Source organism: Tistrella sp., assembly GCF_002684955.1.
Taxonomy (GTDB): Bacteria; Pseudomonadota; Alphaproteobacteria; order Tistrellales; family Tistrellaceae; genus Tistrella; species Tistrella mobilis.
Map to the genome: position 1 here is coordinate 56,299 of NZ_NYWI01000014.1, position 56,136 is coordinate 112,434.

Here is a 56,136-nt window from a genome sequence, read left to right on the forward strand (position 1 = left end):
CCGGGCCGGGACGGCCGGCATGTCGACCTCAACCAGCGCAATGGCGCCACGGGCTCTGGCGAGGTCCCGCCGGCTGCGGCAACGGACCAGGCGTGCCGTCACTCCGCCATCGGGCGTTTCCCCCGAATAGGGGAAGACGCTGCAGGGAATAGTGCCGCCATCCGGCAGATCGAGGCGCCAGTTCTCGGGCTGCCAGAGATCGAAGACATGGACATCGCTTTCGACAATGAAACCAAAGCCTTGCAACCGATCTGCGATCTGGTCGCTGAAGGCTTCATGCGCGGTACTTCCCGGCAGGCGGGGGCCAAGCGCATCCAGTTCCGTCTGCCAGCGCCAGAGTTCCTCCGCACTGGTCCAGATGGCATCCGCAGCCTGCATCTTCGTCGCATCCTTCTCGTGCCGCCTGGATATGTCGAACCTGTCACGGACCTGGCCCCAGGGCAAGCCGCGGCATCGGATGGTCATGCCGACAAAAAAACCGGCCATCCCGAGGGGATGGCCGGTCCGCATTGACCGCTGATATGCGATCAGAGCGCGGCGTCGATCCGCTTCATGGCGTCCTCGCGGCCAAGCACGCGCAGTACCTCGAAGATCGGGGGCGAGACGGTGGTGCCGGTCAGGGCCGCCCGGAGCGGCTGGGCGACCGCTCCCAGCTTCAGGCCGGTCTCTTCGGCATGGGCGCGGGCGATGTCCTCGAGAACCGCATCTTCCCAGGCGGTGGCTGCTTCGAGCTTGGGCTTCAGCGCCGTCAGCAGGTCGCGACCGCCGCTATCGAGGATCTTGGCGGCCTTGTCCGTGAAGCTGAACGGCGGCTCCACCGTGTAAAAGGCTGCAGACTCAGCCAGTTCAATCAAGGTCTTCGCGCGCTCTTTCAGCCCTGCCATACCGGCAAGCAGGCGGGCGCGACCGGTTCCGTCCACGGTTTTGCCCGTGCTCGCTTCGATGAACGGCACGACCAGGTCGACGAGGCGGGCATCCTCGGCAGTGCGCAGGTAGTGGTAGTTCAGGTTGGTCAGCCGGGCCATGTCGAAACGCGCGGCACTCCGGCCGATCGCCGGCAGGTCGAACCATTCGATTGCCTGAGCGTCGGAGATGATCTCGTCATCGCCATGCGACCAGCCCAGACGCAGCAGGTAGTTCCGGACCGCCTCGGGCAGCAGGCCCATGTCGCGATAGGCATCGACCCCCAGCGCGCCGTGGCGCTTGGACAGTTTGGCGCCGTCCGGGCCGTGGATCAGCGGGATATGGGCGAAGGTCGGCGTCGGCCAGTCATTCGCCTGATAGATCAGGCTCTGGCGTGCGGTATTGGTCAGGTGGTCGTCGCCGCGGATCACATGGGTGATGCCCATGTCGTGATCGTCGACCACCACCGCCAGCATGTAGGTGGGGGTACCGTCGCCGCGCAGCAGTACCAGATCGTCGAGCTGATCGTTCGAGAACCGGACCGTGCCCTGCACCTGATCGTCGACCACGGTCTCGCCTTCCGACGGCGCAAGCAGGCGCACCACCGGCTTCACGCCGGCCGGAACGGTCGCCGGGTCGCGGTGGCGGCAGCGGCCGTCATAGCGCACCGGCTTGCCGGCCGCACGCTGTTCGGCGCGCTGGGCTTCCAGTTCTTCGGGCATGCACCAGCAGTGATAGGCACGGCCGCGCGTCAGCATGTCGCGGGCAACCTCGGCGTGACGCTCGGCGCGCGCGAACTGATAGGTCTCCGGGGCATCCCAATCGAGGCCCAGCCACTTCAGACCATCAAGGATCGCGTCGATCGCCTCTTTGGTCGAACGCTGTCGATCGGTATCCTCGATCCGGAGTAGAAATTGTCCGCCGGTATGACGCGCATACAGCCAATTGAACAGCGCGGTGCGTGCGCCGCCGATATGGAGGAAGCCGGTGGGCGAGGGGGCGAATCGGGTGACGACGGTCATGGAACACGGCTTTCGAATGGGCGCCGCGGCGGGCACGGCGAGTGGCCCTCTGATTAGCACGAAAAATCCGCGGGTGCAGCCCCGGGCTTGGCGTCTTCGGCAGCAGATAGCGGGGATGGCATGAGCCTGGTGGACGAGATCGGGGAGGAGCCGGTTGCAGACCGCCGCCGTCGCAGCCTCGGTGGGCCGATCCTTCGTGCCTTCATCGCCGAGCAGGATCGATGGCGGCTGTGGAGTGCGGTCTTCTTCGCAATCGGCTGCGGAGGCTATTTCGGCCTCGCGACGGAACCGCCCGTCTGGCTGGGGGCGGTGCTCACGCTCGGCGCGCTCGGCCTCGGCATCGCGCTCCGGTCACGACTGCCCTGGGTCGCTCTGGCGCTCTTTGCCTGTGCCTGGACGGCGGCGGGGTTCTGGTCGGCGGTCACGGGAACGCGACTGGTCGATGCCCCGATGCTGATGCGCCCGGTTCAGGGGGAGGTGACCGGCCGTGTGCTGGCGGTGGAGCCCGATGGTCGCGGTGGCGGGCGGCTTCTGATCGTTCCGACGGCGATCGACCGCGTTGCGGCAGAAGATCTGCCGGCACGGGTCCGGATCACCGTCCGGCAGGGACCCGTGCCCCGTCCGGGGGATGGGGTCCGGCTGCGCGCCAGCCTGTCACCCCCCTCGCTGCCCGTGGTGCCCGGCGGTCATGACTTTGCCCGAAGCGCTTTTTTTCAGCGGCTTGGCGGCATTGGTTTTGCCTATGCGCAACCTGATATCGTGCCGGCCCCGGAGCCGTCGGAAATCCTGCAGACGGCGCGCGAAGCCGTGGAGCGGCTGCGCCTCGATCTGGATGCCGTCATACGTGGGGCGGCACCTGGCGAGGGCGGTGCAGTGCTCTCGGCCATGGTGACGGGGCTGAGAGGGGCGATCGGCGATGAGGCGGAAGCAGCGATGCGCGACAGCGGCCTCGCCCATCTGATCTCGATTTCCGGCCTGCATATGACGATGGTCGCGGGGCTGATCTTCGGCGCCGTCCGGCTGGTCATGGCCTTCCTGCCCCGCATTTCGGATCGCTGGCCGGGACGGAAGATTGCCGCCGTGGCGGCCCTGCTTGGGGCGGCCGCCTATCTCGCCGTCGGCGGCTTTGCGGTGCCCACGCAACGCGCCTTCGTGATGACCGCGCTGGGCCTGCTCGCCATCCTGACCGACCGGCCGGTGCTGTCGCTGCCGCTGGTGGCGAGTTCGGCGATCGTCGTGCTGGTGCTGCAGCCGGCGGCCCTGACCGGTCCCAGCTTCCAGATGAGTTTTGCGGCGGTCATTGCTCTGATCGCACTCTATGAAAGCCCGACCATCCGGCGCCTTGCCGGTCTCGACGCCGGCACGAGGCGCGGTCTGCCCATGCGGGCGGCAACATGGATCTTCGGCCTGCTCGCGACATCGATGATCGCCGGCGCTGCGACAGCGCCTTACGCCGCCTATGCCTTCGGGCGGGCGAGCGGCTATGGGTTGGTTTCGAACCTGGTTGCCGTGCCCGTCACCGGCTTCTGGATCATGCCTGTCGCATTGACCGGAAGCCTGCTCAGTCTCGTTTCGGAAAGCGCGGCCGGCATCTGCTTTGCGCTCGCAGCACGGGGCATGGAGCTGGTGATCGCAACCGCGACCACCGTTGCCGGCTGGCCGGGGGCGGTGGTGCCGGTCGCAGGGTTCGGCGTGACGGCCCTGTTGTTGATGACCTTCGGCGGGCTGTGGCTGGTGATCTGGCGACGGGCCTGGCGCTGGGCGGGGTTGGTGGCCATTGCGCTCGGAATGCTGCTGGCGGCCCGGCCGGTGCTGCCGGACCTGTTCCTGTCCGGGGATGGGCGGAGCATGGCGCTGCGCGGGCCGGACGGTGCTCTTTACGCGATGACACCGGAACGCGACCGCTTCGTGCTGGATCAGTGGGCGGAAAAGCTGGGGACGCTCACAATCCGCGACATGACCGAAGCCGTTGCATGTGACGGTGGGGATCTGTGCCGGCTTGAACGCGCGGGGCTTCGTATCGTCCTGGTCCGTGGACGCGAACGTCTGGCAGAAGCCTGCGCCCATGCCGACCTCGTGCTCGCCGGGGCCGATCCCCGTCGCGATGCCCCCTATATCAGGCGACCGGATGGTTGCGCTGCGACCACGCTGATTGAACGTACGGGCCGCAACTTCGGTGGTGCCGCCGTGACGGTCCGTCTCGACGAGGCAGGACCGGTGATCGAGGGGGTTGTGGGGCCGCGCGGAGACCGGCCCTGGACACGGTGAGCATCTGCTCCCGGATGCTTCTTCCGACAGGAAACCGCCGCCCGCAGAGGTGCGGGCGGCGGTTTTCCCAGGTTCGGAACGCGATCAGGCGTAGCGGCGGAAGAGGGCGATCAGTTGCCCCTGCACTTTCACCTGGTCCGGTCGGTAGATTCGGGTTTCGTAGTGCTGGTTCGCGGGCTCCAGCGCCACCGACTGACCCCGTCGGCGCAGACGCTTCAGCGTTGCCTCGCCGCCATCGATCAGCGCGACGACGATGGTACCGTTGTCGGCGGTATCGGTGCGGCGGATGATGACGGTGTCGCCGTTCATAATACCGGCTTCGATCATCGAATCGCCTTCGACCTCGAGCGCAAAATACTCAGATCCGGCCGGAATCATGGTCGCCGGCACCTCGACGGTCCGGTCCCCGTCGGACAGCGCCTCAATGGGGGTACCGGCGGCGATCTTGCCGTAAAGCGGCAGCACCACATTGCCGTTGTCGTCCGAACGACCGGTGCGCGGCGGCGCATTCAACGGCGGTCGGGTCAGGCTGCGAAAGCGCTGGGGCTGAAGCTGAGGGTCCTGCGCGGCGACGGGCGCCCGCCCGGTGCCGATTTCAACCAGACGCGGCCCGCGCGGCGCCACGGGTGGGGGGACGAAGGGATTGGCCGAGGCCAGACTGGCCGGTGCCGTAGAGGGGCTGTCGCCCTGGCTCTGCCCCGGCATCTGGAACGCCCCGCCATCCGGCAGGCGGATGACTTCGATCGCCCGGGCACGATGGGCCAGCCTGCGGATGAACCCGCGCTCTTCAAGCCCAAGGATAAGGCGATGGATGCCTGACTTGGACTTAAGGTCGAGCGCGTCCTTCATCTCTTCGAAAGACGGCGCCACCCCCGTGGCCCGCACCCGGTCCAGGATGAACCGCAGCAATTCGTGCTGCTTGCGTGTGAGCACCCGCGCCTCCCGGTTATCGCGCAGCAAAAACCGGCCCCGACCGGTCTTTGAACCGCAGACTGCTTGAACGAGACTGTTGTCGCACAGAACAAAGGCGCAACATCAATTTCAGGCTACGCCTGTCATCGCCACGCGTCAAGACGCTTGTCGTCTGTTCGTTTCAGTCTTGTTCGCACCTGTTCGCGAAAATGCAACATATGAGAGTTTGTAAATGAAGGCTATTCCAGCAGGAGGTGTGAATCCTCAGATCAGTCGAGCCGGTCGAGACGGAGAATGTCGACGAGCTCTCCGGGTTCGGCCGCGGGGGCATGGGGGCGGCGGAGAATCAGGGCATCTGCATCGGCCAGTGCCGACAGAAGCGAGCTGTCCTGATCACGAACCGGCAGCACCGTTTCAGCGCCATCGCCATCACGCAGAAGCCGTGCCCGCATATAGTGTTGACGCATGGCATTGGCTGCAACCGGCGCCGCCAGGGGCAGCCGTTCCGAGGCGGCATCGCGTGGCTGGCGCCCCGACAGCCGGTCGATGAGCGGCAGGGCGAAGAGCAGGCTGCAGACATAGGCCGAAACGGGATTGCCCGGCAGGCCCAGCACCGGCATGCCGCCCAGTCGTCCGTACATCAACGGCTTGCCCGGACGCATGGCGATCTTCCAGAAGTCGATCTCTGCCCCCGCAGCCAGCAGCGCAGCCTGAACGAGGTCGTGATCACCCACCGACGCGCCGCCGATGGTGACCAGAAGATCGGCGCCCCGCGCGGTGGCGATCTGGGCATCGATCCGGTCGCGCGCGTCAGGGGCGATGCCCAGATCGACGACATCGGCGCCGGCATCGGCAAAAAGTGCGGTGAGGCAGGGGCTGACGGCGTCGACGATCGCATCGGGCCCGAGCGGCTCCCCCGGCCGGGCCAGTTCGTCGCCGGTGGCAAGGATCGCCACGCGCGGACGCCTGTGCACAGGCAGCCAGGGATGCCCCATGGCGGCGGCAAGGGCGATCGCCCGTGCTTCCAGTCCTCTGCCGGCCTGAAGACCCACGGCACCGGTCTGGAAGTCGATGCCGGCCGGCCGGATATTGTCCCCGGCCTCCGCGTCCGCACGCTCCCCGGTTATCTCGACGGCAGCAGGGGCGCCGCTGTCGTGATGGCCGGTCACCCTGGTATCCTCCTGGATCACCACCAGATCGGCCCCCGGAGGAACCGGTGCGCCGGTGAAGATCCGGACCGCCTCGCCGGGTCCGACATCGCCGCCGAAGCCCTCGCCCGCGCGGGCTTCGCCGATGACCCGGAAGGTTCGGTGCCCATGGCCAAGATCAGCACTGCGCAGCGCCCACCCATCCATCGCCGACATGGCCTGCGGCGGCTGGGTACGACGGGCGGTGACATCGCGTGCGAGCACCCGGCCACGGGCGAGCCCCAGCGGCACCGTTTCGGCGCCGAGCGGCGTTGCGTCTGCAAGGATGCGGGCGCGGGCGTCGTCGACGGTGAGCATGATGTCGGGCTCCCGGTGCGTGAAGAGGGGCGTGTCGATCAGCCGGCGTCGTCCGAAGTGGCCGCCTGCCAGTGCCCCGACCGGCCGCCACGCTTTTCGATCAGGCGGACGGCTTCGATGGTCATGCCGCGATCGATCGCCTTCAGCATATCGTAGACCGTGAGGCTTGCGACACTTGCGGCGGTCAGGGCTTCCATCTCGACGCCGGTGCGCGCCGTGACCTTGGCGGTGGCACGGATGACCAGACCGGGCAGGGCGTCATCCGCCTCCAGGTCGAGCGTCACCGACTGCAGCGGCAGCGGATGGCAAAGAGGGATCAGGTCGGCGGTGCGCTTGGCACCCATGATGCCCGCAAGGCGGGCGATGGCGATGACGTCGCCCTTCTTCGCATCCCCCCGCTTCACCACGGCCAGCGTCTCCGGTGCCATGCGCACCCGCGCTTCGGCCACGGCCACGCGCTCGGTCACATCCTTGGCCGATACGTCGACCATGACCGCGGCACCGCTCTCGTCGAAATGGGTGAGGCCGGATGTCATCGCCGTCACTCCGCAGCAGCCGGCGCCCGCGCCGACAGCAGATGGCGGGTCGCCACCTCGACGTCGTTCTGTCGCATCAGGCTTTCGCCGACCAGGAAGCGGAACATGCCATGCCCCATCATCCGCGTGAGCGCCTCGGGGCCGTCGAGCCCGCTTTCGCAGACCAGTTCCCGATCGGCGGGCACCGCGGCCGCAAGCTCGATCGATGTCTGAAGATCGACCACCAGGGTCTTGAGATTACGGTTATTGATGCCGAGAAGCGGGCTCTTCAGTCGAAGGGCACGATCGAGTTCCGGGCGATCGTGAACCTCGATCAGCACATCCATGCCAAGCTCGAACGCCGCTGCTTCAAGCTCTGCCGCCTGACCATCGTCAAGTGCCGCCATGATCAGCAGGATGCAGTCGGCACCGAGCGCCCGCGCCTCCACCACCTGATAGGGGTCGAGCATGAAATCCTTGCGCAGCACCGGCAGATCGACCGCGCCACGCGCCGCGACCAGATAGGCATCCTCACCCTGGAAATAGGGCGTGTCGGTCAGCACCGACAGGCAGGCCGCCCCCGCCGCGGCATAGGCGCGGGCAAGCGACGCGGGGTCGAAATCGGCGCGGATCAGCCCCTTGGAGGGCGAGGCCTTCTTGACCTCGGCGATCAGGGCCGGAAGGCCCTGCACCGTTCTGGTGGCCAGAGCCTTGCGAAAGCCGCGCGGCGCCGAGGCTTCGCCGAGCCGGGCCTCAAGTGCCGCAAGCGGCGTCCCGGCCTTCTTGCGGGCGATGTGGTCGCGCTTGTCGGCGCAGATCCGGGTGAGGGTATCGCCGGCCATGTCTTCAGCCCTCCCGGCCGTTGGTGATCGCGATGACCCGGTCCAGAACCGCCTTGGCGCGGCCCTGATCCAGGGCGTCGCGGGCCATGGCGATGCCCTGGCCGACATCGCCGGCAACGCCGGCCACCAGCAGGGCGGCCCCGGCATTCAGCAGGGCGATGTCGCGGAGCGCGCCGGGCGTGCCGTCCAGCATCGCCAGGATCGCCGCGGCATTGGTCTGGGCGTCACCGCCCTTCAGCGCCTCTGCCGGATGCCGGGTGAGACCGAACATCTCGGGCGAGACCGTGAAACTGGTGACCTTGCCGTCCTTCAGCTCCGACACAGCGGTCTCGTCGGTGACCGTGATCTCGTCGAGCCCGTCGCGACCATGGACCACCCAGGCGCGTTCCGAGCCCAGATTGCGCAGCACCTGAGCGACCGGCTCCACCCAGCGCTCGGCGAAGACGCCGATCAACTGGCGTGTGGCGCCCGCCGGATTGGCGAGGGGGCCCAGCAGATTAAAGATGGTGCGCGTGCCCAGCTCCACCCGGGGGCCGGCGACGTTCAACATGGCGGCGTGGTGGCGCGGCGCCATCAGGAAGCAGAAACCGGCATCGCGTCCCGCGCGTTCCACCCGCTCCAGATCGGCCTCGATATTGAGCCCCAGCGCCTTGAGCACGTCGGCAGAGCCGGATTTGGAGGAGAGCGCACGGTTGCCATGCTTGGCCACCGGCACGCCGCAGGCCGCCACGATCAGTGCGGCGGCGGTCGAGATGTTGTAGGTGCCGCGCGCATCGCCGCCGGTACCGCAGGTGTCGATCGCGCCGGCCGGCACCCGGACGGTGGTGGCCTTGGCCCGCATCCCCTCGGCGCCCGCGGTGATTTCCTCGACCGTCTCGCCGCGCACGCGGAGTGCCATCAGGAAACCGCCGATCTGCGCCGGCGTCGCCTCGCCGCCCATCATCAGCCGGAAAGCCTGGCGGGCTTCCTCGCGGGTCAGGGCATGGCCGTCGGCGGCACGGGCAATCAGCGCCCGGAAATCCGGGCTGGTGGTGTCGGAAGTCATGCGGTCTCCGTCGCGCGTGCGGTCCCGGAGGTGCGGACCGTCTTCAGGAAATTGCCGATCAGCTCGTGACCGTGGGCGGATGCGATGCTTTCGGGATGGAACTGCACGCCGTGGATCGGCAGTTCACGATGCGACAGCCCCATGATGATGCCGTCGTCATCCTCGGCGGTCACCACCAGCGCGGCCGGCAGGCTTGCGCGCTCTACGACCAGCGAGTGGTAACGGGTCACGGGGAAGGTCTCGGGCAGGCCGTCGAACAGCGGACCGCCATGATGGTGGATGGCGGTCACCTTGCCATGCATCGGCTTCGGCCCGCGCACCACATGACCGCCGAAGGCCTGGCCGATGGTCTGGTGACCCAGGCAGACGCCGAGCAGCGGCGTGCCGGTTCGGGCGGCTGCCGCGACCATGTCGAGACAGATACCGGCGCGATCGGGATCGCAGGGGCCGGGCGAGAGCAGAATGCCGTCGGGCCGACGCGCCATGGCCTCGTCTGCGGTCATCTGGTCGTTGCGCACCACCTCGACCTCCGCCCCCGCCTCGCCCAGATAATGGACCAGGTTCCAGGTGAAGCTGTCGTAATTGTCCACCATCAGGATCTTCGGGGTCGGCAGGATCATCGGGGTCGGGGTCCTCGCGCACGGAAGAATACCGGCCCATACAGGGCCGCCGGAGGCACAGGAAACCCCCTGCATCCGCTGTCGTCAAGCCGCGGGATGCGGCCGTAGCACCGGCCGGTTGCCGGAACGCCGCGACAGGCGGTCGCAATCGGTGAGGGGGTACTTGACCTTCCAGCGACTGGAAGGTGCAGACTAGGCCGTGAAGGGATGCTCCATCCGATGCCGCCCGTCGGCGTCACCCCCGCGGCGCATCCGAGAGAGGGTTGCGAAATGGATACGATCACGGCCGCGCAACAGGGCCCCGGAGACAACGCCGTCGAACGCCGTATCGCCGTGGAGGGCATGACCTGCGGCACCTGCGTCACCCGGGTGGGGCGGGCGCTGAAGCGGGTCGAAGGGGTCCGGGATGCGGAGGTCAGCCTCGCCACCCACGAGGCGCTGGTGACGCTGGAGCCGGGCGTCACCGACGAGCGTCTGATCCAGGCACTCACCCGCGCCGGCTATGAGGGTGACATCATTCCCGAAGCCGCCGAGGATGGCGGCCTGGGTGTCGACCCCCGCGAGGCGCGCGAGGCGCAGGAGCTGGCCGAGAGCCGCCGCATGGGCATCGAGGTCGTGATCGGCGCTCTGCTCGCCCTGCCGCTGGTCGGCCAGATGGTCTGGACCCAGTTCGGCATCGGCCCGCTGCCGGGCTGGGCGCAGCTGGCGCTGGCCGTGCCGGTACAGCTCGGCCTGGGCCGGCGGTTCCTGAAACCCGCCTGGGGCGCGCTGCGCGCCGGGGTGGGGAACATGGATCTTCTGGTCGTGCTCGGCACCTGGGCGGCCTTCGGTCTCAGCCTTTATCTGTGGGTGGTTCATGGCCAGGTCCATCATCTTTATTTCGAGGCGGCGGCCGCGGTGATCGTGCTGGTCCTGTTCGGCCGCTGGATGGAGGGCAGGGCACGTCGTGCCACCGGCGCCGCAATCCGGGCCCTGGCGGCGCTCAGGCCCGACACCGCGTTGCGTCGCACGCCGGACGGAAACGACATCGAGGTCGCCGTGACCGCACTCCGGCCCGGCGACGTATTGTCGATCCGGCCGGGCGAGCGTATCGCAGCAGACGCCCGTGTGATCGAAGGCGAGGGGGCCGCCGACGAATCCATGCTGACCGGGGAAAGCCTGCCGGTCACGAAGCGTGCCGGCGACACGCTGTCGGCCGGCACGGTGAATGGCCCCGATCCCCTGCTTGCCCGCATCGTCCGGGTCGGCCGCGATACCACCCTCGCCCAGGTGGTGCGGATGGTGGAACACGCCCAGGCGACGCGCGCACCGGTCCAGGCGCTGGTCGACCGGGTAAGCGCGGTCTTCGTGCCGGCGGGGATCCTGATCGCACTTGCCACCTTCGCCGGCTGGGTGGCGACCGGCACGCCCTGGCCCGAGGCGATCATTCACGCCGTGACCGTGCTCGTCATCGCCTGCCCCTGCGCCATGGGCCTCGCCACACCGGCCGCGATCGTGGCCGGGACGGGGGCGGCGGCGAAGGCCGGCATCCTGGTGCGGTCGCCCGCAGCCTTCGATCACGGGGTCGGCATCGACCTCGCCCTGATCGACAAGACCGGCACGCTGACCGAGGGGCGGCCGCGGCTGCTGCGGATGATCGGTGCGACCGGCACGGCGCTCGCCCGCGCCGCCGGCCTGCAGCAGGCGAGCGAACATCCGCTTGCCCGTGCGATCCGCGCTGCGGCGGAGGCGGAGGATGTGGCGCCGGTCGAGGTTGGCCAGCGGCGCAACCGCCCCGGTGCCGGCGTCGAAGGTGTGATCGCCGGGCTGCCCCACAGGCTGGGCTCACGACGCTTCATGACCGAGGCCGGGGTGGAGATCCCGGCGGAGCTGAGGGCGGAGGCCGATGCAGCGGAGGCCGAAGGCGCGACGGTCGTCTGGCTGGCGGCGGTGCCGGAAGCCGGGGAACCGGACCTCCTCGGCGGTTTCGTGCTCGCGGATGCTCCCCGATCCGATGCCGCGGCGGCGGTGAAAGCGCTCGGCGATCGCGGCATCACCGTGAAGATGCTGAGCGGCGATGCCCCGGCGACCGCGCAGGCGGTGGCGGCACGGCTGGGCATCAGCGAGGCGGTCGGCGGCGCCGATCCGGCCCGCAAGGCAGCCGTAGTGGCCGAGGCGAGGGCGGCCGGCCGGCGGGTGATGATGGTCGGCGACGGTGTGAACGATGCGCCGGCCCTGGCCGGGGCGGATCTGTCGGTCGCGATCGGCGGCGGCACCGATGTGGCGATGGCTGCGGCCGATGTCACCCTGATGCGACAGAGCCCGTCCCTCTTGCCTGCGACCCTCGACATCTGTCGGGCGACCCGGGCGAAGATCCGCCAGAATCTGGTCTGGGCCTTCGGCTACAATGTGATCGGCATTCCGCTTGCCGCGCTGGGCATTCTGGATCCGGTGTTTGCGGGGGCGGCGATGGCGGCAAGTTCCGTGAGCGTGCTCGGTAATGCCCTGCTGCTGGCCCGCTGGCGGCCGGCCGGGATGAGGGAGCGCGCCGCATGACCGGCCTGACCATCGGTGCGCTCGCCGAGGCTGCGGGAACCAATCCCAAGACCGTGCGCTATTACGAGGAGATCGGGCTGCTGCCGAAGCCGGCGCGGGCCGCCAATGGTTATCGCGATTATCCGGCGACGACACTCGATCGGCTGCGGTTCGTACTGCGCGCCAGGCATCTGGGCTTCCCGGTCGAGGATGTCCGCGACCTGCTGGCACTCTGGGATGATCGTGGACGGGCCAGCCGTGACGTCCGCCAGCTGGCGGAGGCCCGGATCAATGAGATCGACCGCCGGATGGCCGAACTCCGGAGCATGCGGCGCACCCTTGCCCATCTGGTCGCAAACTGCCATGGCGACGGTCGTCCGGATTGCCCGATCCTGGACGATCTGGCCGAGCATGACGGGCAGGATATGGCGGCCGGTCATGACGTGCAGGCCCATCGGCAGCGGCCGGACGATGGGCTATAGTGCGCCCGCCGGCCGCGGGTCGGCCCAGGACCAGAGTGATTACGGACCAGACGCATGAGCAAGGGCGAGGACGGACGCCGCGACGGCGGCGCCGGCCGAAAGGGTGGCGGCACCCGCAAGGGCAGCGACGAAACCGGCACGGCCGGCCGCAAGCCGGCTGGCGGAAGCAGGCCGCGCAGTGGCGCCACTGGCGCGTCCAAGGCGGGGGCGTCAAAGGCGTCGGCGTCGAAGGCGGCTGGGGCGAAGGCCGGCGCGGCCAAGGGCGCCACATCCAGGGCGGCGGCATCCCGCAAGCCCGCATCTGGCGGCACAGCGCGCAGCCTGCGTGGGCCGGTCCGGGCTTCCGGGGCTGACGGTCCCGGGTTTCTTGCTCGTTTCGGTTCGGCTTTGCTCGCCCGGCGGCGTTTCCTGGGCTATGGGCTGGTCGGCATCGCCCTGTTGGTGGTCGCAGGCGCCGTGATCGGGTCGCTGATCAAGCCCGCGCGCTATGAACAGGTCGCCCGGCCGACCCTGCCTGCCGGTGCAGCCGTGACCGAGCCTGCCCGACCCCAGGCCCCGGAGACCCCGGCCGCAGCGCCCGACGCACCACGGAAGGAATGGACGCCGGATCTGGCCGGCAGCGGCGATACGATCACAGGCGCGGATGCAAGCCGTGAGTCGCAGCCCCAGGCCGCCGCGGCCAAGCCGCCCGCGCCAGCAGCAAAGCCTGACCCGCAGCCGACAGTGCCGAAAGCCGCGCCTGCGAAGCCGGCCGAGGCGCCGGCTGCCGTTGCAACAGCTGAACGGGCGCCGCAGCAATTGGCGGCGATTCAACCGCCGGTGCCGGATGCCATCCGGCCGCCGGCGGACGGCAAGCCCGCCTGGCAGCGTTATGCGATGCCGGCACCGGTGGCACCCAAGGGGCCGCGAATCGCCATCGTCATCGACGATATGGGGGTCAACAAGCCGCAGACCGCAGCCGCCATCGGCCTGCCGTCGCCGATCACATTCGCCTTCCTGCCCTATGCCCAGGATGTTGCCGGGCAGGCGGCCAAGGCGCGGGCAGCAGGGCACGAGTTGATCGTGCATATGCCGATGCAGCCGCAGGGGCCGGCCGATCCGGGGCCGGGCGCCCTGAATCCGGCGCTGCCGGTGGCCGAAAACGTCAAGCGGCTGAAGCACAATCTGGAGGCCTTCGGCGCCTATGTCGGGATCAACAACCACATGGGCAGCCGGGCGACCGAAGACACGCCGCTGATGGCGGCGGTGATGGCCGAGTTGAAGGCGCGCGGGCTGATGTTCCTGGACAGCCGGACGACCGCGAAATCCGTGGGGTCGAAGGCGGCCATTTCGGCCGGCATCCCGAATGTTCAGCGCGATATCTTTCTGGACCACGAGATCGATGAGCGCAAGATCGCGGCGCAGCTCGACCGGCTGGAAGTGATCGCCCGGCGCCACGGGGCTGCGATCGCCATCGGCCACCCGCATCCCGAGACCCTGAAGGTTCTGAACCGCTGGCTGCCGGCGGCCCGGGCGCGGGGCATCGTTTTCGTGCCGTTGACTGCGCTGGTCGCAGTCCCCGGCGCCAGTGAACCGGCCGGTCCCCGCGCCGCGTCGGACGAGGCGGCCCCCGCACGGGCCGAGGAAGGCCCGGTCTTTGCCGACGGGCCGGCAGTGAAGGAGTGACGGACATGACCACCCAGACCTATCGTGTCGAGGGCATGACCTGCGACGGCTGCGCAAAGGCGGTCCGCCGCGCCCTGGGCACCCGCCTGCCCGAGGCTGAGATCGAGATCGACCGGCCGGCCGGCCTGGTCACGATCGCCGGCGCCCATGACGAAGCCGTGGTGCGCGAGGCGATCGACGATGCCGGCTATGACTTCGGTGGCAAGGCGGCCTGATGGCGCTCTAGGGTCGCCGCAGGCGGTAGAACACATGGCGGGCGAGGGGATGGTCCGGAGCAAGGCGCGGGTGATCGAAATCCAGCGCCGGATCCGGAACCATGCCCAGTCGCCGCATCACCGCCTGCGAGCGCTGGTTGGACGCGGCCGTGTAGGCCACGACCTCGTCAAGGCCCAGGGTTTCGAAGGCAAAGCCGCTTGCCGCCCGTGCGGCCTCGGTCGCAAACCCCTGTCCCCACAGGGCTGGGGAGAGGGTCCAGCCCAGCTCGATGGCCGGCGTGAAGGCCGTCTCGAAGGGGATCGGCCGCAGGCCGCCAAAACCCGCGAAATGCCCTGAGCGCCGGTCTTCCATCGCGAAGAAGCCCCAGCCGCGCCCGGCGATCTCCGCCGCCATCCGCTGCGCGAAGGCACGGGCCTGGTCTTCGGTGAGCGTGCCGCCGAGCGTCTCGCCCACCCGCACATCCCCGCGGAGAGCGGCAACGGGCGCCAGGTCGCCCTGCTGCCACTGGCGCAAGATCAGACGGTCGGTTTCGATCCGGACCGACGGTACTTCTGGCGGAACCAGAGGATCGGTCGCGGATGCCGTCATCGGGCGAGGCCCCCCGCATAGCGCCAGGCTTCGCCGGCAGCGCGGATCAGGGCCCGGGCCTTGGCGCGGGTTTCCTCGTATTCGGAGGTCGGGTCGCTGTCGGCGACCACGCCGGCGCCGGCCTGGACGTGCAGTTCGCCATCCTTGATCACCGCGGTGCGTAGCACGATGCAGCTGTCCATGGCACCGCCGGCCGAGAAATAGCCGACACCGCCGCCATAGACGCCGCGGCGGTCGGGTTCCAGCTCGTTGATGATCTCCATCGCCCGCACCTTGGGGGCACCCGAAACCGTGCCGGCCGGGAAGCCGCCGATCAGGGCATCCAGTGCATCATGACGATCGGCAAGCCGGCCCTCGACGTTGGAGACCAGATGCATCACCGCGCTGTAGCGCTCGATGATCATGTTCTCGGTGACCTTGACCGTGCCGATTTCGGCGAAGCGGCCGACATCGTTGCGGGCCAGATCGAGCAGCATCAGATGCTCGGCTACCTCTTTCGGGTCGGCCGCCAGCTCTTCGGCCAGCGCCTGATCTTCCGGGGCATCCTTGCCGCGCCGACGGGTGCCGGCGATCGGGCGCACGGTGATCACGTCATCGCGCACCCGGACCAGGATTTCGGGGCTGGAACCCGCCACCTGAAAGCTGCCGAAATCCAGATAGAACAGGAAGGGCGAGGGGTTCTGGCGGCGCAGCGACCGGTAGAAGGCGAAGGGCGGCAACCGGAAGGGCAGGGTGAAGCGCTGCGAGGGCACGATCTGGAAGGCGTCGCCGGCCAGGATGTAGTCCTTGGCGGTGCGGACCATCTCTTCGAAGCGCGCCTGACCGACATTGGAGCGCGGCTCTCCGGTCTGGCCAAGATCGGCCGCCGAGGGCGCAAGACCGACCGGCAGGCCGCGGCCCAGATCCGCCACCACATCCATCAGCCGTTCCCGCGCCAGCCGCCAGGCCATGGCGGCATCGCATCCTGCAGCCGGGCGGACGGGCGTCACCAGGGTGACGGTGCTGTCGACCGCATCGAAGATCGCCATCACGGTGGGGCGCGTGAACACCCCGTCGGGTATGCCCAGCGCATCGTTCTTCGGGGCGGGCATGCGCTCCATGAAGCGCACCATGTCATAGCCCAGATAGCCGACCAGACCGGCCGCCATCGGCGGCAGGCTGTCCGGCAGGTCGATGCGGCTCTCGGCGATCAGCGCCCGCAGAGAGGCGATGGGGTCGGCGCCCTCTTCCGGCACGAAGGCATCCAGATCCGCCCGGGCGTCGCGATTGACCTCGACCCGGCCGTCGACCACCCGCCAGATCAGATCGGGCTTGAGACCGATCAGCGAATAGCGGCCGCGGACGGCACCGCCCTCGACCGATTCGAGCAGGAAGGAATAGGGCCGCCGGTCCGCGAGCTTGAGCATGGCCGAGACCGGCGTTTCCAGATCCGCGGCCAGGGTGGTGGAGACCACCTGTGCCCGGCCCTCGCCGTAGAGCGTCGCGAAGCGGTCGAAATCGGGCGCGATGTCCATGGGCGGCCATGTGCTTTCAAAGAGGGGGGCGGGCCGAGGCGGGGTCTGGTACCGATGCGGATGGCTGCCGGCTCAGGAGCCGGCAGCCGGATACATCTGGTTGATCAGGCCCTGATTGATCGAAGCCGGATGGCGGGCGCGCAGCACCTTCTCGTACTGGGTGAGGATGCTCTGGGACTGCGCCTGTTCCAGCCGCGCACCAAGAGCGGCCGCTTCCGCCCCTTCGGGCGCCTTGGGCACGATCACATCCGCCACGACCGCAACGATACGGCTGCCATCGCCGGTATCGGCGGCGACGGCATCGCCGGTCTTTGCAGCGAAGGCATCACGGACCAGGGGCGCCGGCAGATTGGCGCGCTGCGGCTGCGCACCGGCGGCACCGGCGATCTGGCCGCGGCGATCGATCGCCGGCGGGGTTTCGACATCCAGGCCGAACCCGGCCGCCGCCGCGGCGAGTGCCGTACCGCCCTTCACCGCCTCGACCAGCTTCGCCGCACGCTCGGAGGCCTGCTTGCGGGCTTCTTCAGCCCGCCAGTCGGCGACGACGCGCTCGCGCACCTCGTCGAGCGGCCGGTCCTCGGGCTGGGTGATGCCGTCGACACGCAGGATGAAGTAGCGGCCGTTCTCCCATTCGGTCAGCGGCGTGGTCGCCCCCTGATCGGTGGAGAAGGCGAGGGCGGGGAAGCGGTCGGTCTCGGGCGCGCGGGCGACCGCATGACCCAGACCATCGGTGCCGTCGGCTGCGATCGCGTCGATCTTCACCAGGTCCAGGCCGAACTGCTGCGCGACCTGCTCGATGGTCGCACCGCCGGCAATGCTGTCCTCGATCCGGGTCGCTTCCTCGTAGACCTTGTCGACCGCACGCTCCAGCTTCAGCTCTTCTTCGAGGCCTCGCCGGACCTCGTCGAAGCTCTGGGTCTTGCCTTCGACGACATTGCGCGCGGTCAGCACATGCCAGCCGAGGGGGCTCTGCACCGGTGCCGACACCTCGCCTTCGCCAAGTGCGAAAGCTGCATCGGCAAGCTCGGGCAGCATCTGCTCGCGGGTGACGTCGCCCAGATTGATGGTCGAGGCGTCGAAGCCCAGCGCGCCGGCGACCTCGTCGAACGACTCACCGGCCGCAATCCGGTCGCGGGCGGCCTTGGCCGCGGCCTCGTCCGGGAAGGTCATCTGCAGCACCTGGCGGGTGGCCGGGGTGGTGTAGCGGTCGAGATGGGCCTCATAGGCCTCGCGCAGCGCCGCCTCGTCGACGGTGATCTCGGATGCCAGCGCCTCGGGGGTCAGCGTCGCGAAGCTGACGGCCCGCCGCTCGGGGATCGCATAGGCCGATTTGTTGGCATCGTAATAGGTGGCCAGCACCTCGTCGGACGGCGCCTCGATCGCGGCCGGATCGGCGGGGACACGCACCGTGATCAGCCGGCGCTGCTCGCCCTGGAACATGTGCTCCAGCGTCACCAGCGGCTCCGGGGCCGGAACGGGCGTCGCCAGGGCCGAGATCAGCTGCTGGCGGCGCAGATCATCGGCGAGTGACGCTTCGTAGGTTGCCGGCGTATAGCCGTTGCGTGCCAGGACCTGCTCGTAGACCATCCGGTCGAACCGGCCGCCCATGCCACGGAAGGCCGGCGCCTCGGTGATCGAGCGGGCGATCATGTCGTCGGTGACGCCGAGCCCGAGCCGCGCGGTCTCGGCGCGGATCATGGCATCGCCCACCGCCATGCCGACCGAGCGCTCCAGCAGGCCCATGCTGCGGGCCATGTTCTGGTCGAAGGTCGGGCCGAAGATCTGGCGGGCGCGCTGGATCTCACCCTGATAGATCCGGTCCAGCTCCTGCGGTGTCACCTCCACGCCGCCAACCTCGGCCACGACGGTGGAATTGCGGCCGCGGAAGATGTCGCCGATTCCCCAGACCGCGAAGCTGGCTGCCAGCGCGATGAGGAACACGCGGAACAGCCAGTGGCGGGACGCGGTACGAAACTGGTTGAGCATGCGGGACGGATCCTGATCTCTGTTCGGCCCGGCGGCACGGTCAGGCGGGCACGGCCGGGGTCACGGTCGCGCGCATAATAGAAGGCGCGGCCTCTGCGTCGCAATCTTGAAACCCGCCCGCTGCATGTCGGGCCTGCGTTATGTGCTGTCGCACCGACTGGAAATGCCCCGCGAGGCGTGTTATAGCAGCCCCGACCGGACGCGGAGGGCGCGTTTGCCGGGCGTGAATGCGTGCGTGGACCTGATTGCCGCCGGTGATCATCCCGCGGATCCGCCGGTGAAGCGGGCTTTCCTGCCGGGGAAGAGACCGACTCGTTTCTGCAGCCGCCTCTTATAAGATTACGGGAGCTACCGGGTATGCCGCATCGTCCCACGCCGCTGGTCGCCGGGAACTGGAAGATGAACATGCTGGTGGCCGATGGCCGCGCGCTTGCGGCCGAAGTCGCCGCCGGTGCCGAAGGCCTCGCCGCCGGGTTTGCCGTCTGCCCACCCGCCGCACTGCTTCCGGTCGTGGGCGAGGCGATCCGCGGTTCGAAGGTCGCCCTGGGCGCCCAGGACTGCCACGCCAAGGCCTCCGGTGCCCATACCGGTGATCATGCCGCCGCCTTGCTCAAGGATGTCGGCTGCACCTATGTGATCGTCGGCCATTCCGAACGGCGCCAGGATCATGGCGAGACCGATGCCGTTGTCGCCGCGAAGGCGGAGGCGGCGGCAGCCGCAGGGCTCGTCCCGATCGTCTGCGTCGGTGAGACGCTGGATCAGTACAAGGCCGGCGAGGGCGTTGCGGTGGTGGAAGCACAGGTGGACGGCTCCGTCCCGGCCTCCGCCTCGGCCGACCGCCTGGTCGTGGCCTACGAGCCGGTCTGGGCGATCGGTTCGGGCCTGGTGCCCACGACCGACGATATCCGTGCGGTGCATGGCGCGATCCGTGCGCGCCTGGCGGCGCGCTTCGGCGATGCCGCCCAGGGCATCCGCATCCTTTATGGCGGCTCGGTGAAGCCCGGCAACGCAGCCGAGATTCTGGGGGTCGACGATGTCGACGGCGCCCTGGTCGGCGGTGCCAGCCTCAAGGCCGCAGACTTCCTGGCCATCGGGGCGGCGGCGCCGGCCCGCTGAGGCGGCGGCCCCCCCTCTGAGAAACCCGTGCGGTCCGGCAGAAAGCCCGGGCCTCGCGACCACACTTTCGAGAACGGACCACACGCCCCATGGAAAGTGTTCTGCTGGTCATCCACCTGCTGCTGGCGATCGCGCTGATCATCACGATCCTTCTGCAGCGCAGCGAAGGCGGTGCGCTCGGCATCGGTGGTGGCGGTGGCGGCGGCGGGCTGATGTCGGTGCGCGGCCAGGCCAACCTGCTGACCCGTGCGACCGCGGTACTCGCCACGCTGTTCATCCTGACCAGCCTGGGCCTCGCCATCCTCGGCGGCACCCACAATCGGGGCGGCTCGGTCCTCGACCGCATCGACACCACCACGCCGTCGGGCCCGGCTGCGCCGATCACTCCGGCGACACCGACGGCGCCCGTCGCTCCGGCGGCACCCGCTGAGACGCCTTCGGCGCCTGCGGCACCGGCGCCTTCGGGCGACACGGTGACGCCGCCTTCGGCGCCGGCCGCTCCGGCCGCAAACTGACGACACTGCTTCGGGCCCCGCGCCGCTTCGGCCGCGGGGCTCGGAGCTTGATGGACCGGCCCGTCGGGGCCGGTCCGCTCAAGGACTTCGAGGACGGGCCGGTGTGTCGATCGCCGGCCGGGCCGCGCTTTCGGGGCGTGGCCTTCGCCCGTTGATCGACGTCCGGCGCGCCCCCGCGCCAAAGACCAGGACGAGCTTCTCCCATGACGCGTTTCATCTTCATCACCGGCGGCGTGGTCTCCTCGCTGGGCAAGGGCCTGGGCTCGGCGGCGCTGGGTGCGCTGCTGCAGGCCCGCGGCTACCGTGTCCGCCTCCGCAAGCTCGACCCCTATCTCAACGTCGATCCGGGCACCATGAGCCCGTATCAGCATGGCGAGGTTTTCGTGACCGACGACGGTGCGGAAACCGACCTCGACCTCGGCCATTACGAGCGCTTCACCGGTGTCGCCGCCCGGCGCAACGACAACGTGACCTCGGGCCGGGTCTATTCCGAGGTGATCGCCCGCGAACGCCGGGGTGACTATCTGGGCGGAACCGTGCAGGTGATCCCGCATGTCACCGACTGCATCAAGGAATTCATCCTGGCCGATGCCGAGGCGCATGACTTCGTGCTTTGCGAAATCGGCGGCACGGTGGGTGATATCGAAAGCCTGCCCTTCATGGAGAGCATCCGCCAGCTCGGCAACGAGCTGGGCCCCGAGCGGGCGGTGTTCATCCATGTCACGCTGGTGCCCTACATCAAGGCGGCCGGCGAGCTGAAGACCAAGCCGACCCAGCACTCGGTGAAGGAGCTGCGCGGCATCGGCATCCAGCCGAACATCCTGCTGGTGCGCTGCGACCGTGAAATTCCGGCCTCCGACCGCCGCAAGATCGCGCAGTTCTGCAATGTGCGTGAAGAGGCGGTGGTGCCGGCCTATGACGTCGAGACCATCTACGAGGTCCCGATCCGCTATCACGAGCAGGGGCTCGACACCCAGGTTCTGAAGTCCTTCGGGATCACCGGCGCGCCGCGGCCCGATCTCACGGGCTGGGAGCGGGTGGTCGACCGGATCAAGCGGCCGGAAGGCGAGGTGACCATCGCCGTCGTCGGCAAGTATGTCGAGCTGATGGACGCCTACAAGTCGCTGAACGAGGCCCTCGCCCATGGCGGGATCGCCAACAACGTCAAGGTCCGCCTGAAGTGGATCGACGCTCAGGTCTTCGAACGCGACGACGCCATGCTGCACCTGGAAGGCGTGCACGGCATCCTGGTGCCCGGCGGCTTCGGCGAGCGCGGCGCCGAGGGCAAGATCGCCGCCGTCACCTTCGCCCGCGAGCGGCGGATTCCCTATTTCGGCATCTGCTTCGGCATGCAGATGGCGGTGATCGAGATCGCCCGCCATCTGGCCGACCTGCCCAAGGCGTCGTCGACCGAGTTCGGCCCGACCGAAGAGCCGGTGGTGGGTCTGCTGACCGAATGGTCGCGGGGCGACGGGTCGACCGAAACCCGCATCGAGGGCGGCGATCTGGGCGGGACCATGCGTCTCGGTGCCTATGACTGCGCCCTGTTGCCTGGCAGCCGTGCCGCCGCCATCTATGGCAATGCGGAGCGGATCGCCGAGCGGCACCGCCACCGGTGGGAAGTGAACGTCAACTACCGCAACCGGCTGGAGGCCGCGGGCCTGCGCTTCTCGGGCCTGTCGCCCGATGGCGTACTGCCCGAGATCGTGGAGCTGCCGGATCATCCCTGGTTCGTCGGCGTTCAGTTCCATCCGGAGCTGAAGTCGCGTCCCTTCGAGCCGCATCCGCTGTTCGTGTCCTTCGTGCGGGCCGCGATGGAGCAGTCGCGGCTCGTCTGACCGACAAGATCCCCCTGCTGCGGATATCCCAAGGAAGGCCCGAGATGACCGAGACCCAGAACGGTATGCGCCGCGTGCGCGTCGGCGCGCTCGAGATCGCCAATGATCGGCCGCTGGTGCTGATCGCCGGCCCCTGCGTGCTGGAGAGCCGGGCCCACGCCCTCGAGGTCTCGGCGGCGCTGAAGGAGATGTCGGAAAAGCTCGGCATCGGCCTGATCTACAAGACCTCCTTCGACAAGGCCAACCGCACCTCGGCCAGTGCCGAGCGCGGCTTGGGCCTTGAAGACGCGCTGCCGATCTTCGCCGAGATCCGCGAGACCACCGGCCTGCCGGTGCTGACCGACGTGCATCTGCCCGAGCAGTGCGCCATCGCGGCCGAGGCCGTGGACGTACTGCAGATCCCGGCCTTCCTTTGCCGGCAGACCGATCTTCTGGTCGCGGCGGCGAAGACCGGCCGGGTGGTCAATGTCAAGAAGGGCCAGTTCCTGGCACCCTGGGACATGACCAATGTGGTCGCCAAGCTGGATGCGGCCGGCAACCCCAACGTGCTGCTCACCGAGCGGGGGGCGAGCTTCGGCTACAACACCCTGGTGACCGATTATCGTGGCCTGCCGATCATGGCCCGCACCGGTTGCCCGGTGGTGTTCGACGCCACCCATTCGGTTCAGCAGCCCGGCGGTCTGGGCGGGCGCAGCGGCGGCCAGCGCGAATTCGTGCCGGTGCTGGCGCGTGCGGCGGCAGCGGTGGGTGTGGCGGCGATTTTCGCCGAGACCCATCCCGACCCGGACAAGGCGCCGAGCGACGGCCCGAACATGGTGCCGCTGAAGGCGCTGCCCGAGATGGTGGCCGACTGGATGGCGTTCGATGCCGCCGCGAAGGCCCGCCCGCTGGCCGTCTGATCTTCTGTCGCCCCGACAGCATCATCGTCACGGGCGGCCCTCATTCTGATCCTGCATCGCTTCCTGTCGACGGCGCGTTTCGTCGGCAGGCAGCCCCTCGACAGTCGATCCCGGCCCCTTGCCCTTGAACGGAGAGCGAGACATCCCATGACTGCCATCGTCGATATTCGTGCCCGCGAGATCCTCGACAGCCGCGGCAACCCGACCGTCGAGGTCGATGTCGAGCTGGAAAGCGGTGCGATCGGCCGTGCCGCCGTGCCGAGCGGCGCCTCCACCGGCAGCCGCGAAGCGGTCGAGAAGCGCGACGGCGACACCGCCCGCTATCTGGGCAAGGGCGTCGAGCAGGCCGTCGAGGCCGTGATGGGCGAAATTTCGGACGAGCTGATCGGCTATGACGGCGAGGACCAGATCGGCATCGATCAGGCGCTGATCGAGCTGGACGGCACCGAGAACAAGTCGCGCCTGGGCGCCAATGCGATCCTGGGCGTCAGCCTGGCCGTTGCCCGCGCTGCGGCGGAAGAGGCCGGCTGGCCGCTGTTCCGCTATGTCGGCGGTGTCATGGCGCACACCCTGCCGGTGCCGATGATGAACATCATCAACGGCGGCGCCCATGCCGACAACCCGATCGACATCCAGGAATTCATGATCATGCCGGTGGCGTCGGACAGCATCGCCGATGCCATCCGCACCGGTGCCGAGGTCTTCCACCACCTGAAGAAGCAGCTGTCGGCGGCCGGTCACAACACCAATGTCGGCGACGAAGGCGGCTTCGCCCCCAATCTCGGCAGCAATGCCGAGGCGATCGACTTCATCATGAAGGCGATCGAATCCGCCGGTTACAAGCCGGGCGAGGATGTGGTGCTGGCGCTTGATGCCGCCTCGTCGGAGTTCTTCAAGGACGGCAAGTATCACCTCGACGGCGAGGGCCGTGTGCTCGGCGCCGACGAGATGGTCCGCTTCTACGAGGACCTGGTTGCACGCTACCCGATCGTGTCGATCGAGGACGGCATGGCCGAGCAGGACTGGGACGGCTGGGCGGCTCTGACCCGCGCCATCGGCGGCAAGGTCCAGCTGGTCGGCGATGACCTGTTCGTGACCAACCCGCAGATCCTGGCCGAGGGCATCGAGAAGGGCCTCGCCAACTCGATCCTGATCAAGGTCAACCAGATCGGCACCCTCACCGAGACGCTGCGCGCGGTCGACATGGCCCACCGCGCCGGCTACACCGCGGTGATGTCGCACCGCTCGGGCGAGACCGAGGACACCACCATCGCCGATCTGGCGGTCGCCACCAATTGCGGCCAGATCAAGACCGGCTCGCTCTCGCGTTCGGACCGTCTGGCCAAGTACAACCAGCTGATCCGCATCGAGGAGATCCTGGGCGATACCGGCTATTACGCTGGCCGCGGTGCGCTGAAGGCGCTTGCGCGCCGCTGATCCCCGTCATCGTCGATCCCGGCGATCACGACCTGCACGAAGGCCCGTCCGGAGCGATCCGGGCGGGCCTTCGCCGTTCGCTGCCCTTGCCTTGTTCGCTGCCCTGGCCTTCGGCACGGATGACCTGCGAGATGCCCCAGGCAGAGAGCGCGGTGCCGACCACCATCATCCAGGTGAGCGGCTCACCGAACATCGCCCAGGCCCAGACCAGGGTGACGGTCGGGCTCAGATAGAGAACCGTGGCCACCCGGGTGGGCGAGCTTCGGGCGAGGCAGAGCCAGTAGAGGCCATAGCCGCCGACGCTGGACAGAAGCCCCGTCCAGAGCACCGCAACTGTGAATCCGGGTGTTGCCGGCGGTGCGAGACCGCCGTCGGCGCCGGCCAGACCGGCAAACACCAGGGCAGAGACCACCGCGTGCAGCCAGAGCCGTGCAAGGGGGCTGGGGGCTCCCCCGGCCGGCAGCCGGGCCTGCCAGAGGGTGGCGATCGCCAGCGCCGCCATGCCACCGAGCGGCAGCAGTATCGCGAGGATCGGTATCTGGCCAGACGCCAGTGCATCCTGGCCGACAATAGCGACACCGATGCCACCGGCAACGAGGCCCGCCCAGCCGCGGCCCGGCAGATGCCGGCCGAAGAAGGCGGCGCCGAGCAGAGCCGTACCGATGGGGAGGAGATCTGCGATCAGGGCCGCAAGCCCCGCGGGCACCCCCAACTCGATGCCTTTCGCGACGCCGGCGAGATAGCCGCCCATCGCCAGCGCGCCGATTGCGGCCTCGGCGCCGAGGCGTCGCCATCCCGATCTGCGGAGCGGGCCAGTTCTGCGGATCTGGCGGATGGCCCAGGGCAGCAGGATCAGGCTGACCAGAATGCACCGCCAGAACACGACCAGAAAAATCGGCGCATGATCGACCGCCAGGCGCGTGCCGACGAAGCCGGAACTCCAGCTGATCACCAGACCGGCTTCGAGCAGGGCCAAGGGCGTACTGGTCCCCAGGTGGCGAAGCCTGGCGGAGATCATGGTCATGGCACGTTCCGTTGCGGAGGGTCGTGAAAGGAGCCTTGATCCTGCCGCGGTATTATCATTCACTAAAACGAAATGATCTGATCATCATGTTCGGAAAAATTTGATCATGCCGGCGATGCTCGATCTCGATCTTCTGCGCAGCTTTCACATGATCGCCCGGCTGGGGCGGTTCCGGGCCGCGGCCGAACGGCTCAACAAAAGCCCCGCTGCAATCAGCGTTCAGGTTCAGCGGCTTGAGGCGGTGGCCGGCGGTCGCCTGTTTGAGCGTGACAACCGTGCCGTCGTGCTGACCCCCTTGGGCCAACGTCTGCTCGCGGGGACGACCGAGCTGCTTCGGGTCCATGACCGTCTTATGGACGAGCTTCAGGATACCGGACCTGCCGGGAAGGTCCGTTTGGGGGTGCCCGATGAATATGCAGGGCATGTGATCCGGGACATCCTGCCCGTTATCGTGGCGCGATGGCCCCGGGTGGTGCTCGAGGTCGAAACGGCTGCAAGCGGTGTGCTGACGGATCAATTCCAGCGCGGGCGGCTGGACATGGTGGTGATCGTGCGGCCGGCCGGGGGAGAGCATGACGGGCGGTATCTCGTGGCGACGACGCCGGTCTGGGTGGCGGCGCCGGCGCTGGCTCAGGCGCTGCCCGACATTCTGCCGCTTGCTCTTCATGCGGCCGACTGCCCTTATCGGGATGCGATGCTGGCGGCGCTGACATCAGCCGGCCGGCCCTGGCGGGTTCTGCTCGCCAGCCCGTCGGCCGGTGCAGTCGAAACCTGTGTCGAGGCCGGGCTTGCCCTGTCGGTGGTCGACAGGTCCAGAGTGACGCCGGCGATGCAGATCGTGGAAGCGCTCCCCCCGATCGGGGGGCATGAGGCCGTCGTCCTCGCACATCCATCGGACGGTGATGATGCCGTCGGGGCGATCGGTTCCGTGCTGGCGCAGCATTTCAGGCTGTAGCCGCGGGGGTATCAGTCAGTCCCTCAGGATACGAACCTGCGGGCGGTAGGCCGTCACCGGGCCGTCGAGCACGACGGTATAGGTTGCGACCCAGCCGGGCGTGCCGTCGGTGCGGGCAAGCGGCATGATCAGCCATTCTGCCATGCGCCACTCGCCATCCGGCCAGGTGGCACGATCGACACCCCAGATGAGTGTGGCCTCGTCGATGGCGCGGTCATAGGCGCGCAGGATGTCGGCGTAGCGATTTCCGTACCAGATGCCGTCGACGAGATGGCCGGTGGCGTCACGTCGGGCGAGCGCGACGATGACACTGCCGACATAGCGGTGCAGAAAGCCGCCGTCAGCCAGACGTTCAATGACCAGAAGATTGGGGAGGGTTCTCGGCATATCGACCAGCAGATCGAAATCCCGCCGAAGCGGCATCGGACGCCCCATCCGTCGCGACCGCCAATACGCGATCAAAGCCTGGATCCGCGGATCAGGCGCGTGGGGGCCGCGGCCATCGAAGCCGGGATCTGTGGAGCCGGTGGTCATCATGCGATCATCGACCGGCCCGTCATTCGGGGCAAGTGCCTCGTGGTGCAGCGCTGTGGCAGCGATAGACATCCTCCCGGCCGATAACCGTGATATGATGATAAAGTTCGCAGCCATCGCCCATACGATCCGAGGGATTCTCTGCCGTGGCCGGCCTGAAAACCATCATTGAACGACGAATGCCCCGGCTCTATGCCCGGTTGATCGATTTTCGCGATCGCATGGCCCCCGATTACGGCGAAAAGGAACTGGCATTGGTGCCGATTCTGGCTGAGGCGGATGCCGACGCCTATGACATCGGTGCCAATCACGGCGCCTACACGGCCCCCATGCTGCAGGCTGCCGGACGCGTCGTGGCCTTCGAGCCCAACCCCACCATGGGCAAAGTGCTGAAGACCCGGTTTGCCCGCGAATTGCGGGAGGGGCGGCTGGTGTTGATGCCGATGGCGCTGGGCGATGCCGAGGGGGAGGCGGTGCTGCATGTTCCCGAGGCCGGATCCGGTCTCGCCTCCATGAAGGAGGAGGCGGTGCGAAGCGTCAGCACGCCCGGGATGCTCCATATTGCCGTTGCCGTCCGGCGGCTCGACGATCTCAAATCCGAGATCGGCCGCGGCCGGCGCGTGGGCTTTGTGAAGATCGATGTCGAGGGGTTCGAAGGCACGGCACTTCGTGGTGCGGTCGAAACCCTGAAGACCCATCAACCCAGCCTGCTGATCGAGGCGGAGGAGCGTCACACGCCGGGTACCCTGGCCGAACTTCAGGCTTTGCTGGGACCGATCGGCTATCGCGGTCTCTACCTGCTCGACGGCCGTCTGCATGACATGACGGGCTTCGATATCGCCCGGCTCCAGGATCGCTCGGCCTTGAATGCAGAGGGAACCCGCCGGCTGCCCGACAGGGTCTACGTCAACAATTTCATCTTCGTCGCACGGCCCGAGCCGCTGGCCCGGCTGGAGGCGGCGTACGGCCCGGTGGTCTCTGCCTGATCCCGCTGCCCCGGCCGAGTTAAGGGAGAACCGCATCGCATCCGTCGCGGCCGAAGCCCTCACACACGGCGCGCAGCATCATGCCACCGCTAGGTGTTGCGGCACTTGGGCCCGAGGGCGGCGTGCCGAGCATGCCATAGACCATCACCCCGGCCTGCTCCTGGTCTTTCAGGCGCGCGGCAAGGTCGCGAATGGCATCGATCGCCGGAACAGGCTGGCCGGTCGGGTCGGGGGGCACGATCAGCCCAAGTGCCAGCGGCCCGTCCCAGATTGCCCGATAGGCTGCGAAGGCGCGTTCCGGATTGTAGGAGGGGCCGGCGGCATAGGCCATGATGGCCACCAGGTCGACGGCGGCGGCCGCCTCGCGGTCGCGGCCCAACCACAGCATGCTGCCGGTATAGGGGCCGCCGGGCGGCTCGGTCTGAAATGCGCCGCTGCCATAGGCGCCCGTGCTCCAGCCAGGGATGCTCAGCATCATCGGGCGTGGAAGCACCGCGCGTGTGTCTGCGATCAGCCTGGACCAGGTGAGATCCGTGCGACAGACGACGGTGGGGCCCCTGCGCGCCTCGGCCGTCTGGCAATCCGGTTTTGCCGGCTCGTAATCCAGGTCGACGCCGTCGAGACCAAGATCGGTGACCAGACGTGCCAGGGCCCTGGGGTCATAGCGGCGCCAGCCGTCGACATAGCCGGACCCGCCGACCGCCAGCAGCACCTTCATCGCGGGTGCGCGTGCTTTCAGCGCCCGGACGGCATCGGCGAGGACGGGGCCGGGGACCGGCGCCTGCAGCCCCGTCTCGGTGAGGTCCAGCCCGCCTCGGTAAACGAGGTCCGGTTTGACGAAACCCAGCACCTGCACATCGACATGGTCCGGCGTCATCGCCAGACGCGTGGCGCTGCCGAGTGCCACGGGTATCTCTTCCCAGCTTTCGTAATAGGCCATCGAGAAGGGCTGAGGAAGCGTGACCTGCTCGGTGCCAGAGGCCGCCTGCGCGACCAGAAGGCCGATCGTCGTCAACAGAAGGGCGCGCATCGCCTGCATCAGAACACATCCCGTCCGGCCATGCCGCCGAACAAAGTCCGGGCCATGATCCGGATGTCGAACCACAGCGACCAGTTCTCGATATACTGCAGGTCCAGTTCGACCCCACGCCGGGCCTTGTCGGCGTCGTGGATGCCGCCGCGCATGCCGTTGATCTGTCCCCAGCCGGTGATGCCGGGCTTCACCCGGTGGCGGGCGGCATATTCCTGCACCGTCTCGAAATAGGTGCGCTCTCCGACCAGCATATTGGGGACATGGGCGCGGGGGCCGACCACCGACATCTCACCGCGCAGGACATTGAACAGCTGCGGCAACTCGTCGATGCTGGTTTTGCGAATGAAGCGACCGATCCGGGTGATGCGCGGATTGTCCATCGGCGTGCCGCGCGATCCGTCGTCGGTGGGATCGACGGTCATCGACCGGAATTTGAACATGTCGAATTCACGGCCGTTGAAACCGACCCGCCGCTGCCGGAACAGGATCGGCCCGGGGCTGTCGAGCCGCACCAGGATCGCGACCACCAGCAGCAGTGGGGACAGCAGCAGAACGGCGATGCCGGCCACGATATAGTCCAGGATGCTCTTCAGAATTGCGTCGGTGCCCTTGAGCGGCCGGCGCGCGACCTGAAGAAAGGGCAGGCCGCCGACATTGAACAGCTGTGCACCACGCAGATTGATCCAGTCGGCTTCGATCGGCAGCAGCACATCGGCCGGAATCGCGCAGAGTTTCCGCATCATTTCGGCAATGCGCTGGCCGGCGCGCCAGGGCAGGGCGATGATCACCACGTCCACGCGTTCCTGACGCGCCCGACGGGCCAGTTCATCGACGCCGTGAGTGACGGTGAGGCCCGCAATTTCCACTGCGCGACGTGCTGCGCGATCGTCGAAGACGCCGATCAGTTCATAGAGATCACGCCGGCCGGGGGCGTCGAGATAGCGGATCGCCGCCTCGCCTTCTTCGCCGGCCCCGATCACCGCCACCCGACGCTTCAATGCCCCGCGCCGTTCCATACCGGCAACGGCGATCCGGGCCATGCTTCGCCCGATGGTCATCAGCACCAGGCCGGCAATCCCGAAGGTCGTCAGCCAGCTTTCGACAATGCCGCCCGGCAGAAAGCCGATGGCGAAGATGCCGGCCACGACCAGCGCGGCGAGCAGGCCCAGGATGATGTCGGCGACCTGCCCACGCAGGTGGCGGTACCGTTCCCACCGATAGACCCGACGCCCCTCGTTCACCTGCACCATGGGCACGACGGCCAGTGCACCCAGAAGCACCGATTGTGCCCAGGTCACATCGGCTGCGGTGGCTTCCGACAGGGGCCGGGCGGCCACCGCAGCGGCCAGCATGGCCAGAATATCGAGGAAGCGGACGGCCCGGTTCACCAGACCGAAGGTGATGTTGCGCAGCCGGGGCGTGATGCTGTCGGACGTGGTCATGCGCGGCGGGCCTCGTCAGCCGTGTGATGGTGAGATTCGGGGCGGAAGCAGATGATCAGGTCGTCGACGGTTGCCGGTTCAAAGCCAGAAGATGGCGGAGCGTCGCCGGCAGAGGGAGTGCCGCATAGGGGCGTGCCGCCGGCAGCAGCGAGGCCGCGACCATAGCGGCCCCCAGCCCCCCCTGTGCCGTTGCGATTGCGGTGGCGAGTGCTGCACCGGATGCACCGATCAGCGGGATGAAGCTGACGGACAATAGCAGAACCACCACCAGCTGCGCGAGATTGAGGCGCTGCAGGGTGCCGCCGTTGCCGGTCATGGCGAGCAGGACATCCTGCCCGGTATAGAGCGCGTTGATTGCCTGTCCGGCACCCAGGACCATCAGCGGCACCGCAGCCGTGGTGAAGCCGGGAGAGAGGATGGCGAGCAGCGTCTCGGGCAGCACGATCATCGCCAGGCAGACGAGGCCGCCGGTGACCGTGCCGATCAACTGGATCTGCCGGTTCAGATGACCGAGACCTTCCAGATCCCCCTTGCGATGCAGGGCGGCAAAGCGCGGGCTGGCGACGGTGCCGAGACTGACCAGCACCATCCAGACAAGCATCGAGATCCGCAGCGCCACACTGAACGCGCCGACATCTGCGGCGTCGGCCATCACGCCGAGAAGCAGGACCGGGACCGATACGATGGTCGCCTGGACCAGCTCGACCACCATAAGCGGCCAGGCCGTCGTCATCAGTGGCGGCATGTGCTCGACGGGGCCGGAGGCAGGCGTGTCGGTGCTCAGCGCTGCGTCGTTGCGGAACCGGGCGCGGTCGCGAAAGAAGATCAGCCCGGCGATACTGCCTGAGACCCAGATCGCAATGCCCATGCAGGTCACCAGGCTTGTGGCATCCTGCGCACCGGCAACCAGGGCGAGCACCGTCAGGGCTGGCCAGAAGGCGTTCTGCAGGAACTGCGCCCAGGTCGTTCGCCCGGCGCCGGCGAGTGCCGCGGTCAGCGTGAAGGTGACCGACATGCCGGCGACGGCGATCGAGGTGTGGACGAGCGCCGGCGCCAGGGCCGGATCGCCGAAGATGGTATGCGCCAGAGTGGCACCGCCAAGCCCGGTGGCGATACCCAGCACGAGCCCGGTCACGGTCACCCGTCCGACGCCGGCCAGGAGCGTCCGCCGCGCAGTGGCGCCCTGCGAGAGCCCCAGTTCAGCCCCCATATGGCGGGTGAGTGCCCGGTCGATGCCCATGCGCCCGAAGGTGGAGAACCAGCTGGACCAGGTGAGGCAAAGGAAAAACAAACCGGCTTCGGCCACCCCCAGAATACGCGCCGTCAGGAGATAAAGCGCCAGCTTCGCCACCACTTCAAAGCCTCGGACGCCGAACCCTGCAACCACAGGGCGCTGGAAGAAGAGGACGATCCGTTGCACCTGCCCATCCATCCGAGAGAGTGTGAAGACTGACGACTCGCGGAAACAGGCCGTCCCTGGCGCATTTCTGAAGTCTCTGCCAGTATACCCACTTCGTGGCCACAAGGCGTGCTTGAAGTCGTGGCGCGGGGCAAATATGCTGTGCTCAGCGAGTTCGAAGGCTGCAGCGTCCGCTCCATCGCCGTTCGTCGTCGATCTCTTGGCCGCATCAGACTGCGGAAAGTCTCTGGAGAAGACGTCTTGGGACACCGGGCGGGCAGGCGGATCCTTAGCGCGATCGTATTCACCGTTCTTGCCGGTCCGGCGGCCTTCGGTCAGGAGCTCCGTGCGGATGAGGATGACCCCTCGGTCGCAGCCATAAGGGCAAGCCGGCAACTGGATCCGCTCTATGAAATCCGCGAATACTTCCGACGTGAACTGCCTTTTGGATGGTGGGCCTCCGAGCCGGAGAAATTTCTTGGTGGATATCAGGTGACCTTGAACATTCCCAAAGATTGGGCCGGAAACCCTCATTCGGCGGCGATGAGCTATTGTCCAGATCGCACGAGTGAGATCTGGCAGGTGGTGCGTCGCCTGTATATTGAGACCCGATATCACGGCCTCAACTGGGCAGGTGTCGAATGTCGCTCGTGACGGGAAACGAGGCCGCGCGACGGCAGAGGCAGGGCACGGGGCAGGGGGCCTATACCCTGCGCGACCTGCTGATCGTCGCGTCCTACCATCGCCGGGTCATGATCGCGGTGTTCCTGGTGACCGTCGTCGGTGCCTGCGTCGCGGCATGGTTCAGCCCGATCCGCTACGAGGCGGAAGCGCGGCTTCTGGTCCTGTTCAACGCCGAGCAGTCCGGAAATCAGGATCTGGTCGAACGTCCGTCCATTCTGTCCATCGACGGCCTGAGGGCGACGGAGTCGGAAGTCGACATTCTCCGCAGTCGGACCCTGATCCGCGAAATGGTGCGCAAGGTGGGGGTTCAGACCCTGTTCCCGCATCTCGACGGCGAGGGACCACTCGGCTTCGGCAAGGGCGAGCCCGAGGATCAGCTGGTTGAACGCGCCACCGACCTGGCCGAGGCGCGCTTCCGGATCACTGCCCAGAGCGGTTCAAATCTGGTGCTGGTCGCCTTTTCCCATCAGGACCGGGCTGTGGCGATAAGGGCGGTCGACGAGTTGATCCGCGCCTATCTGGCGCGACGCGGCTCCATCTATGCCAATCCGCGATCGCCCTTCCTGGAACAGGAAGCCGAAAAGTTTCGCCTGCAGATCGACCAGCTGCAGCGAAACCTGGCCGATGCCAAGGCGAAGTATAAGGTCCTTAATCTGGAGCAGGAGATCCTTCTGGCGGTGAACCAGGAGGACAGCATCATTCAACGCAGGCGCCATGTGATGGAGCGGCGCGAAGCGCTGCGCATCGAGGTGGCGAATGCGCAGGAGCGGCTGGCCAAGCTTCCGGAACGGGTGTTCGACTTCACGGAACGGACGAACCGGACCGACAATGACGAGGCGCGAAACGCCCGTATCAAGCTGCAGCTTGAACGGGACCAGTTGCGGGCGCGCTATCAGGACAACCATCCGCGCCTGCAGGAGATCGAGCGCCAGATCAAGACGCTGGAACAGTTTCAGGAGAAGGAACGGCCGGTCTATTTTGCCGACCGGACCGTTCGCAATCCCGCCATCGCGTTCCTGACCAACCATCTGATCCAGATTCAGCTGGAAGAGGAGGCGACGGCTCGTCAGCTGGAAGAGCTGGAGCGTCAGCGTGAGGTTGCGCGCATGCGCATCGCGGAACTGCGCGAGGGCGAGCAGGTGATCGGCGACCTCACGCGCAGCCTGGACGTGGTCGACAAGCTTTATCGGCAGGCGCGGGAACGCGCTGAAACGGCCGGCCTGGAAGAGGCAGCTGCCGACGAACGGGCGTCGAATGTGCGCGTGGTCGAATATGCTGATGCACCTGCACGCGGAAGCAGCCAGGCGGCCAATCTGGTGGCGGCCGGTCTGTTCGGCGGCCTGCTTCTTGCCGCCGTTGCGGGGCTGGCGGCGGCCTGGAACCGCCGGGGATATCTCCTGCCGCTGGAGGTGGAGCGCGGGCTTGGGCTGCCGGTTCTCGCGACCTTCAACGAGGCCGGCGGCTTCGTGGGCGGTGGCGCCCAGGAGCAGATGATCTATTTCGTCGGGCGTCTGCTTGCGGGCCGTGAAGACGGCCAGTCGCTCAGATCGATTCAGGTCGTCTCCTCCGGTGAAACCGAAAACCGGGAGGGGTTCTCCAGGGCGCTGGCCACCGAACTGGCCGAAGGTCATGGCCGTCGGACGCTTCTGGTCGATCTCGATCGCGACGGCAATGGTCAGGCCGGCGCATTGCGCGCCGGGGATGCTGTTGAGCTGGGCGTCGACGGTATCCGGGCGGCGCCGACACGGATCCCCCGCCTTGACGTGACCGTGGATGCGGCGGGGTCGACCCTGGGGCGCATGCGTACCGAAGTGGGGGAGCTGGGCTCGCTGATCGAAGGACTTGCCGGCCGCTACGACTTCGTCATTGTCGATGCGCCGGCGACCCGGAACAGTTTCGTTGCCTTGCGGCTTGCTCCCGTCGTCGACGGCTCCATCCTTGTCGTACGTGCCGAACACACCCGCGCGCCGGTGGCCGGCAACACGCGCGATCAGATTCTGGATGCCGGCGGCGATATGCTTGGAGCTGTGGTGACCGGCCGCCGATTCCACATTCCGAGGGCGATCTATCGATGGCTGTGATGCGGATCGCAAGGAACTGGGGGCGGCTTCTGGCTGCCATGGGGCTGATGCTGATGCTTGGCGCCTGCGAGACCGGCCAGGCCATTCGTCCGGTCGCGGCGGACTCGCCCCTCGCCTCCGGCACCTATAATCCGATCGCCTTCGCCGACTGGACCGACGAATTGCCGCCCTATCGCATTGGCGAGGGGGACAAGCTCAAGGTCGGATTCTGGCGGACGCCGGAGTTCGATGAAGAGGTGACGGTCCGGCCCGACGGCTATATCTCGCTCAAATCTGCCGGCGAGGTTCTGGTGGCGGACCTGACCCCGGCCCAGGCCTCCGAGCGTGTGGCCGGCCAGTCGACGCGGATCCTGAGGGATCCGGACGTGAATGTCGCCGTCGACGACGCCATTTCCGCCCGGGTCTATGTCGGCGGCGACGTCCGTGCGCCGGGGGTGTATCGCATCGTCGGTCGCATCGGCGTTGCCGAGGCCCTGACTCTGGCGGGTGGCATCACGCCCAATGGCCGGATGAACGAGATCGTGCTGATCCGACGGGATCCACAGGATCGACCGATGATGCGCACCGTGGATCTGCGTGGGCTTCTGGAAGGCCGGTTGATCGACATTCCGATCGTGCAGGGCGACATCATCTTCGTCCCGCGCAGCCGGATTGCAGAGGTCAATCTGTGGGTCGCGCAGTTCATCGAGGGTGTCGTGCCGTTCCAGCGGGTCTTCCAGTATTCGATCACCCGCAACGACACGACGAAGAACACGCCGTTCTAGCGCAGGGAGGCACGACCGGATGACCGCCGAGACCGCCTCCACGCCGGCCGCGGTGCCGCGGATCGACTTTCTTGGACTGGAGATCAGCGATCTCGACTGCGACCCGGCCGCAGCCGTGATCGCCGCGCGGGATCCTGCTGCCGGTTTCGCCTATGTGGTCACGCCGAACGCCCAGCACATGGTCCGGCTGGCGCGTGGTGCGCCGGCGTTCGAGCATGCCTATGCGGGCGCTTGGCTGGTGTTGTCCGATGGCAATGTGGTCCGCCGCTTTTCCCGCCTGGTGCTGGGACAGGCACTGCCCCACGCCTCGGGAGCGGATGTGACCAGCCGCCTGTTTCACCATTATGTCCGTCCGGATGATGCCATCATGGTGGTGGGTGGCGACGATCGGCTCATGACGGCGTTGCGCAGCCAGTTCGGTCTGACCAACCTTCATCAGCATGTACCGCCGATGGGGTTCATCCGCGATCCGGCGGCGGTGGAGGCTGCGGTGACGGCGGTCCGGTCCCGGCCGGCGCGCTATGTCTTCATTGCCGTCGGGTCACCGCAATCCGAGCTGCTTGCACGGCAGATCGCGGATGCGGGCGGGGCGACCGGAACCGGGTTGTGCATCGGATCCTCTCTCCTCTTCGTCACCGGGCTGGTTCGCCGTGCGCCGGCCATCGTCCGCAAGCTCGGCCTTGAAGGCGGCTGGCGGCTGATGCTGTCGCCGGTGGGCCATTTCCGCCGGGTGTTTCACGAAAGCCTGCCCATCCTCGGCATCATCATCCGCGCGCGATTTGGTGGCCGCGGCATTCTGCAGCGACCGTCGTGAGAACCGGCGGCGGAAAGAAAGCGGTTCTGTCGCGCCGTCGCGGCCGGGTCGTGGCACCCGGCCCCGCTGTCGATGCGGCTATCTCCGCCGATCTGGCAGAGAGGGTCCTTGCGACCTCCGGGGGGGCGGACCGGTCGACCGGCCGGCTGGAGATCCTGCTGCTCGTCGCCGCATTGCCGATGTTCGGGCAGGTCTTCCACTACATCATCGACGCGGGGCCGTTCTATTATCTCTCGAAGGCCTGGCCGTTTCTGACCCTGCCGCTGGCACTCCACGGCGCCTTCCGGCTGAGCGGACGTCATCATCCGCTCTATGCCATCGTGCTCGGCTATGTCATCGGGATCACCCCGGCCCTGTCGATGCTCTGGCTGGGCAATGCCTTTATCGACGCGTTCGGCACGACGATCAAAGTCTGGCCGATCACCTATTATTTCAGCGTGCTCTCGACGCTGGCACTGCTGCGCCCGTCGCCGGATCTGCTGCGCCGGATCCTTCTGTCTTTCGGTGTGGCGACCTTCCTGCTGATGTGGCTGCTCTGGTTGATCGTGCCCCGCACGCACTATGCGGTGGATGCTACACAGAGCAAGCTGTTCATGTACGAACTGGAGCGCGGCTACCGCATCTACATGCCGATGGTCTTCGGCGTGCTCTCGCTGCTTTATCTCGTCCGACGGATGAGCGTCTCTCCGCGGCTGCTCTATGTGGCGCTGTATCTGGCCGGGCTGATGACGATGGTGCTCATCTTCAAGCAGCGGATCAGCATTCTGGCTCTGCTGCTGATCAGCGCCTGGGTGCTCTACCGCAATCTGCCCAAGCTGCTCCGATCGCTGGTGACGCTGGGGCTCGGGATCGGTGTGCTGGTCCTGGCGATCACGGTTCTGATCCCGGCGGTCGAGGCCCTGGAGAAGAGCCTCGGCAACTCGCTCTCGATCCGGGCCCGGTCGCTGTCCCTGGCATTCGACTACATGCTGGCGGATGTCTGGCGCTGGCTCTTCGGCGTGGGGTCGATCACCCGTTTCAGCGCGGTGACCCTTTTCGACCTGTTTGGCACCGATCACTTTTATCTGGCGGATATCGGCTGGGTCGGCATCGTCTTTGAATATGGCGTGGTCGGGGCGCTGCTGATCTTCGGTCTTTATGTGGCGGGGCTGCGCGACGCCTATGGCCGGCGGGCGCGGGCGCCCGAGCGGCAGCTCGCCGACCCGCGTGCCGAGGCCATGGCAGCGGCTCTCGGCGATTATGTGCTGTTCCTGCTGGCGGCGAGCGCCGTCTACTCGGCCGTCTTCACGCCGGGTGAACTCGCGACGGTGACGGCGCTTCTCGTCTATCTGCGGGGGTTCTGGTCGACCCAGGCCGCAATGGGGCCGCGCACGACACTCCAGCCGGACGAGCATGTCCCGGTGCCCGGCCGTGGTGGCGTCGTCCGGCTCTGATCCGTATCAGGCAGCGGCCTCGGCTCTGGCCGCCGCGACATCCAGCGGTGCCGCAGACGACACGCCCAGACGATCATCCAGCCCGCCCAGATCCAGCAGGCGGGCGATCAGGGCGTCGATGCCGGCGCCACTCTTCATATTTGTGAACAGGAAGGGGCGGCGGCCGCGCATGCGGGCGGCATCCCGCTCCATGATCCCCAGATCGGCGCCGACCAGGGGGGCCAGATCGACCTTGTTGATCACCAGCAGATCCGATCGGGTGATGCCGGGGCCGCCCTTGCGCGGGATCTTCTCGCCCGCCGCCACATCGATCACATAGACCGTGATATCGGCAAGCTCGGGCGAGAAGGTCGCCGACAGATTGTCGCCGCCGCTTTCGACGAAGATGAGCTCCAGATCGGGGAAGCGGGTGCTCATCTCCGCCACCGCTGCGAGATTGATCGACGCATCCTCGCGGATCGCAGTATGCGGGCAGCCGCCGGTCTCCACTCCCATGATCCGCTCTGGTGCCAGCGCACCGGCCCGCGTCAGGATCTGCGCGTCTTCCTGGGTGTAGATGTCGTTGGTGATCGCTGCGATGCGATAGCTGTCGCGCAGCCTGCGGCAGAGCACTTCGAGAAGGGCGGTCTTGCCCGAGCCGACGGGGCCGCCGACACCGATGCGCAAGGGCCTGGAACTGCGCTCAGGGGTGAGCGGGATGGGCGCGGGGGAGAGTGTGGTCATGAGCGGAACAGCCTGGAATAGAGGGTTTCGTGTCGAAGGGCGGCAATGTCAGCAAGAATGGCAGCCCCGCCGGGAGCGGCCTCCGGCCTGGCGCGGGCGGCGGCGGCCACGGCACCGATCACAGGCCCCAGCGCCGCCAGCACCCGCTGACCATCGGTCTGTCCCAGCGGCACCAGCCGGACGCCCGCCGAGACGAGATTGGCGGCAAAGGCGTGGACAAGGGCTTCGATCAGCATGTCTTCGGGCAGGCCGGCCCATCCGCCACAGGCGCCTGCGGCAACCGGCAGGGTGACGGGAACCTCCACCGCATCGAGCTGCGCCGTCAGGTCCGCGGCTTTGCCGAGCGCCCAGCCGCGCGCAACCGCGTCGAGGAACGACCGCCCCTGCTGGCGTGCCTCCAAGGCGCGTTCGCCGGCGGGGACCAGGGCGGATGAGACGATGGCGGTTTCCACAAGCCCGGCCATATCGCCGGCACGGGCCTGGCGGGCGGCGCGCACGGCGAAACCGGCATCCGTCCGCCCGGCCCCGAAGCGCAGGACGCCGTCGATCCAGGCGGCAAGCGTTTCTGCCGTGCCGACCGTGCCGTCTTCGACCGCCTGTTCCAGCCCGTGACTGTAGCTGAAGGCACCGATGGGGAAGCTGGGGCTGGTCCAGGCGAGCAGCTGGTGGAGGCCCTGCGCATCGGTCGAGACCGCACAAGCTGCGGGTCCGTCGGTCCATCCGTAGAGCAGGGCCTGTCCTTCGGCGGTCATGGCGGGATCAGTGGTGATGGCCGTGATCGGCATAGGCGCCGGGTTCAGGCTCGAAGGCATCTGCCGCCGGCAGCACACGCAGCCCCAGCGCGGCGGCGATCCGGCGGACCAGCGGTTCATCCGAGGCCCGGATCCGCCAGCCGTCCACCACCTGCACCGGCCGATGCCGGTTGCCGATCTGCCAGGCCGCACGGGCGGTGTCGGCACCGGTGCCGCCGACCAGATCGACCGCGGCGCTCGCCTTCATGGCATGGCCGTGGTCATGATGCCCGTGATCGTGATGCCCATGGCTATGACCGTGCTCATCCCCCGCCGCGATGCCGGCGGCCCCCAGGATCGGTTCCGGATCGAAGGGGGCGACGGTCTCCGTCAGATGCGCCCCCAGCCGGCCGAGCAGGTCGCGGGCAACCAGATCGCGGGAAATGCGCAGCCGCGGCGTGACGATATGGGTGGTGACGGCCAGCGGCACATGCCGGTTGCCCAGATGCCAGGCGATGCGGACGAGATCCCGCCGATCCGCGGTTTCGGCTTCGATCACCGCTTCGGGCGCCGCCCGGACCACCACATGGCCGCCCTGGTCCAGCATCAGCCGGTCACCATCGGCCAGCCTGACCGCCTCGCGCAGGTCCAGCAGGAAGGACCGGCCGTCATCGGTGGCAAGCCGGATCCGCCGGCGATGGCGGTCGGCATGCGGCAGGGTGATCGTGCCCCAGGCGGCATCCGGGCCCAGAACCGGCAAAGCAGCGGTCACCACCTGCACGGCCCTGGGCATGACCGACTGAGGGGCTTCGGGAACCAGGGGCGTGATCTTCTCGACGGCGGCGGCCGTGGCGGAAAGCTGGGTCATCTTCATGGGAACCGGTCTCCTGCGTGGCGACGCGATGCGGCTGTCGCATGCGGATCGTGCATCGGGACGGGGGGTTTGATCGGTGATCTTTCGGTGTGTCTCCCTGGAAAATCTGTGTCAGAAGAGGAAGTAGCGCTGGGCGAGCGGCAGGACCTCGGCCGGCTCGCAGGCCAGCACCTCGCCATCGGCGCGGACTTCATAGGTTTCGGGGTCGATCTCGATCACCGGGCAGGCGCCGTTGAGCGCCATCTGCGCCTTGGTGACCGTTCGGGTTCCACGCACGGCTGCAAGCCGCCGGCCGCCCGCCATCGCCTCAAGACGGCCGGAGGCGAGGGCAGCCCCAGAGACGAAGGTGAGGCAGGACGCCGTCCGCGCGGCCCCCATCGCCCCGAACATCGGCCGGTAGATCACCGGCTGCGGCGTCGGGATGGAGGCATTGGGATCCCCCATCGCCGCATAGGCGATGCTGCCGGATTTGAGCACGATGTCCGGCTTCACACCAAAGAACATCGGCTTCCAGAGCACCAGATCCGCCAGCTTGCCGACCTCGACCGACCCGACCTCGGCATCGATCCCGTGTGCACGGGCGGGGTTGATCGTATATTTGGCCACATAGCGACGGGCACGCAGATTGTCGTTGTCGCCGGTCTCACCCGCCAGGCGGCCGCGCTGCCGGCGCATCTTGTCGGCCGTCTGCCAGGTCCGGATGATCACTTCGCCCACCCGGCCCATGGCCTGGCTGTCGGACGAGATCATCGAGATGGCCCCCAGATCATGGAGGATGTCTTCCGCCGCGATGGTCTCGCGCCGGATGCGGCTTTCAGCGAAAGCGACGTCTTCCGGAATCGACGGGTCGAGGTGGTGGCACACCATCAGCATGTCGAGATGCTCGTCGATGGTGTTCACCGTATAGGGGCGGGTGGGATTGGTGGAAGAGGGCAGCACATTGGCGAGCCCCGCCACCTTCATGATGTCGGGCGCGTGACCGCCGCCGGCGCCTTCGGTGTGATAGGCATGGATGGTGCGGCCGGCGAAGGCGGCAATGGTCCGTTCCACGAAGCCGCTCTCGTTGAGCGTATCGGTGTGGATGGCCACCTGCACGTCCATCAGGTCGGCAACGGTCAGGCAGGTGTCGATGGCCTTGGGCGTGGTGCCCCAGTCCTCGTGAAGCTTCAGGCCGCAGGCGCCACCTTCAATCTGCTCCATCAGGCTTTCGGGCCGGCTGGCATTGCCCTTGCCCAGAAAGCCGACATTGACCGGCAGGTCGGCCGCCGCCTGGATCATGCGCATCATGTGCCAGGGGCCGGGGGTGACGGTGGTCGCGAAGGTGCCTTCCGCAGGCCCCGTGCCGCCGCCGATCATGGTGGTCACGCCGCTCGCGATGGCATCGATCGCCTGCTGGGGGGCGATGAAATGGATATGGGCATCGATGCCGCCGGCGGTCAGGATCCGTCCCTCGCCGGCGATGATCTCGGTGCCGGGGCCGATGACGATGTCGACGCCGGGCTGGATGTCGGGGTTGCCGGCCTTGCCGATCGCGGCGATGCGGCCGCTGCGCAGGGCGACATCCGCCTTGATGATGCCGGTATGGTCCAGAATCAGGGCGTTGGTGATGACGGTGTCGGCAGCACCGTCGGCGCGGGTGCGCTGTGACTGACCCATGCCGTCCCGGATCACCTTGCCGCCGCCGAACTTGACCTCCTCGCCATAAATGGTGCGGTCTTCCTCGACCTCGATCACCAGTTCGGTGTCGGCCAGACGCACCCGGTCGCCCACGGTCGGTCCGTAGGTGGCGGCATAGGAAACGCGATCGATCTCGCAGGCCATGGGTTCAACCCTCCCCGCCCTTGGGCGCCGCGGCGCCGAGTGTGCCCGACACCTTGCCGTCGAAGCCATGCACCACCCGGTCGCCCTGATACGCGACCAGGCGCACGCTGCGGGTCTGGCCGGGTTCGAACCGGACGGCCGAGCCGGCGGGGATGTCGAGCCGCATGCCCCAGGCAGCGGCACGGTCGAATGCGAGGCCGGTATTGGTCTCGTAGAAATGATAGTGCGAGCCGACCTGGACCGGCCGGTCGCCGGTGTTCGCAACCTCGATCTCTATGGTCGGGCGGCCGGCATTCAGGGTGATGACCCCGGCGGCGGGGATGATCGCGCCCGGCGCCAGGCCTTCGGCGTCGGGAGAGAACGGGGTATCCGCTGCAGCGCGGGGCGGGGTGGTGTCGGTCATCCTGGCCCCCTCAGCGGATCGGGTTGTGGACGGTGACCAGTTTGGTCCCGTCGGGGAAGGTCGCTTCGACCTGGATCTGTTCGATCATCTCGGGGATGCCCGGCATCACCTCGTCGCGGGTGAGCACCCGACCGCCTGCCGCCATCAGGTCGGCGACGCTGCGGCCGTCGCGGGCGCCTTCGACCACGACATCGGTGATCAGGGCAATCGCTTCCGGATAGTTGAGCTTCACGCCACGGGCACGGCGCTTTCGCGCCACTTCGGCCGCCATGGCGATCAGCAGTTTTTCCGTCTCCCGAGGGCTCAGATGCATGCGGCGGACGCTCCCTGGCCGTTCCCTGTATCGTTAAACCTGTCGCCTCTGGCGGGCGGATTTCCGTTCAGCCGCGACGGATGCGCGGCAAACGCGGTGGATGATGAAGAAGTTCCACCCGCGCCACCGCCCACAGCCGGTCGAAAACCCGCTTCAGACGGGCGGCATCGCCCCCAGCCATCCTCACCACCAGGCACCCGTCGACGAGACCGATCCCGACGATGGGACGGGTGAGGGCATCCGGATCCACAGCGGACCCTGTTGCATTTGATGCATGTTTCGTGCCGAAAGCCGGCTCCGGGCCTTCAGCCGCTTCCAGTTCCTGCCGCAACCGGTCGCGGAGGGCCTGGCCTGCAGCCTCTCCCGGGCTCCCGATTCCGCAGAATCCTGCGATTGCGGTCATGCCCCCCAGTGCGGAGGGGCTGGCGATGGCGGCGGCGAAATCCTCTTCCGCCAGGTCGAAGGCATCGGCCAGCACCAGCCTGCCTGCACGCTCGACTGCCCAGGCATCGCGCAATCGGGCGCTCCGGACGCTCTCGCCATGGGCAGTCCGCCCGAGCACGAGCATCTCACCGATGATGGCGCGGGAGGTCTGATCGGCAAGCACCAGCCGGGTGCGCCGCTCGAAACGCGCCTGATCGTAGATGATCGTTTCCTGGGGCAGCCACTCGAAGCAGGCGCCGCTGCCCACCCGGAACAGATTGTCGACGGTCGAAACCGGGCCGGTGGTGCGATAGACCCGCTCTGCCGCCTGCGGCATCAGCAGCAGCCGGGCTCCGTCCTCGACCGTCACGTCCAGCCCCAGCCGGTCGCCGCCCACGATACCGCCCGAGGTGCTGGTGACCACCACCATCGGCGGCTCGCCGGGTTCCGCATGGGGGAAGAGCGCCCGATAGGGCACCTGCTGGACAAGGTCGCGCAGGCCACGCCTGGCAGTCGGGGCGGGGCCCATCACCAGGGTCAGACGGCCGTGATCCAGGGCGGCACGCCGGGCACGAGCCGCATCGTCTTTGGGAATCTGCACCTTCGGGGGCTACCGGTATCAGACGGTGAGGTGGCGACGGATGTCGTCGTCGAGGGCTGCCCCGTCTCCGGCGGCGATCACCTCACCGCGATCCAGCACGATGAAACGATCCGCAAGCTCCTGGGCAAAATCGAAATACTGTTCAACGAGTACCACCGCAAGCCCCCGTTCCCGGGCAAGCAGCCGGATCACCCGGCCGATATCCTTGATGATCGAGGGCTGGATGCCCTCGGTCGGCTCGTCCAGGACCAGCAGCTTGGGGGCGGTGACGAGCGCGCGGCCGATCGCGAGCTGCTGCTGCTGGCCGCCGGACAGGTCACCACCCCGGCGGCCGAGCATGGATTTGAGCACGGGGAAGAGCGCGAAGATGTCGTCCGGGATCTTCCGCTCCAGCTTGCGCGGCCGGGCGGCGAGGCCGGTGCGCAGGTTCTCTTCCACCGTCAGCAGCGGAAACACCTCGCGGCCCTGGGGCACGAAGCCGATGCCGGACCGCGCCCGGTCATAGGGCGCGCGGCCGGCAAGATCGGCGCCATCCAGCCTGATGCTGCCGCCCGAGGGCTTCAGATGGCCTGTGATTGCGCGCATCAGCGTGGTCTTGCCGACACCGTTGCGGCCGAGCACGCAGGTGACCTCGCCGGCGCGGGCCTCGATCGAGACGCCCTTGAGCGCCTGGGCCGAACCGTAATGCACGTCCAGCGCATGAACGTCGAGCATGGGGGCAAGCCTCCGTCAGCGGCCGAGATAGACGTCCACGACCCGCTGGTCGGCCTGGACATGGTCGAGAGAGCCTTCGGCGAGCACCGAGCCTTCGTGCAGCACGGTCACCTTGCAGTCCAGATCGCGCACGAAGCCCATATCGTGCTCGACCACGATCACCGCATGAGACTGCGCCAGGCGCTTCAGCAGCACGGCGGTCTGCGAGGTTTCGGCATCGGTCATGCCGGCTGCCGGTTCGTCGACCAGCAGCACTCGCGGCTGCTGCATCAGCAGCATGCCGATTTCCAGCCACTGCTTCTGGCCGTGGCTGAGACGGCCCGCGGGTTCATGGGCGCGGTGGGCGAGGGCGATGTCCTCGAGAACCGCCTCGATCCGCGCGGCCTTGTCGGCGGTGCGCCGGAATTTGAGGGCCGCGAAGGGGCTGCGATCGCCGGCAAGCGCAAGTTCCAGATTGTCGACAACGGTATGGGTCTCGAAGACGCTGGGCTTCTGGAATTTGCGGCCGATGCCGAGGGTGGCGATGCGCGCCTCGTCGAGCTTCGTGAGATCGATCGAACCGTCGAGCAGGACCTTGCCTTTGTCAGGCCGGGTCTTGCCGGTCATGACGTCCATCATCGTGGTCTTGCCGGCGCCGTTGGGGCCGATCACGGCGCGAAGCTCGCCGTGATCGACCACCAGCGACAGCTCGTTCAGGGCCCGGAAGCCGTCGAAGCTGACGGTCACGCCATCGAGATAGAGGGCACTACCCCGGGGGCTGCGGGCGCCGTCGGGCGCGGTGCCGGTATCTGCCAGCAGGTCGGCGGTATGCACGGTCATCCGCGGTCCTCCGTGGCGGCGGGGGGAACGGCCTCGCGGCGGCGGCCGAAGGTGGGGAAGGCCGGCAGCCGGCCGACCAGCCCCTTGGGCAGGAACAGCGTCACGGCAATGAACAGCGCCCCCAGGGCGAAGAGCCAGAATTCGGGCAGGGCGCCGGTGAACCAGGTCTTGGCCCAGTTGACCGCGATGCCGCCGAGGGCGGCGCCCCAAAGCGTGCCGCGGCCGCCGACCGCCACCCAGATCACGGCTTCGATCGAGTTGGCGGGGGCAAACTCGCCTGGATTGATGATGCCGACCTGCGGCACATAGAGCGCACCGGCAATGCCGGCCAGCATGGCCGAGAGCACGAAGACGAAGAGCTTGTAGTGCTCCACCCGATAGCCCAGGAAGCGCACCCGGCTTTCGGCGTCGCGGATCGAGACCAGCACCTTGCCGAGCTTCGAGGTCACCACGATGCGCGAGAGCGCATAGGCGCCGACCAGGGCGATGGCGGTGGCGGAATAAAGCGCCACCCGCATCTCGGGTGCCTGCAGGCTGTAGCCGAACAGGTCCTTGAAGTCCGTGAGGCCGTTATTGCCGCCGAACCCCATGTCGTTGCGGAAGAAGGCGAGCAGCAGGGCGTAGGTCATGGCCTGGGTGATGATCGACAGATAGACGCCGGTCACTCGCGACCGGAAGCACAGCCAGCCGAGCACGAAGGCGAGCAGGCCGGGCACGACCAGCGCCATCAGAATGGCGAACCAGGCCATATCGAAGCCATGCCAGTACCAGGGCAGTTCCTGCCAGTTCAGGAAGACCATGAAGTCGGGCAGAACCGGGTTGCCATAGACGCCGCGCGGGCCGATCTCGCGCATCAGATGCATGCCCATGGCATAGCCGCCCAGGGCGAAGAAGGCGCCGTGGCCCAGGCTGAGGATGCCGCAATAGCCCCAGACCAGATCGAGGGCGAGGGCAAGCAGCGCATAGCAGAGATACTTGCCGAAGAGCGACACCATGTAAGACGGGATCGCCAGCGGATGCTCTGCCGGCAGCACCAGCGCCGAGATCGGCATCAGCATGGCGGAGGCCGCGATCAGCCCCATGAAGATCAGTCCGCCACGATCGCCGAGCAGGGCCAGGAGGATCGGCCGGCGCGGGCCGCGTGCCAGGCCGCGCGGGGCCTGGCGGGGAGCGGCAGCGGGTTCGGTGGTCGATGCCATGGGATCAGGCCTCCACCGCGCGGCCCTTGAGCGCGAACAGTCCGCGCGGCCGCTTCTGGATGAACAGGATGATGGCGATCAGCACCAGGATCTTGGCGAGCACGGCTCCGGCGAAGGGTTCCAGCAGCTTGTTCACCACACCCAGGGCGAAACCGCCGATCAGCGTGCCCCAGAGCGTGCCGACACCGCCGAACACCACCACCATGAAGCTGTCGATGATGTAGCCCTGGCCGAGATTGGGGCTGACATTGTCGATCTGGCTGAGCGCCACACCGGCAATGCCGGCGATCCCTGAGCCGAGGGCGAAGGTGAGGGCGTCGATCCGGCCGGTCCGGATGCCCATGGACGATGCCATGGCCCGGTTCTGGGTGACGGCGCGGACATGCAGGCCGAGGGGCGTTTTGCGCAGAAGCAGTGCCACGCCGCCGACCACGACCAGGGAGAAGGCCAGGATCCAGAGCCGGTTATAGGTCAGCGTGATGCCGCCGGCGATTTCGAAGGCGCCGCTCATCCAATCGGGGCTGGAGACTTCGCGATTGGTCGGCCCGAAGATGGAGCGCACGGCCTGCTGAATGATCAGGCTGAGCCCCCAGGTCGCGAGCAGGGTTTCGAGCGGCCGGCCATAGAGCCAGCGGATCACGCTGCGCTCGATCGCGAAACCGGCGGCCCCCGAGACCAGAAAGGCTGCGGGCAGGGCGATCAACAGCGACACCGGCATCAGGGCCGGCGCAGCGGCCGCGATGCCCTGCTGGACCAGATAGGTGGTATAGGCGCCGAGCATCACCATCTCGCCATGGGCCATGTTGATCACGCCCATCACGCCGAAGGTGATGGCAAGACCGACGGCGGCAAGGACGAGAACCGATCCGAGGCTCAGCCCCTGATAGACATTGCCGACGAGCGCCCACATTTCGAGTTTGGCTTCAACGGCGGCCAGCGCATCGATCGCCGCCCCCTTCACCGCCTGGGCGGCATCCGGGGAGAGCCCTTCCGGTGTACCGTCGGCGATCCGGCCGAGCAGGCTGCGGACCTGCGGGTCGGCATAGTCGCCCAGGGTCTCGATCGCCTGGAGGCGTTCCTCCGGGTTCTCGGCATAGAAGGCCTGCACGGCGGCCAGCGCCTTGGTCAGCGCGTCGCGGGCGCGGCTGTCGGTTTCGGTCTCGATCGCCTGAGTGAGCAGCGGCAGTGCCGCCGCATCCGGCGACTTGATCAGGCCGTCGGCCGCAGCAATGCGGCGTTCCGGCCGCTTTGCCCTGAGATCGATCAGGCCCATCGCGGCGCGGGCCTCGACCCGCACCCGGTTGTTGACACGGATGCGCTCGACCTGGCCGCGTTCGGCCTTGCCGAGATCCTCGCCGGTCACCGGATCGCGCATGTCGGCATCGTTGCCGCGGCCTTCCAGGATCACCAGACCGCCATCGTTCAGGCGGCCGAGATTGCCGGACTGCAGGGCATCGATCGCCCGGGCGGCGCGAGCGTCGCCCGTAGCTGCCAGGGCGCGAATCAGTGCCAGTGCGCCATCGAAGCCATCGCCTTCGGTGGCGAGTGCGGCGCGCAGCTGTGCATCCTCTTCCGCGGTCGGTGCGGGGTCGGTCGTCTGGGCGACGGCGACGCCCGCGGGAGAAAAGGTGGAGGGGCCGGTGGCGAACGGCAGGATCAGCAGCACCGCGGCCAGCGCGATGGCACGCAGCAGCGTGGCGGGGCCGCCGGCAGGCCGGCGGGGAGAAATCGCTTGTCCGGGCATCGGGCTCGTCTTCTGCAACCGCGTGCGGAGTTGCCGGCAAAGCTGACCGGCCGATCCGGGGCGGCAAGGGCAGGGTGGGGCTTCGGCAGTCGCGATGCCTCGGGCGGCGGGAGAGCGTACCGCGGCCACAGGCAGACAGCCGAAGCCCCGTCCTCCGCGATCGGGCGGCACGGGCCACCGTCCGATCGGTGAAGACTTTCCGTGGAGATGCTGCTGCGCCAGACCATGCCGGGGTTGGCCCGGCGCGGCGCAGCAGCGGTGATGTCAGCGCATCACTTGTACTTCGGCGTTTCGCAGTTGCCGCAGACCCAGGGATAGGTCCAGTCGGCGGTCAGTTTGGCGCTTTCCGGGATGTAGTCGGACCAGGCATCGCCGACGATCGGACCATCGGTCTTCCACACGGTCGAGAACTGGCCATCACCCTGGATCTCGCCGATCAGCACCGGCTTTGACAGGTGGTGGTTGACGTTCATGACCGCGGTGGTGCCGGTCAGCGACGGCACCTTCTGGCCGTACATGGCCTGGCGCACGGCATCGACGTCGGTGGTGCCGGCCTGCAGCACCGCCTGGCTCCACATCTTGAAGCCGATATAGGTCGCTTCCATCGGGTCGTTGACGACGCGCTTGTCGTCCTTGATGAAGGCGTGCCACTTCTTGATGAAGTCGGCGTTCTCGGGCGTGTCGACCGACATGAAGTAGTTCCAGGCGGCCAGATGGCCGACCAGCGGACCGGTGTCGAGGCCCGCCAGCTCTTCCTCGCCCACCGAGAAGGCGACGACCGGAATGTCGGCGGCATCGATGCCCTGGTTGGCCAGCTCCTTGTAGAACGGCACATTGGCATCGCCGTTGATGGTGGAGACCACGGCGGTCTTCTTGCCGGCACTGGCGAACTTCTTCACGTCAGAGACGATGGTCTGCCAGTCGCTGTGGCCGAAGGGCGTATAGCTCTCCATGATGTCGTCATCCGAGACACCCTTGGAGTGCAGGAAAGCGCGCAGGATCTTGTTGGTCGTGCGCGGGTAGACATAGTCGGTGCCGAGCAGAACCCAGCGCTTGGCCGCCCCGCCATCCTCGCTCATCAGGTATTCGACGGCCGGGATGGCCTGCTGGTTGGGGGCGGCACCGGTGTAGAAGACGTTACGCGAGCTTTCCTCGCCCTCGTACTGCACGGGGTAGAACAGAAGCCCGTCCAGCTCTTCGAACACCGGCAGCACGGATTTGCGCGAGACCGAGGTCCAGCAGCCGAAGACGACGTCGACCTTGTCCTTCTCGATCAGTTCGCGGGCCTTCTCGGCGAACAGCGGCCAGTTCGACGCCGGATCGACGACGACCGCTTCAAGCGGGCGACCGAGCAGGCCGCCGCTCTTGTTCACCTCGTCCACCAGCATCAGCACGGTGTCCTTAAGGGTGGTCTCGCTGATCGCCATGGTGCCCGACAGCGAGTGCAGAACGCCCACCTTGATGGGTTCTGCGGCAGTGGCGGCGCTGACGGCGGCTGCGGCGAGAATGGCGCCGCTGGCGATGGTGCGGACGATGAGTTTCATTGACGGCCTCCGGTAGGGCGCGTTGTTCCGATCCATGAGCCAGAGCAGCAAGAAGCGGACCAAACATGCTTGGGTAGGAAGGCGTCGGCCTGCTGTCCGCAGGTCTCCGCGGTTCTCTCCGGGGAAGATTACGTAGAAGGCGACAGGCGCGCAGGTGTCCGAACGGTGTTGGGTTCGCTCAAAAAACCGTCAGATGACATAACATGGTTAAAATTTAGCCATATTTGTGACAGCCCGTGGCATGAGCCGGCGCGGCGACCGCGCCACAGGCGCCATGACAAATATCGGACGGGGCGGCCTGCGCCGCGAAGGCTGATTGACGCCGTGACGACTGCGTGATTCCATGCACCCCATGTCGATGCAAAGGGATATAACGCGCCGCTTGCGCCAGATCGCGCCCCAGATTTTCTGGGGGTGCCTGGTCAGCTATTTTGCGTTCCACGCGGTTCAGGGCGACCGCGGGGTCGTGGCCTGGCTGCAGATGCGCCAGCAGCTGGCGGCACTTGACCATCAGCTCGACGACGCCCGCACAGAACGGCAGCGGCTTGAGAAGCAGGTGGCTCTCATGCGCGCGGAAAGTCTGGACCCCGATATGCTGGACGAGCAGGTCCGCCGGGTGCTCGGTTACACCGATCCGCGCGATCGGGTTGAATTCTACGATGCATCGGCTGCCCTTCAGCCCCCGACCGGGGAAGCGTCGGCTAAGACCGACGCGCCGGCAAGCGTGCTTGATGTGCTTCCGGATCAGGGGATGCCTGCGCCGCGTTGAGGCGGGTGCGTCGTGGATACTGCATGCTCTGGCGCCCGGAATAAAAAGCACGAGCGCCACTTGATCGTAAAAATGACGTGTCATTTTGTTTATTGTTGTGCACCTGCGCAATAACGCATGCTGTCGTCGGCAGTCCTTCTGTCTCGTGGTGGATGATGGCGTGAGGCCGGGGACACGTTCCGGATGCGCTCCATAAGCAAATCCTCTGGGCGCGATTATTCAATTTTTGGTTGCATAGCCTGGAATCGGGTGCATATAATCAATCTAAGGTACATATTGCGCGGCAAAATATGCGCACAGGTAGCGCAAATGATGGTGCCTGTCTGCAAGGTGGCGGCTCGCTCATGTCGATGCTTCATACGGAATGCCTGTCTCCGTCCCGTGCTCATGCGACTGCCATCGCCGTGGCGGATATCGGCCTGACGATCAGCTATGGCGCACTCGCGACTGCAGCCCGCCGGCTTGCGGGCGAAATTGCCTGCCATCTGCCTGCCGGCGGCGGGCGTGCCGCCGTACTCCTGCCCTCATCCATCGAATTTTGTGTCGTGGCATTCGCGCTGCTTGAACGCGGCATCGCGGTTGCTCCGATCGACGTCAGCCTGCGCGGACTTTCTCTGGATACTGCACTGCGGCGTCTTTCGCCGCATGTGGTGGTGGCAGCGCCGTCCGTCATGGCCCGGGTGCCCCGCGATCGGCTTGCGGAATGCAGCCTGAAGTTGAATCTCGAATGCGTTCATACCGAACGATCTCCGGCTCTTGTGGTCGAACTGGCGTCGGATCTGGGCAGTGATCGCAGGATGATTGCAGTGCAGCAGGATGACGGGATGGCGGAGCCGGGAGAGGGAGCCACCCGGAACCCCGGCGCGGATGCCCTGCTGGTGTCGACGTCGGGAAGCACCGGCTTGCCGAAATATGTCCGGCTCGGTCATGCCGGCACGTTGTTCAATGCGCGCGGGCACCTCAAGGCCCTGGGTCTGACGGCGCCGTTCAGGGCGTTCCAGGCGTTGGATGTCAGCTACAGCTATGGTCTTGTGGCGTCGATGCTGGCCACCTTTGTAGCCGGCGGCACGCTGTGCCTGCCCGTGCGCAGCGATCTGCAGGCGCTGCGGCCAGCGCTGATCCGTTCGGGAGCGACGGTGTGCCTGGGGAGCCCGGCCCTGTTCGACTACATGCTCCAGACCTGCCCGGCCGACGAGCGCGACGGTCTCCGGGCTCTGACGGTGATCGGCATCGGTGGCGACCGCGCGACCGAGACGCTGCGGCGCCGGATTGCCGCAGCACTTCCGCAGGTCGCCGCGCATGTGACCTATGGCGTAACCGAGGCGGGGCCACGTGTGGCGACACTGCCGCCCGATCGGCTCCTGACTGCGCCGGACTCCGTCGGGTTTCCCCTGGATGGCGTGGAGATCGCCATTCTCGGCGAGGACGGCGAGCCGATGCCGGCGGGTGAGGTCGGCCTGCTGCATATCCGCACACCTTCGCGCATGAACGGCTACCTCGACGATCCGACCCCTCTCGACCCGTCGGGCTGGCTGGCGGTCAAGGACCTCGCCAGCCTCGATCCCGAGGGCATGCTCGTGATTCACGGGCGGGCCGATCGCCAGTTCAAGCATCGAGGGCGGCGCATCAATCCCGCTCAGATCGAACGGGTGATCGAACGCCTGCCAAAGGTGGTGTCGGTCCGGGTCGAGCCAGTGCCCGGTTCGGATTCGCTGAGGGCGATCGTGCATCACCAGATCGATGTCGGCGACGATTTCTGCGACCGCCTGGTCGCGCACTGTCGCCGCAACCTGCCGCCCCGTCTGGTTCCGGAGATCGTTGAGACAATCCCCGAGACCGGCGGGTTTTTCTTCAAGGGACGACCTCTCGCAGTCCCGGGGACCGTGGGATAGGCACCCGGTTCCCATGCCTTCCGCCCAGCCAAGCATCCAAGGAGATCCAGGGCATGACCACCAAGACCGAAATTGCCGAACGTGTGAAGGGCATGCTGGTTGACGACCTGTTCCTTGCCGATACGGCCGAGGAAATCGGCGACGACGCCGAACTCGGCACCGAACTCGGCATGGATTCGGTTGGTTTCGTCGAACTCGCGACGATCGTCGGCGAAGTCTTCGAAATCAGCGTCTCCGATACGGATATCGGTCAGGGGCATTTCGCGACCGTCCGGTCTTTGACCGACTTCATTCATGCCCGGCTGGCGGAGAAGGCGGCCCCCACCGCGGTCAGCGCCTGATCCGCCGGTCGACGACACCGTCGCCCGTCCCCCTGCGACGGACTTCATTTGCCGGAGAACCCACCAGATGCTGCCGATCATCACAGGCATGGGTTGCATATCCGCCCTCGGGCACGGTGTCGATGCCCTGTGGAACGGGCTGCTCCACGGCAGGAGCGGCATCCGGCCGATCACGTCCTTCGCCCATGACGGGCTGCGCAACGTGAAGGCGGGAATCGTGCCGGATGGTCCGGAACTCGGCGCCTTCGCCCATGAATACGGCATCCGGCACCGGCTTCTGCTCTACGCCCTGATCGCAATCGACGAGGCGCTGGCCGATGCGGGCATCGATCGTGCCGACTTTAAGGAAAAGGCGGCACGTGGCCGGGCGGTGGTGTTGCTCGGCACCTCGCTCGGCATGTCGCTCGTCGATCGCGACGGCGTGCCGGACGAGGTCCTTACGATCCACGATGGAGACCCGGACAACGCCGATCTCGACCGGCTTGCAGCCGAGGCCGACCGTCTGCTCGGTGCGCCCGGGGTGACCATGATCGTAAGCACGGCCTGCGCATCCTCGACCCATGCTCTGGCGCTTGCGCGCGACCTGATCAGGGCAGGGGAGGCGGAGCTGGTGGTTGCGGGCGGGGCCGACAGCCTGGACCGCATGAAATATCTTGGCCATTCGGCCCTGCAGACCCTGAGCCTCGACGTACCGAGGCCCTTCTCCACCGCACGGGACGGCACGCTTTTCGGCGAAGGCGCGGGCTTCCTCGTCGTCGAGCCGGCGCGAGCCCGTGCCGGACGCCCGGTGCGGGCAGCGCTGGTGGGGGCTGGATACAGCACCGACATCACCCATGTGACGGCGCCCGATCCGGAAGGCAGCGGGGCGGCGATGGCGATGCGCAGCGCGCTGATCGACTCCGGCATCACCCCCGAGGCCGTGGGGCATGTCAATCTGCACGGCTCGGGCACGGCGCTGAACGACATCGCCGAAGCCAAGGCGATGGCGGCCGTATTCGGTTCAGCGGCAGCGGCACTGCCCGCCACATCCATCAAGGCGGCGGTCGGTCACGCCATGGGGGCCGCGGGTGCCATCGAGGCCATCGCCACCATCCGCACGCTGGAAACAGGTCTTGTTCCGCCGACGCTGGGCCTTGGGCCGCTTGAGGTGGATGGCGGGCTCGACATCGTGACCGGCAGCCCGCGTAGGGTCGATGACCTGGTTTTCGCTCTCAGCAATTCGTTCGGGTTCGGCGGCGCCAACGGGGTGGTCGCCCTCGCGAAGACGTCCGGGGAGGTGCCGGCATGAACGCGATTTCGCTCCAGGATCTGACGGATGCGGCACCTCATGTGCTGCCGCATCTGGCAGGTGCCGGGCTTTCGGCGCCCGACGGTCTTTCGGGACCGGTGGCGCTCGGCCATTTCGGCGTCATCCCCGATGGGGACGTCGTGTCGCCGCCACCGATGGCCGAACCGACGGCCGGGCTGGTTGCGAGCTTCAAACGGTCGACCCGTCAGCGCTATATCGATCCGGCGGCCGAGCATGGGCTGAAGGCTCTTGCCGATGCAGTGGCCGGCGCCGGGCTTTCGGCGGATCGCATGGCCGCGGCGCCCCAACGCTTCGGTCTGCTGCTCGCGACCACGGCGGGTCCTGTGGAGACCAGGAAGCAGTATGTCTCTTCCTACACCCAGCGTGGCCGGCAATCGGTGTCGGCGACCCTGTTCTCAAGCGTCGGCTACAACATCGTCGGTTCGCTGCTTGCCAGGTCGCAGGGGTTGCGGGGCCCGGTGCTGACATTCGCGGCCCGGCCCGGATGGCTTGCGGCCCTGGTGGCCCATGCCCGCCGGCTGTTCACGGCCGACCGGACGGACCTGATTTTCGTGGGCCGGGCGGAAGCGGACGGTGCGATGGTTCTGGCGCTCTCGCCCGAGACCGGAACGGGGGCCGTGCTTCACGATCGCCCGACCGGCGCAGCGCTCCGGCCGCTGGTCAGTGGCGACGATGGGCGTCTGGCGGCGACGCTTGCTCTGTACAGCTGGCGCGGCGGGGCGGTGCCGTTGGAAATCGGGGCGGACCGCCTGTCCGAGATCGCGCCATGAGTGGTGGCGTCGCCCATCTGCGCTTCGTGGCGGCCGAAGATCCGCGCCCGCGGTTGACACCGGAGGTGCTGGAGCGGATCGCCACCGCCGTGGCGGAGGTGACGGCAGCCGGAGATGACGGTCCGGCGGTTCTGCTGCTCAGCGGCTCGCGCCGTGCCTTCGCCCTTGGGGCGGATCTCGGCCGTTTGCTGGACCGCGACCGGACGGTGGACGATGCCTATCTCCGCCGGGGTCATGAAGTCCTGGAGGCCATCCGGTCCTGCCCCGTTCCCGTCATCGCAATGGTGGACGGCCTGGCTCTGGGCGGTGGTTTCGAACTCGCGCTTGCCGCCGATATCCGGTGGGCAAGCCGGCGGGCCGTCTTTGGCCTGCCCGAGGCGCCGCAGGGTCTTGTGCCCGCCTGGGGGGCGTTGCCGGCGCTGTTCCGGGATTTTCCCGGCGCCCTGATCTGGGAAATCGCCCTGGGGCGACGGATCGGTGCGGGGGAGGCCCGACAGCTCGGTCTGGTCGGACGGATTGCGACCGAACGCGACGCGACCGCCTGGGCATTGGCCGGGGCGGAGGAGCTGGCAGCCGCCGGCCGGGCGACGCTGGCGGCGATCAAGAGTATCCGGCGGGCGCCTGCAGCCGTGGCGGCGTCGACCGAACAGGCGGCCTTTCACGAGCTTGCCTGGCGGTTGGACGCCTATGGGATGCGTGCAGGCGGACACGCCGCGATCGGAGGAGCTTGAGCCATGCACCTGACCTGCAACGCCTGGCAGATGCAGCCGGGAGCCGGTGGGGCTGCGGCGGGGTTCAGCCTGGAGGCGATCGACCTGCCGGCACCTCAACTTTCGGCGGGGGAGGCGCTCGTCGAAATTGCCGGTTGCGGCATATGCGGCACGGATCTGTCGTACTTCTATGGCGGCGTGCCGACCGTTGCATCGCCCCCGCTGATCCTGGGGCACGAAGTGAGCGGCCGGGTGGTGGAGGTGGCGACGGCCGCCGACGAGGCCTTGCTCGGGCGCCATGTGGTGGTGCCGACGGTCATCCCCTGCCGAAAATGCGAGCTTTGCCGCAGCGGCCGGGCCAATCGCTGTCTGCGCCAGCGGATGCTGGGTGGCAATTACGGAACCCGAGGCGGCTTCGCCAGTCATGTGGCCGTTCCGGCGGGTGAATTGACACCCATCCCTGAGGACTGCCCTTTGCCGCTTGCCCGAATGGCGGTCGTGGCCGATGCCGTGTCCACGCCGTTCCAGGCTGTCCGGCGGGCACGGCTGAATGCCGGCGACAAGGTGATCGTCATCGGTGCGACCGGCGGCCTGGGCGTCTACGTCTCTCAATGGGCGAAGCTGGCCGGTGCTGCCATGGTCGTCGGGATTGCCCGCGACGCGGCCCGGCTCGATGAATTGAAGGCACATGGCCTGGATGCCGCCATTCCCGTGGGGGACGGCGATGTCGACCATATCCGCCACGAGTTGTGGAACCTCTGCCGTGCGGGCGGACACAACCCACGTTGGTCCTGGACGATCTTCGAGGCGAGCGGAACCCTGGCCGGGCAGAGGCTCGGTCTCGATCTGCTGACCTTCGCGAGCAAGCTGATCCTGGTCGGCTAT

52 protein-coding genes (2 of these 52 cut by a window edge) are annotated in these 56,136 nt (G+C 67.5%); 24 read left to right on the forward strand and 28 right to left on the reverse strand.

Annotated elements, in window-relative coordinates; genetic code table 11:
• Positions 1-378, reverse strand: the start of a protein-coding gene (locus CMO28_RS03590; protein ID WP_296709716.1) for a hypothetical protein. The gene continues 1,011 nt to the left of window position 1, outside the view; only the first 378 of its 1,389 coding nucleotides appear in the window; the start codon lies at positions 376-378; the stop codon falls past the left edge of the window.
• A 149-nt stretch (positions 379-527) separates the two neighbouring features.
• Entirely contained in the window at positions 528-1,925 is a 1,398-nt protein-coding gene (gene gltX / locus CMO28_RS03595) for a glutamate--tRNA ligase (protein WP_296709719.1), read from the reverse strand.
• 120 nt (positions 1,926-2,045) lie between these two features.
• Between gltX and CMO28_RS03600 the strand changes: the two genes are divergently transcribed.
• A complete protein-coding gene (locus CMO28_RS03600) occupies positions 2,046-4,193 on the forward strand; it encodes a ComEC/Rec2 family competence protein (RefSeq protein WP_296709722.1) in 2,148 nt (715 codons plus the stop codon).
• A gap of 84 nt (positions 4,194-4,277) precedes the next feature.
• Here the strand turns inward: CMO28_RS03600 and lexA are convergent, their stop codons facing one another.
• The 6 genes from lexA to CMO28_RS03630 all read right to left on the reverse strand — a co-directional run bounded on the left by lexA (position 4,278) and on the right by CMO28_RS03630 (position 9,632).
• Positions 4,278-5,126 carry a transcriptional repressor LexA gene (gene lexA, locus CMO28_RS03605; RefSeq protein WP_296709866.1) on the reverse strand — a complete coding sequence of 283 codons (849 nt, stop codon included), beginning with the start codon at positions 5,124-5,126 and terminating at the stop codon, positions 4,278-4,280.
• Positions 5,127-5,374: 248 nt separating this feature from the next.
• Positions 5,375-6,610 carry a gephyrin-like molybdotransferase Glp gene (gene glp / locus CMO28_RS03610; RefSeq protein WP_296709724.1) on the reverse strand — a complete coding sequence of 412 codons (1,236 nt, stop codon included), beginning with the start codon at positions 6,608-6,610 and terminating at the stop codon, positions 5,375-5,377.
• Between the two features lie 38 nt (positions 6,611-6,648).
• The gene (gene moaC, locus CMO28_RS03615; protein ID WP_296709726.1) at positions 6,649-7,146 is read right to left on the reverse strand and encodes a cyclic pyranopterin monophosphate synthase MoaC; all 498 of its coding nucleotides are present in this window, start codon (positions 7,144-7,146) and stop codon (positions 6,649-6,651) included.
• 5 nt (positions 7,147-7,151) lie between these two features.
• Positions 7,152-7,967 (reverse strand): indole-3-glycerol phosphate synthase TrpC, encoded by an 816-nt coding sequence (gene trpC / locus CMO28_RS03620; RefSeq protein WP_296709729.1) that lies wholly within the window; start codon positions 7,965-7,967, stop codon positions 7,152-7,154.
• 4 nt (positions 7,968-7,971) lie between these two features.
• Positions 7,972-9,012: an anthranilate phosphoribosyltransferase gene (gene trpD / locus CMO28_RS03625; RefSeq protein ID WP_296709732.1), complete on the reverse strand. Its 1,041-nt coding sequence runs from the start codon at positions 9,010-9,012 to the stop codon at positions 7,972-7,974.
• Positions 9,009-9,632 carry an anthranilate synthase component II gene (locus CMO28_RS03630; protein WP_296709734.1) on the reverse strand — a complete coding sequence of 208 codons (624 nt, stop codon included), beginning with the start codon at positions 9,630-9,632 and terminating at the stop codon, positions 9,009-9,011. The genes trpD and CMO28_RS03630 overlap by 4 nt, the downstream gene beginning before the upstream one ends.
• 270 nt (positions 9,633-9,902) lie before the next feature.
• Here CMO28_RS03630 and CMO28_RS03635 point away from each other — a divergent pair, with 270 nt between their 5' ends.
• From CMO28_RS03635 to CMO28_RS03650, 4 genes are read left to right on the forward strand one after another with little or no spacing between them, the layout of a single operon-like run.
• Positions 9,903-12,167: a heavy metal translocating P-type ATPase gene (locus tag CMO28_RS03635; RefSeq protein WP_296709736.1), complete on the forward strand. Its 2,265-nt coding sequence runs from the start codon at positions 9,903-9,905 to the stop codon at positions 12,165-12,167.
• The gene (locus tag CMO28_RS03640; protein WP_296709739.1) at positions 12,164-12,628 is read left to right on the forward strand and encodes a MerR family DNA-binding protein; all 465 of its coding nucleotides are present in this window, start codon (positions 12,164-12,166) and stop codon (positions 12,626-12,628) included. The genes CMO28_RS03635 and CMO28_RS03640 overlap by 4 nt, the downstream gene beginning before the upstream one ends.
• 54 nt (positions 12,629-12,682) lie before the next feature.
• The gene (locus tag CMO28_RS03645; protein WP_296709742.1) at positions 12,683-14,293 is read left to right on the forward strand and encodes a divergent polysaccharide deacetylase family protein; all 1,611 of its coding nucleotides are present in this window, start codon (positions 12,683-12,685) and stop codon (positions 14,291-14,293) included.
• 5 nt (positions 14,294-14,298) lie between these two features.
• On the forward strand, positions 14,299-14,508 hold the full coding sequence (locus CMO28_RS03650) for a heavy-metal-associated domain-containing protein (RefSeq protein ID WP_014745271.1): 210 nt from the start codon (positions 14,299-14,301) through the stop codon (positions 14,506-14,508).
• Positions 14,509-14,515: 7 nt separating this feature from the next.
• On the opposite strand, the gene CMO28_RS03655 is transcribed toward CMO28_RS03650, so the two are convergent.
• The 3 genes from CMO28_RS03655 to CMO28_RS03665 form a co-directional block, all read right to left on the reverse strand.
• Complete coding sequence (locus CMO28_RS03655) at positions 14,516-15,097, reverse strand: GNAT family N-acetyltransferase (protein ID WP_296709748.1); 582 nt, start codon at positions 15,095-15,097, stop codon at positions 14,516-14,518.
• The gene (gene trpE, locus CMO28_RS03660) at positions 15,094-16,611 is read right to left on the reverse strand and encodes an anthranilate synthase component I (protein WP_296709750.1); all 1,518 of its coding nucleotides are present in this window, start codon (positions 16,609-16,611) and stop codon (positions 15,094-15,096) included. The genes CMO28_RS03655 and trpE overlap by 4 nt, the downstream gene beginning before the upstream one ends.
• 72 nt (positions 16,612-16,683) lie before the next feature.
• Entirely contained in the window at positions 16,684-18,597 is a 1,914-nt protein-coding gene (locus CMO28_RS03665; RefSeq protein ID WP_296709753.1) for a SurA N-terminal domain-containing protein, read from the reverse strand.
• 357 nt (positions 18,598-18,954) lie between these two features.
• Between CMO28_RS03665 and tpiA the strand changes: the two genes are divergently transcribed.
• The 5 genes from tpiA (at position 18,955) to eno (ending at position 24,402) form a co-directional block, all read left to right on the forward strand.
• On the forward strand, positions 18,955-19,713 hold the full coding sequence (gene tpiA / locus CMO28_RS03670) for a triose-phosphate isomerase (protein ID WP_062764999.1): 759 nt from the start codon (positions 18,955-18,957) through the stop codon (positions 19,711-19,713).
• A gap of 89 nt (positions 19,714-19,802) precedes the next feature.
• Complete coding sequence (gene secG / locus CMO28_RS03675; protein WP_296709757.1) at positions 19,803-20,228, forward strand: preprotein translocase subunit SecG; 426 nt, start codon at positions 19,803-19,805, stop codon at positions 20,226-20,228.
• Positions 20,229-20,431: 203 nt separating this feature from the next.
• Complete coding sequence (locus tag CMO28_RS03680; protein ID WP_296709760.1) at positions 20,432-22,066, forward strand: CTP synthase; 1,635 nt, start codon at positions 20,432-20,434, stop codon at positions 22,064-22,066.
• Positions 22,067-22,110: 44 nt separating this feature from the next.
• Complete coding sequence (gene kdsA, locus CMO28_RS03685; protein WP_014745264.1) at positions 22,111-22,965, forward strand: 3-deoxy-8-phosphooctulonate synthase; 855 nt, start codon at positions 22,111-22,113, stop codon at positions 22,963-22,965.
• Positions 22,966-23,112: 147 nt separating this feature from the next.
• The gene (gene eno, locus CMO28_RS03690; protein ID WP_014745263.1) at positions 23,113-24,402 is read left to right on the forward strand and encodes a phosphopyruvate hydratase; all 1,290 of its coding nucleotides are present in this window, start codon (positions 23,113-23,115) and stop codon (positions 24,400-24,402) included.
• A gap of 25 nt (positions 24,403-24,427) precedes the next feature.
• Here the strand turns inward: eno and CMO28_RS03695 are convergent, their stop codons facing one another.
• Positions 24,428-25,426 carry a DMT family transporter gene (locus CMO28_RS03695; protein WP_296709764.1) on the reverse strand — a complete coding sequence of 333 codons (999 nt, stop codon included), beginning with the start codon at positions 25,424-25,426 and terminating at the stop codon, positions 24,428-24,430.
• A 106-nt stretch (positions 25,427-25,532) separates the two neighbouring features.
• Between CMO28_RS03695 and CMO28_RS03700 the strand changes: the two genes are divergently transcribed.
• Complete coding sequence (locus CMO28_RS03700; RefSeq protein WP_296709766.1) at positions 25,533-26,381, forward strand: LysR family transcriptional regulator; 849 nt, start codon at positions 25,533-25,535, stop codon at positions 26,379-26,381.
• A 15-nt stretch (positions 26,382-26,396) separates the two neighbouring features.
• Here the strand turns inward: CMO28_RS03700 and CMO28_RS03705 are convergent, their stop codons facing one another.
• On the reverse strand, positions 26,397-26,987 hold the full coding sequence (locus CMO28_RS03705) for a PAS domain-containing protein (protein ID WP_296709769.1): 591 nt from the start codon (positions 26,985-26,987) through the stop codon (positions 26,397-26,399).
• 107 nt (positions 26,988-27,094) lie between these two features.
• Between CMO28_RS03705 and CMO28_RS03710 the strand changes: the two genes are divergently transcribed.
• Positions 27,095-27,901 carry an FkbM family methyltransferase gene (locus CMO28_RS03710; RefSeq protein WP_296709772.1) on the forward strand — a complete coding sequence of 269 codons (807 nt, stop codon included), beginning with the start codon at positions 27,095-27,097 and terminating at the stop codon, positions 27,899-27,901.
• A gap of 19 nt (positions 27,902-27,920) precedes the next feature.
• Here CMO28_RS03710 and CMO28_RS03715 read toward each other — a convergent pair whose 3' ends face one another.
• Genes CMO28_RS03715 through CMO28_RS03725 form a run of 3 tightly spaced genes read right to left on the reverse strand, consistent with a single transcriptional unit; the run spans position 27,921 to position 31,796 of the window.
• Entirely contained in the window at positions 27,921-28,940 is a 1,020-nt protein-coding gene (locus CMO28_RS03715; protein ID WP_296709774.1) for a glycosyl hydrolase family 18 protein, read from the reverse strand.
• The gene (locus CMO28_RS03720; protein ID WP_296709777.1) at positions 28,940-30,376 is read right to left on the reverse strand and encodes an undecaprenyl-phosphate glucose phosphotransferase; all 1,437 of its coding nucleotides are present in this window, start codon (positions 30,374-30,376) and stop codon (positions 28,940-28,942) included. The genes CMO28_RS03715 and CMO28_RS03720 overlap by 1 nt, the downstream gene beginning before the upstream one ends.
• Positions 30,377-30,431: 55 nt before the next feature.
• Entirely contained in the window at positions 30,432-31,796 is a 1,365-nt protein-coding gene (locus CMO28_RS03725; RefSeq protein WP_296709780.1) for a lipopolysaccharide biosynthesis protein, read from the reverse strand.
• Positions 31,797-31,904: 108 nt separating this feature from the next.
• On the opposite strand from CMO28_RS03725, the gene CMO28_RS03730 reads away from it, so the two are divergent.
• The 5 genes from CMO28_RS03730 to CMO28_RS03750 are packed head-to-tail and all read left to right on the forward strand — an operon-like array spanning position 31,905 to position 37,551.
• On the forward strand, positions 31,905-32,429 hold the full coding sequence (locus CMO28_RS03730; RefSeq protein WP_197465183.1) for a hypothetical protein: 525 nt from the start codon (positions 31,905-31,907) through the stop codon (positions 32,427-32,429).
• Positions 32,426-34,540, forward strand: a complete 2,115-nt coding sequence (locus CMO28_RS03735) for a GumC family protein (RefSeq protein ID WP_296709786.1) — start codon at positions 32,426-32,428, stop codon at positions 34,538-34,540. The genes CMO28_RS03730 and CMO28_RS03735 overlap by 4 nt, the downstream gene beginning before the upstream one ends.
• Entirely contained in the window at positions 34,531-35,304 is a 774-nt protein-coding gene (locus CMO28_RS03740; protein WP_296709788.1) for a polysaccharide biosynthesis/export family protein, read from the forward strand. The genes CMO28_RS03735 and CMO28_RS03740 overlap by 10 nt, the downstream gene beginning before the upstream one ends.
• 19 nt (positions 35,305-35,323) lie before the next feature.
• Positions 35,324-36,118: a WecB/TagA/CpsF family glycosyltransferase gene (locus CMO28_RS03745; protein ID WP_296709791.1), complete on the forward strand. Its 795-nt coding sequence runs from the start codon at positions 35,324-35,326 to the stop codon at positions 36,116-36,118.
• A gap of 50 nt (positions 36,119-36,168) precedes the next feature.
• Positions 36,169-37,551, forward strand: coding sequence for a hypothetical protein (locus tag CMO28_RS03750; RefSeq protein WP_296709793.1), 1,383 nt, complete (start codon positions 36,169-36,171; stop codon positions 37,549-37,551).
• Between the two features lie 6 nt (positions 37,552-37,557).
• Here CMO28_RS03750 and ureG read toward each other — a convergent pair whose 3' ends face one another.
• The 12 genes from ureG to urtA all read right to left on the reverse strand — a co-directional run bounded on the left by ureG (position 37,558) and on the right by urtA (position 49,460).
• Entirely contained in the window at positions 37,558-38,274 is a 717-nt protein-coding gene (gene ureG, locus CMO28_RS03755; protein ID WP_296709795.1) for an urease accessory protein UreG, read from the reverse strand.
• The gene (locus CMO28_RS03760) at positions 38,271-39,026 is read right to left on the reverse strand and encodes an urease accessory protein UreF (RefSeq protein WP_296709797.1); all 756 of its coding nucleotides are present in this window, start codon (positions 39,024-39,026) and stop codon (positions 38,271-38,273) included. Before CMO28_RS03760 ends, ureG begins: the two co-directional genes overlap by 4 nt.
• A gap of 7 nt (positions 39,027-39,033) precedes the next feature.
• Entirely contained in the window at positions 39,034-39,879 is an 846-nt protein-coding gene (locus CMO28_RS03765) for a hypothetical protein (protein ID WP_296709800.1), read from the reverse strand.
• A gap of 111 nt (positions 39,880-39,990) precedes the next feature.
• Positions 39,991-41,700 carry an urease subunit alpha gene (locus CMO28_RS03770; RefSeq protein ID WP_296709802.1) on the reverse strand — a complete coding sequence of 570 codons (1,710 nt, stop codon included), beginning with the start codon at positions 41,698-41,700 and terminating at the stop codon, positions 39,991-39,993.
• A gap of 4 nt (positions 41,701-41,704) precedes the next feature.
• Entirely contained in the window at positions 41,705-42,040 is a 336-nt protein-coding gene (locus CMO28_RS03775) for an urease subunit beta (protein WP_296709870.1), read from the reverse strand.
• A gap of 73 nt (positions 42,041-42,113) precedes the next feature.
• Positions 42,114-42,416 (reverse strand): urease subunit gamma, encoded by a 303-nt coding sequence (locus CMO28_RS03780; RefSeq protein WP_014745245.1) that lies wholly within the window; start codon positions 42,414-42,416, stop codon positions 42,114-42,116.
• Between the two features lie 67 nt (positions 42,417-42,483).
• A complete protein-coding gene (locus CMO28_RS03785) occupies positions 42,484-43,440 on the reverse strand; it encodes an urease accessory protein UreD (RefSeq protein WP_296709807.1) in 957 nt (318 codons plus the stop codon).
• Between the two features lie 18 nt (positions 43,441-43,458).
• Positions 43,459-44,154 carry an urea ABC transporter ATP-binding subunit UrtE gene (gene urtE / locus CMO28_RS03790; RefSeq protein WP_062764944.1) on the reverse strand — a complete coding sequence of 232 codons (696 nt, stop codon included), beginning with the start codon at positions 44,152-44,154 and terminating at the stop codon, positions 43,459-43,461.
• A 15-nt stretch (positions 44,155-44,169) separates the two neighbouring features.
• The gene (gene urtD, locus CMO28_RS03795; RefSeq protein WP_156503207.1) at positions 44,170-44,973 is read right to left on the reverse strand and encodes an urea ABC transporter ATP-binding protein UrtD; all 804 of its coding nucleotides are present in this window, start codon (positions 44,971-44,973) and stop codon (positions 44,170-44,172) included.
• Positions 44,970-46,055: an urea ABC transporter permease subunit UrtC gene (urtC, locus tag CMO28_RS03800; protein ID WP_322111290.1), complete on the reverse strand. Its 1,086-nt coding sequence runs from the start codon at positions 46,053-46,055 to the stop codon at positions 44,970-44,972. Before urtC ends, urtD begins: the two co-directional genes overlap by 4 nt.
• 121 nt (positions 46,056-46,176) lie before the next feature.
• Positions 46,177-47,916 carry an urea ABC transporter permease subunit UrtB gene (gene urtB / locus CMO28_RS03805; protein WP_296709816.1) on the reverse strand — a complete coding sequence of 580 codons (1,740 nt, stop codon included), beginning with the start codon at positions 47,914-47,916 and terminating at the stop codon, positions 46,177-46,179.
• Between the two features lie 272 nt (positions 47,917-48,188).
• Positions 48,189-49,460, reverse strand: a complete 1,272-nt coding sequence (urtA, locus tag CMO28_RS03810; RefSeq protein ID WP_014745239.1) for an urea ABC transporter substrate-binding protein — start codon at positions 49,458-49,460, stop codon at positions 48,189-48,191.
• Positions 49,461-49,842: 382 nt separating this feature from the next.
• Between urtA and CMO28_RS03815 the strand changes: the two genes are divergently transcribed.
• The 7 genes from CMO28_RS03815 to had form a co-directional block, all read left to right on the forward strand.
• Positions 49,843-50,229 carry an FtsB family cell division protein gene (locus CMO28_RS03815; protein ID WP_296709823.1) on the forward strand — a complete coding sequence of 129 codons (387 nt, stop codon included), beginning with the start codon at positions 49,843-49,845 and terminating at the stop codon, positions 50,227-50,229.
• 344 nt (positions 50,230-50,573) lie between these two features.
• On the forward strand, positions 50,574-52,121 hold the full coding sequence (locus CMO28_RS03820; protein WP_296709826.1) for a class I adenylate-forming enzyme family protein: 1,548 nt from the start codon (positions 50,574-50,576) through the stop codon (positions 52,119-52,121).
• Positions 52,122-52,174: 53 nt separating this feature from the next.
• On the forward strand, positions 52,175-52,462 hold the full coding sequence (locus CMO28_RS03825; RefSeq protein WP_062764930.1) for an acyl carrier protein: 288 nt from the start codon (positions 52,175-52,177) through the stop codon (positions 52,460-52,462).
• A 67-nt stretch (positions 52,463-52,529) separates the two neighbouring features.
• Entirely contained in the window at positions 52,530-53,750 is a 1,221-nt protein-coding gene (locus tag CMO28_RS03830) for a beta-ketoacyl-[acyl-carrier-protein] synthase family protein (RefSeq protein ID WP_296709831.1), read from the forward strand.
• A complete protein-coding gene (locus tag CMO28_RS03835) occupies positions 53,747-54,541 on the forward strand; it encodes a beta-ketoacyl synthase N-terminal-like domain-containing protein (protein ID WP_296709835.1) in 795 nt (264 codons plus the stop codon). Before CMO28_RS03830 ends, CMO28_RS03835 begins: the two co-directional genes overlap by 4 nt.
• The gene (locus CMO28_RS03840) at positions 54,538-55,272 is read left to right on the forward strand and encodes an enoyl-CoA hydratase/isomerase family protein (RefSeq protein ID WP_062764919.1); all 735 of its coding nucleotides are present in this window, start codon (positions 54,538-54,540) and stop codon (positions 55,270-55,272) included. The genes CMO28_RS03835 and CMO28_RS03840 overlap by 4 nt, the downstream gene beginning before the upstream one ends.
• A gap of 3 nt (positions 55,273-55,275) precedes the next feature.
• Positions 55,276-56,136 carry the 5' portion of a 6-hydroxycyclohex-1-ene-1-carbonyl-CoA dehydrogenase gene (gene had, locus CMO28_RS03845; protein ID WP_062764916.1) on the forward strand. It continues 255 nt past the right edge of the window, so the window shows 861 of its 1,116 coding nt (coding positions 1-861); the start codon lies at positions 55,276-55,278; the stop codon falls past the right edge of the window.

What these genes read in the sequence shown, in the direction of transcription:
- gltX (WP_296709719.1), bottom strand. Translation starts at nt 1,925, where the DNA reads ATGACCGTCGTCACCCGATTCGCCCCCTCGCCCACCGGCTTCCTCCAT.
- CMO28_RS03600 (WP_296709722.1), top strand. Translation starts at nt 2,046, where the DNA reads ATGAGCCTGGTGGACGAGATCGGGGAGGAGCCGGTTGCAGACCGCCGC.
- glp (WP_296709724.1), bottom strand. Translation starts at nt 6,610, where the DNA reads ATGCTCACCGTCGACGACGCCCGCGCCCGCATCCTTGCAGACGCAACG.
- moaC (WP_296709726.1), bottom strand. Translation starts at nt 7,146, where the DNA reads ATGACATCCGGCCTCACCCATTTCGACGAGAGCGGTGCCGCGGTCATG.
- trpC (WP_296709729.1), bottom strand. Translation starts at nt 7,967, where the DNA reads ATGGCCGGCGATACCCTCACCCGGATCTGCGCCGACAAGCGCGACCAC.
- trpD (WP_296709732.1), bottom strand. Translation starts at nt 9,012, where the DNA reads ATGACTTCCGACACCACCAGCCCGGATTTCCGGGCGCTGATTGCCCGT.
- CMO28_RS03630 (WP_296709734.1), bottom strand. Translation starts at nt 9,632, where the DNA reads ATGATCCTGCCGACCCCGAAGATCCTGATGGTGGACAATTACGACAGC.
- CMO28_RS03635 (WP_296709736.1), top strand. Translation starts at nt 9,903, where the DNA reads ATGGATACGATCACGGCCGCGCAACAGGGCCCCGGAGACAACGCCGTC.
- CMO28_RS03640 (WP_296709739.1), top strand. Translation starts at nt 12,164, where the DNA reads ATGACCGGCCTGACCATCGGTGCGCTCGCCGAGGCTGCGGGAACCAAT.
- CMO28_RS03645 (WP_296709742.1), top strand. Translation starts at nt 12,683, where the DNA reads ATGAGCAAGGGCGAGGACGGACGCCGCGACGGCGGCGCCGGCCGAAAG.
- CMO28_RS03650 (WP_014745271.1), top strand. Translation starts at nt 14,299, where the DNA reads ATGACCACCCAGACCTATCGTGTCGAGGGCATGACCTGCGACGGCTGC.
- CMO28_RS03655 (WP_296709748.1), bottom strand. Translation starts at nt 15,097, where the DNA reads ATGACGGCATCCGCGACCGATCCTCTGGTTCCGCCAGAAGTACCGTCG.
- trpE (WP_296709750.1), bottom strand. Translation starts at nt 16,611, where the DNA reads ATGGACATCGCGCCCGATTTCGACCGCTTCGCGACGCTCTACGGCGAG.
- CMO28_RS03665 (WP_296709753.1), bottom strand. Translation starts at nt 18,597, where the DNA reads ATGCTCAACCAGTTTCGTACCGCGTCCCGCCACTGGCTGTTCCGCGTG.
- tpiA (WP_062764999.1), top strand. Translation starts at nt 18,955, where the DNA reads ATGCCGCATCGTCCCACGCCGCTGGTCGCCGGGAACTGGAAGATGAAC.
- secG (WP_296709757.1), top strand. Translation starts at nt 19,803, where the DNA reads ATGGAAAGTGTTCTGCTGGTCATCCACCTGCTGCTGGCGATCGCGCTG.
- CMO28_RS03680 (WP_296709760.1), top strand. Translation starts at nt 20,432, where the DNA reads ATGACGCGTTTCATCTTCATCACCGGCGGCGTGGTCTCCTCGCTGGGC.
- kdsA (WP_014745264.1), top strand. Translation starts at nt 22,111, where the DNA reads ATGACCGAGACCCAGAACGGTATGCGCCGCGTGCGCGTCGGCGCGCTC.
- eno (WP_014745263.1), top strand. Translation starts at nt 23,113, where the DNA reads ATGACTGCCATCGTCGATATTCGTGCCCGCGAGATCCTCGACAGCCGC.
- CMO28_RS03695 (WP_296709764.1), bottom strand. Translation starts at nt 25,426, where the DNA reads ATGACCATGATCTCCGCCAGGCTTCGCCACCTGGGGACCAGTACGCCC.
- CMO28_RS03700 (WP_296709766.1), top strand. Translation starts at nt 25,533, where the DNA reads ATGCCGGCGATGCTCGATCTCGATCTTCTGCGCAGCTTTCACATGATC.
- CMO28_RS03705 (WP_296709769.1), bottom strand. Translation starts at nt 26,987, where the DNA reads ATGTCTATCGCTGCCACAGCGCTGCACCACGAGGCACTTGCCCCGAAT.
- CMO28_RS03710 (WP_296709772.1), top strand. Translation starts at nt 27,095, where the DNA reads ATGCCCCGGCTCTATGCCCGGTTGATCGATTTTCGCGATCGCATGGCC.
- CMO28_RS03715 (WP_296709774.1), bottom strand. Translation starts at nt 28,940, where the DNA reads ATGCAGGCGATGCGCGCCCTTCTGTTGACGACGATCGGCCTTCTGGTC.
- CMO28_RS03720 (WP_296709777.1), bottom strand. Translation starts at nt 30,376, where the DNA reads ATGACCACGTCCGACAGCATCACGCCCCGGCTGCGCAACATCACCTTC.
- CMO28_RS03740 (WP_296709788.1), top strand. Translation starts at nt 34,531, where the DNA reads ATGGCTGTGATGCGGATCGCAAGGAACTGGGGGCGGCTTCTGGCTGCC.
- CMO28_RS03745 (WP_296709791.1), top strand. Translation starts at nt 35,324, where the DNA reads ATGACCGCCGAGACCGCCTCCACGCCGGCCGCGGTGCCGCGGATCGAC.
- ureG (WP_296709795.1), bottom strand. Translation starts at nt 38,274, where the DNA reads ATGACCACACTCTCCCCCGCGCCCATCCCGCTCACCCCTGAGCGCAGT.
- CMO28_RS03760 (WP_296709797.1), bottom strand. Translation starts at nt 39,026, where the DNA reads ATGACCGCCGAAGGACAGGCCCTGCTCTACGGATGGACCGACGGACCC.
- CMO28_RS03765 (WP_296709800.1), bottom strand. Translation starts at nt 39,879, where the DNA reads ATGAAGATGACCCAGCTTTCCGCCACGGCCGCCGCCGTCGAGAAGATC.
- CMO28_RS03770 (WP_296709802.1), bottom strand. Translation starts at nt 41,700, where the DNA reads ATGGCCTGCGAGATCGATCGCGTTTCCTATGCCGCCACCTACGGACCG.
- CMO28_RS03780 (WP_014745245.1), bottom strand. Translation starts at nt 42,416, where the DNA reads ATGCATCTGAGCCCTCGGGAGACGGAAAAACTGCTGATCGCCATGGCG.
- urtE (WP_062764944.1), bottom strand. Translation starts at nt 44,154, where the DNA reads ATGCTCGACGTTCATGCGCTGGACGTGCATTACGGTTCGGCCCAGGCG.
- urtD (WP_156503207.1), bottom strand. Translation starts at nt 44,973, where the DNA reads ATGACCGTGCATACCGCCGACCTGCTGGCAGATACCGGCACCGCGCCC.
- urtC (WP_322111290.1), bottom strand. Translation starts at nt 46,055, where the DNA reads ATGGGGCTGATCGCGGCCTCCGCCATGCTGATGCCGATCTCGGCGCTG.
- urtB (WP_296709816.1), bottom strand. Translation starts at nt 47,916, where the DNA reads ATGCCCGGACAAGCGATTTCTCCCCGCCGGCCTGCCGGCGGCCCCGCC.
- urtA (WP_014745239.1), bottom strand. Translation starts at nt 49,460, where the DNA reads ATGAAACTCATCGTCCGCACCATCGCCAGCGGCGCCATTCTCGCCGCA.
- CMO28_RS03820 (WP_296709826.1), top strand. Translation starts at nt 50,574, where the DNA reads ATGTCGATGCTTCATACGGAATGCCTGTCTCCGTCCCGTGCTCATGCG.
- CMO28_RS03825 (WP_062764930.1), top strand. Translation starts at nt 52,175, where the DNA reads ATGACCACCAAGACCGAAATTGCCGAACGTGTGAAGGGCATGCTGGTT.
- CMO28_RS03830 (WP_296709831.1), top strand. Translation starts at nt 52,530, where the DNA reads ATGCTGCCGATCATCACAGGCATGGGTTGCATATCCGCCCTCGGGCAC.
- CMO28_RS03835 (WP_296709835.1), top strand. Translation starts at nt 53,747, where the DNA reads ATGAACGCGATTTCGCTCCAGGATCTGACGGATGCGGCACCTCATGTG.
- CMO28_RS03840 (WP_062764919.1), top strand. Translation starts at nt 54,538, where the DNA reads ATGAGTGGTGGCGTCGCCCATCTGCGCTTCGTGGCGGCCGAAGATCCG.